Source organism: Gudongella sp. DL1XJH-153 (assembly GCF_049310905.1).
In the GTDB taxonomy this organism is placed as follows: Bacteria; Bacillota; Clostridia; order Tissierellales; family Tissierellaceae; genus Gudongella.
On the sequence record NZ_JBMEMN010000004.1, the window covers coordinates 1 to 57,671 of the forward strand.

Here is a 57,671-nt window from a genome sequence, read left to right on the forward strand (position 1 = left end):
ATATCACAAGAGCAGTAGTCCATATTTAAATTGGACATATGTTTATATTTAACCATTTGTTTGGTCCTTTTACATTCTCTTATGTGATTGTCAACATTTTGACATTGCATATTGTTTCTCTCCACGGGTATATAAAAAATAGGACAAGAAAAAGTTTTTAAGGATTGGAGGAGAACCATGAATAGAATACTAGTACCAGTTGATGGTTCACCTGCCTCCATGAAGGCTGCCCTGATGGCTATCGACATAGCCAAGACTTATGGCAGTGAAATCACATTTTTTTCAGTTGTTAGAAGACCTGAGTTGATTGGAACTGCAGTCGGAGGCGGAATTGGATATGCAGGTGATTTGAGAAAAATTGTAGAGGGACTTACGGACAAACAAGGAAAGATGCTTGATGAATTTGTAGAAGGCCTAAATTGTACTGATGTGAACTGCACCAAGGACATTTTGGTTGGAGAACCATATGAGGAGATTATTAGCCATGCAAAGTATATTGAAGCAGACTTGATAGTTATGGGACGTAGGGGCTATACAAAAGTACAGAGGTTTTTCCTGGGATCTGTTTCCCATAGGGTGGTTTCAGAAGCACCTTGTCCTGTACTTGTAGTTAATGAAGATATCGAATCCTAGTGAAAAAGGGATCTTACCGAGTTTTTACAGGTAGGTCCCTTCTCTTTTGCTCACTATTCCATGAACGAATAGATGATAGTCGAAATTAGAATTTACTTCAGGCCCATTTTAGCGTATTATAGCTTTAAACCAAATAGAATAATGGAGGGATAGTTTATGATTATCGGAGTGCCAAAGGAAATAAAAAACAATGAGAACAGGGTTTCCATGACACCTGCTGGAGCGCATACACTGGTTAAGAAGGGTCATAGAGTACTTGTGCAAAAGGATGCCGGAAAAGGCAGTGGCTTCAGTAACGAGGAATTCACTTCTGTTGGAGCAGAGATTATCGATACTCCAGGAGAAGTTTTTAAATCTTCTGATATGATAGTTAAGGTAAAAGAGCCACAACCTGACGAAGTTGAACTTCTCAAGGAAGGTCAATTGCTCTTTACCTATCTCCATCTTGCAGCAGCTCCTGAACTTACAAAGTCTCTGATGGACAAAAAGATCACATGTATCGCATACGAGACTGTCCAGCTTGAAGATGGCTCACTACCATTGTTAACCCCTATGAGTGAGGTTGCAGGGAGAATGTCTGTAATGGTTGGAGCAGAGTTCTTATCCAAGGCCAAAGGTGGCAGTGGAATACTTCTTTCAGGAGTTCCTGGAGTCAAGCCGGCCAAGGTTGTTATTCTCGGTGCTGGTACTGTTGGCATGAATGCAACTAAAATGGCTGTGGGATTGGGCGCTGATGTTATGGTTCTTAACAAGAGCCCTGGTAAACTGAAGTACCTTGAGGATATCTACGGATCCAGAATCAAAACCCTGATTCTTAACGAATTCAGTCTTGCTGAAGCTGTGAAGGAGGCTGATCTATTGATAGGTGGCATCCTTATCCCTGGAGCAGCGGCTCCAAAGATTGTAAAGGAATATATGGTCGAAAGCATGAGAGATGGTTCTGTTATAGTTGATGTTGCAATTGACCAGGGTGGCTGTGTTGAAACAGTAACCCATGCCACAACTCACGATGACCCGGTGTATGTAAAGCATGGTGTCATCCATTACAGTGTGGCCAATATGCCTGGAGCATACGCGAGGACATCGACATTTGCTCTTACGAACACTACCCTACCCTATATCATCAAGCTGGCTGGTATGGGCTTTAGAAAAGCCCTTGATTTTGACAATAGCCTTAGGAAAGGTGTCAATGTGATTGATGGAAAATGCACCTATGAAAGTCTGGCAAGATCTCTTGACCTACCATATGCACGACTTGAAATATTGATCTAAAGGCTTTGAAAATATCAGCAGCCCAATATCATATGATATCGGGCTGCCGCTTTTGTAATATAACTAAAACTTTACATTCTCTATTTCATTAATCATCTCTTTGATAATTTCTATCCCATCTGCTACAACTTTGTAATCGGCAACTTTAAAAATTGGAGCATCAACATCTGTATTAATCGCTATTATTTTCTCTGCATTTGTTATTCCTGCAAGATGCTGGATGGCTCCTGAAATGCCAATGCTTATCAGTAGTTTTGGTGAAACGTTGAATCCTGTCTGTCCAATCTGGCATGAATTGTCCTTCCACCCAATATCTACCAATGCTCTTGACACTCCAAGTTTCGCTCCTAATAATTCAGCAAGTTTCTCTGCCATTTCCAGATTTTTTTGACTGCCGATACCCCTTCCAACTGATAGGATTATTTCTGCTTCTGCTATTGTACTATTGTCTCCTTTTGCTGTTTCTTTTAATATTTTAATTGACTTGCTAATGGCACTCTCAAAGTTTATTATACTTACTTTTGTATTTATTTCTGAATTCTTAATACCCGGCTTAAATACTCCAGGTCTGACAGTTGCCATTTGAGGTCTTGTGTTTGGACATACGATTGTTGCCATAAGATTCCCGCCAAAGGCCGGCCTTGTCTGCTGCAGAATCCCACTGTCATCTACGCACAGGTGTGTACAATCTGCAGTAAGCCCTGTTTTCATTCTTGCAGCAACTCTGGGTGCAATTGACCTTCCATAGCTGGTTGCTCCGAACAGTAATATATCTGGCTTATATTCAATTATTACTTCGTTGAATATTTCAATATCTGTTTCTTCGCTTTTCTCGTAACCGGATATCTTGTATATCAGTACTTCATCTGCTCCTGAATCCTCCAATTGACTCAGATTTGTGGGTTCCTTTCCGATTATCAAAACTTTGGTTTTACATCTTTTCTCTTTTGCTAATTCTTCTGCTTTTGAAAGCAATTCAAATACAACAGGCGCAAGTTCTTCCCCTTCAATTTCCCCATATATCCATATGTCTTCAAATTGAGTCAAATCATTAACAGCCTCAATGTCCTTTGAGATTTTGATGGCCTCAACCGGACATGCGTCTACACATATTCCACATAATATACAGTTGCTATTTACGATTACCTTTCCATCTACAATTATCAAGGCCTCGCTCCCGCAACTACTGATACATTGTCCACAGCCTATACAGGTGTCTCTATCAATATGGAGCTTCCCCATCTATATTACCTCCTTTATTGTCGAGAGTATTTGTAGGGACTGAGTTTTAGTACCTCCAGAAATTGTATGCACTACTTTCTCTGATTCAGGCATAAACGTTCTGACCACCTGAGTCGGGGAACCATTCAATCCGATTTTTCTTTCGTCTGCATTCAGAGAATTAGAATCGTGCATCTCGATACTACTTTCCAAGCTCCTTAAAACTCCTGCTATGCTTGGCATTCTGGGATTGTTAATGTCCTTGTTTATGGTAAAAAGGGCAGGTAATTTAACTTCAAGTATTTTTGTACTATTCCCGTCATTCTTCTTACATAATACCATCTTTTCATCTACTTCTATAAATCCTTCGACATCTGTTACGTGGGGTACTCCTAAATGTTCTGCCAGTTCAGGACCTATTTGTGAGGTATCTCCATCTATTGCCAGTTTTCCACAAAGGATAATATCAAATTCACCGAGTTTATAAATTCCCAGAGATAATGTATATGATGTTGCCAATGTATCTGCACCGGCAAAATTTCTATCAGAAAGTAACATTCCCCTATCCACCCCCCTGGCAATGGAGTCTCTTAAAATTGATTCTGCTTCAGGAATGCCCATTGTTATGGCTACTACTTCTGCATTTGTTTTTTCCTTGATTGAAATTGCTTCCTCAACTGCAAATGAGTCATATGGATTTATAACTGAGTTCTTTCCATCTCGTATTATTGTTTTTGTCTCAGGATCCATCAATACTTCATTAGATGTTGGTACCTGTTTTATACAAACTGCAATTCTCATATCAATTCACCTTCTTCAATTGAAAACATATTGCCTCGATTTAAAATTCCTTTGTTGTCAATCTGAAGCTTTAGTTTCCTCATTTCTGATATAAATCTATCTCCATACATTATCCGGAGCATGTCAGTCTTTGTTTTTCCTACCCCATGCTCTGCAGATACTGCTCCTTCCATCTTAACTATGTTTTCTGCCCAAACTCTGTGTATCGCCTTACCTTTATCGAATTCATCCTGGTTATTTGGCAGAATATTTACATGTAGGTGATTATCTCCAATGTGACCCCAAGTTGCAGATTCCAGACCTTCTATCTTAAGCATGCGATTATATGTTTCAATGGCCTTTCCAAGATGCTTGTCGGGTACAGCCATGTCTGTTCCAAGCTTTGTTATATTCCTGTACTTTTTCCTTCGCTGATCAATAAGCATATTTACGCTTTCTGGAACAGCATGTCTGAAAAAATATAGCTTGTCTTTATCAAAATTATTTCTGGCTACCCATGTATTAGAAGAACTTTCTCCCAGTTTCTCCAACAGCATTCCGATATTTCTTAGTTTTTCTACTGCAGCAGTCTCAGTTTCTGTATGCAACTCAAGATATATTGCTCCAGTACTCCCTGCTATAATTTCTGGTAAATTTTTGAATGCTTTGTTGTTAGATTTCTGATTTCTTAATATTTCCAACGCATTTCCGTCAAAATATTCAATCGAAGCTATATTATCGTACTTTGATCTTACAGAATCAACCATTTCAACCAAACTCTCAGTATTCTTAATAAAACACATACCCCCCCAAATAATTTTGGGTAACTTTCTCAATTTGATTTCGATTTCACTAATAATTCCGAGTGTACCGTCTGATCCGATAAATAGATCTATTGCATCCATATTGTCTTTTATGTAGTAGCCTGATGTATTTTTTGTGTGAGGCATATTATACTTCGGCAACTCAATGACTATCTCTTTTCCATTGTCAGTAATCAAAGAAAGCTTTCTTCCTTTTGCAATATTTCTTCCTCTCTCAATGTTAATTGTTTCGCCATCACTAAGTGTTACTTTCAAAGCTGAAATATGATCTCTTGTAGATCCGTATAAATAGCTCCTTGCTCCTGATGCATTACAAGCAACCATACCTCCTAATGTAGCGGAGGCTTCTGTAGGATCCGGTGTAAAAAACATCTCTCTCGATGACAAAAAAGCTCTGTAAGCCTCCATTGATTTATCATCAAATTTAGAGGTATCAATCTTTTTCGTTCTGATTTTTTCCCTTAACTGAGTAAGAGTTATTCCGGGTTGAACAGTTAAATAAAAGTTGCTTTCATCATCCATCCTTATAGATAGAATATTATCCATCTTCATTAAGTTTATTATATGCCCTCCATTTGGAATGCTTCCTGCTGCAAGGCCTGTTCTGGCCCCTTGTATTGTGGTTGGTATGCCTCTATCGTAATTGTATTTAATAACCTTAAATATTTCAGCATCGCATGTCGGAAATGATATCGTATCTGCATTCCCGGTAACTCTTGACTCATCTCTTAAGTATTCTTCATATCCATCATGCACTTTTCTAAAAAGATTATCGCCCATATCAAGTCTCCTTTAGGTTGAATTCATTGAAATTATTCCTTAATACTAGTATAATTGACTATATATGCAAATTCTTTGCATATATAGGTGTTTAACTTGCATATATTGCTAACTAAAAGGGGTGTAATATGGACATTGAATTTAACATCCAACTCAACGAAGATGATAAATGGATTATGGAAAAGCATCATTATCACGATGGAATTGAGATATTATTTTGTATTTCGGATTCAGGAAAAGTTTTTTTAGAGGATAAGGTTTATCCATTGAACAAGGGTACTTTATTATCCATCAAAGATACTGCCCTGCACCGGACTATTGTACCTGTAGATACGAAATACAGAAGATATGTGCTTCATTTCCCGCTTGTCACTCTTCAAAAGATTTCTACAAAGGACAGTGACTTGGCGACAATCTTCTCTTTATCAAACTACTGTATCCGGCTGGAACAGGAGGATTATGCTTACATATTGCAGCTGCTGGATAGCCACAACACTATCTCTAAAGATGAATTTGCCTCAGATATTATATCATCCAGCATATTTATGAAGATTATTGTTCACATTGCAAGGATAATTGTAGGTACAAAGCAAGTGGAATATAAGAATTCTACTGATTTTAATAAAATCGCTCCCATTTTGGATTATATTCAAGAAAACTTAACTGAGGATTTGAGTTTGGATAGACTTTCTGATGTTTTCTTCTTCAGCAAACATCATCTTTTAAGAACGTTTAAGAATACAACGGGATTTACCATTAACGATTATATAATTCAAAGAAGAATCCTATTATCTAAAAAATTCCTGCGAGATGGTTTTTCTGTGCAAGAAGCCGGAGAAATGTCAGGATTTATGAATTATTCTCATTTTATTAGAACTTTTGGAAAACTGAATGGTATTCCACCAGGTAACTATGCTAGAAAGTATAGATCAAGATAATTCGGTAATACCAAATCAAATTGCCAATACTAAAAAAGATTGCATACTCTTTATTTCCGGAGTATACAATCTTTTCTTTCAATAGAACAACTAAGCTCTTGCGATACAGAATAATTCGTCAGCTTCAAGTAATTCAGCTGTTGTCAACTCTCCATTGGCAACATTGTTAAGAAGCTGGAATAGGTTTTTCCCTGTCTCTTCTAATGAATTTTCTCCTTTAATTATCCCACTTGCATCAAAATCAAAATTCTGGATCATCTTTTGATACATGACATCATTTCCTGTTACCTTTATTACAGGCACAAATGGAAATCCTGTGGGATTACCTCGCCCTGATGTAAACACTACTATTTGAGCACCACTACCTACCATACCTGTTACAACTTCCCCATCGTGACTTTCATAGTTCATTAAGAAAAGTCCCTTCTTGCCTTTTTCAGGGGGGATAGAATACTCAATAACATCAACAACAGGACTTGTGCCTCCCTTATAGACTCCACCTAAGGCTTTTTCGACAATATTACTTACTCCTCCGTCATAATTACCTGGTGATATAAGCTCATTTCTTCCCTCATATTGAGTGTCTATTTTTTTTCTCATTTTTTCTTCAATTCCATAAACTGCACTGTAAACCTTATCGGCGACTTCTTTATTCACTGCTCTTGATGCAAGCATATCTTCTGTCCCCAGCAACTCATTCAATTCAGAAAGTATAACGCTTCCTCCGTTTGAAACTATCAGGTCTGCCATTTCACCAACAGCCGGATTTGCAGCCAGACCACTTGTAGCATCTGTGCCTCCACATTTCACTGCAACAGTTAGTTCGGAGAAATCGCAATCTTCCGGTGTCTTAGCCAATTCTTTCTTTGCAAAGCCCAAAGCTATTTTAACTCCCTTGTCAATTGTTGAAGATGTGCCTCCTTCATCTTGTATAACAATCATTTCCACGGGCTTTCCTGATTTCTTAATTCCCTCATACAGCTCTGTAGGTTTAAACCTCTCGCATCCCAGCCCAACGACTAATACTGCAGCAACATTAGGGTGATTACCCATTGCTATAAGAGTTCTTGCTGTGAGCTCGAAATCATATCCTATCTGACCGCATCCTACTGGGTGAGTGATTGGAATAGCTCCTTTAACTTGTCTGGCAATAGATTCAACTGTTTTGTTTGCACAAAATACTGAAGGGATTATTAATATATGGTTTCTGACACCTACACTGCCATCTGGTCTTCTATATCCTTTAAACTTCATTATTATCTTCCCTCCTGACCTTTCCTCTATCACAGCCCATGTTATGGCCATGTATCCAGGATCCTTTAGGTATATCTTCTAGTGCATAGCCAATTTGAACACCGTATTTATAAACTGGGTCATTTTTTTTCAAATCAACGATAGATACTTTATGTGCAAAGCTTATTGGTTCGAGTAATTCTATGTCCGAATTTTCTAGGGTTATAGAATCACCTGTATTTCCTTCTTCCAATAATACTGCGACTGAATCTTTGGGTTTTAATATCAAAATTCTCCTAAACATTTTAGCCTCCTTTGTATAATACAGTTATAGAAATAATCAAATAACTTATACGAATATTCCCCCTAACCTTATTGTTTATTGTTAGTGGTCAAAGATGAATTCAACCACTTTTCATATGGGAATCTTTATACTATAGTTTCATTAAGAGTATATGCGTGGCCTCCTTGAATGACTCTTTGAGTTTATATTCGTAACATAGCATGCATTCTATGAGACTCGTTGATTTAGCTGGTTGGATTTCTCTTTGGTCACCAACGAGAACTATCCGTGTCAACAACAAGGTTAACTGACTCATTTGATTACTCTTATAATCTTTGAAAGGATGTGTTTTTATGTCTCAATTTTATGATTTACCTGTTATTGGCATTGATGTTGTTGCGGACTTTTCAGTCGCTACTATTCTCAATCCTAGCGGTGATATCTTTAAGAAAAACTTCCGTTTTACTCACACTCTTGATGGCTTCGAATCTTTTCTTCAATTAATCAAAAACACAGAAGAAGAGTTCAACAGCAAGCCCAAAGTATTTTGCGAATCCACGGGTATTTACCATTTAACTCTTCTTCATTTCCTTAGTGATCGCCAGATTGACATTCATGTAATCAATCCTTTGATAACTAATTCTAACAAAAATTTCAACATAAGAAAAGTTAAAAATGATAAATTAGATTCTTTTTCTATTGCTAGACTGTGTAAATTCAATGATGTCAAAACTTCCTTTTTCACTTCCAAAGACATGTTGCATCTGAAACTTTTAGTACGTGATTATTACAAAATCGTTGATTTAAGAGCCAATTCTAAGAAGGCTTTTACCAATGCTTTGTATGTTTACTATCCTGGCATGCAAAATGCTTTTACTGATATCACTGGAAAAACACCTCTTGCTTTCATCACTAAGTACCCTACACCTGATGACCTTTTAAATGCATCTTCTGATGAAGTTTTAGACTTCTTAACCTCTTCATCACGTAGAGGCTTAAAATGGGCTAATACTAAGCTACAGAAGTTGCTTGACATCGCTTCTAGTGCATCGGTACTTGGAATTAATCCGTTGACGTTTACTTCAAAAGTCCATCGTTTTGTGGATACCTATAACTTTTATGAAAAACAACGTCTTGATATTATTGATGAAATTCAAGACTTCATAAATTCTGCTTCTTTTGCAGACGAGTTTAATTACAATATTTCCTTGCTTTGTAGCTTTAAAGGTACGGGACTTATTAGTGCTATTACTCTTTTAGTAGAAATGAATGATATCAACAACTTTACTAAAGCCAGTCAACTCGTTGCATTCTTTGGTGTCGATCCAGCAGTTAACGAATCAGGTAATTTTAAAGGTGATTCTAACAAAATGTCAAAACGTGGAACAGCTGTTGGTAGGCGCGCTTTGTACGCAATTGCTCTTTCTTCGATTCGTAAAACTAAAGCTGGCATACCAATCAATCCGGTTCTATATGATGTTTATCACACCAAACTTAAAGGAAAGAAAAAGAAGGTGCGTCTTGTAGCTATTATGAACAAACTTCTTAGATATATCTTCTCGGTTCTGAAAAATCAGAAGCCTTATGAAGTACGTGATCCAAGAATTCATCAACAAATGTTTATGACTATTGATAAAAAAATTAGCAAAGTAGCTTAAAGTTTATACACTCTAATTGTGGTTTTGAGACCCTTTCTTTGCTATGCTCTTTTTTATGAACACCAAGTATTAAAAACTTACTTGACTATTTCTAGCTGGTCTACTTATTATTCTTTTTTACAGTAAACCTCTTAAGACATTGAATCGACTTAATCGGCTTACTGTAAAAAAAAGGGGGGGAAATCATCTATTAACAATAAATTTAGGGGTCTGTTCATTCATAAGTAGTTTTATTTCTTCTACTGCTGTCTGTCCCATTCTTATAAGAGCTTCTTCTGTTGCTGCTCCAATATGAGGTGTCGCTATGAAATTTGAAAGAGAAAGAAGAGGATTGTCTTTTTTTGGTGGCTCAATTTCAAATACATCAAGTGCTGCAGCTCTTATTATACCTTCCTTTAGAGCAATGTATAGGTCAGCTTCGTTAACTATTTTTCCCCTTGATGTATTTATTAATATAGCGTTTTCTTTCATTTGCTTTAGTTCATCCATAGAAATTAGATTGGTAGTATCCTTTGTCAAGGGTACCGAAATGCTTACAACATCAGCTTCTTTCAATAATTCCTTTACAGTATCCACCTTAACTATACCAAGTTCTTTGGCCTTTTCCTCTGTTAAAAATGGATCATATCCGTAGACTTTCATATTGAATCCTGCACTAAAAATCGATCCAACCTTTTGTCCGATCCTTCCAGTTCCAATTAGGCCAACATTCTTGCCGCCCAGTTCAAGCCCTGTGAGTTCTTTAGGAGCTGGCTTATCCAGTCCTTCTCTTGTAAGATCATGGCTATAGGCTATTTTTCTAGCACTTGCAAGGGTTAGTGCTACTACTAATTCTGCTACAGATTCCATGTTTGCCGTTGGTGTGTTAGTTACAATAATTCCTTTTTCCTTTGCATGTTCCAGGTCAATATTATCTGTTCCAATACCATGCTTTGCAATAATTTTTAGTTGTGGCATTCTATTGATTCTTTCCCTATCGATTATTGATGTTCTTACAATAATTGCTTCAGCTTCTGAGATATTGTCAATTTCTTCATCATCCCATTTGATGACTTCGCCAATCTGGTTTGCATCCGCCAATGGAATGCTATGTATCGGGTCCAAAATAAATATTTTCATTTGCTCACCCTCCTATAACTTAAAATTTTTCGCAGCTGTTTTATTTACTAAATTATTAAATACTATTTCTTTATCAACTAATGTTTTTTTGATTAAAGATGCTGCTTTGTGATGCTGTATCTCAAGAGATTCAACGCCATAAAAACCTGAGTGAGGTGTCATAATGATATTGTCCAATTTAAGAATTCTATCATTGCTTAATATTGGCTCCAGTTCAAATACATCTAATCCAGCGAATCCAATTTCTCCTGTCTCAAGCGCTTCCACCAATTCTTTCTGGTTTATAATACCGCCTCTGGCAATATTGATCAGGATAGACTTTTGTTTCATTTTCTTAAATGTATTCTTGTTGAATATATGCCTTGTCTCATCATTCAATGGTGCGTGTATTGAAATTATGTCAGCTGTTTCAATCAACTCTTCAAATGTTGCTTTTTTTACCTCATGTTTTTCAAATATTTCATCTTTCAAAAATGGGTCGTACGCAATCACATTGGAGCCAAAACCTTTTTTAAAAATTCTAGCCAACTCAATTGCTGAACCTCCAAAACCAAAAAGTCCAACGGTCATATTTGATAATCTCCTGGGTTTAGGTCCTTTTGCTTTTGGCCACTCTCCATCACGAATCCTATGGTCATAATAATTTATATTTCTAAGTATGTTTAATATCATAGCAGAAGAATGCATTGCCAATTCTTCTATGCAAAAGCCCGGCATGTTATAAACCAACTTGTTGAATTTTGTTGCTGCTTCTATATCTACGGAGTTTACTCCGATACCATATCTTATATAAGCAGTTGCTTTAGGCAAATTTGATATGACATTTTGTGTAATTGGAGGATTTCCACAGCACAATATCAACTCTGATGTACTTGCTGCATTAATTATTTCATCTTCTGTAGTACACCTTTCCAAAGTCAGTTCAATATCATGTTCTTTACACACTTTAATCTCTGGTGAAAAGATTTCTTTATCTCCTAAATAATTATAGTCCAAAACTATCGCTCTCATGTTATTCCCCCATTACATCAGTTTTTAATTCGCGTTTCCTTAAACCGAATCTCTTTTGAAAATATCCACTTATGCCTATTAGACAAAGTGTAGTTATTGTAATAGCGGTAATTATCCTAAAATTCATGGGTTCAGATAAAAATACCACTCCGATGATTGTAGTAATTACTATACGATTTGAAGAGATAAGTGCGCCTGTTGAAGAATCAACCATTTTGTAACCTAAAGTCATGGTAATTTGACCTAATGTTCCAAATATAGATGCTAAAAGAATCAAAGGTATAGCATCCATTGGTACTGAGGATAAATCATTGTAGACAAATGGTAAGTTAATGAAAAAGCCTATCAGCATAACATAAAAGATTACTAGGTATGTATCATCTTTTTTCCGGGCTAAAGTAAGCGCCATTACACTAAAAGACGATGCAATCGCTGAGAAAAAGGCTAAACTGTCTCCCAAATTAATTGAGTCAAATGTAGGATTAACAATTATGTAAGCAGCAAATAGCATTAATGCCATATAGATATATTTACTTCTATCAACCTTTTCTTTTAGCACCATAGGTGTCAAAAGTATTATGAAGCCTGGATATAACATGTGAAGCATATTGGCTTTGGTAATAGTAGTATATTCAAAACTTACGAAATACGATATTATCGCTAATGCTGAAAATATTCCTCTCATAAAAATTGGTTTGAAATTTTTTGCTTTAAAACTCTTTTTTGCCATAATCATAAATATCAGCATTATTATGCCTGTAAGGGAAAACCTGCCTATTGATACTATAGATCCTGCTACATCCCAATTTGAAGTTACTATTTTCCCAAATACCGCACTTAAGGAAAAAGATATTGCTGATAATATTACAAGTACAATACCCAAGCTTTCCCTCCTTTAGCTAGTATGACAATATACAGGGAGTATTACTCCCTGTATATTTTAGTTAATTACTTTTATAATCTGCTAAAACCTTATCCAATGCTGCTTTTTTCTCATCTGATAGTTCAACTAATGGTCTTCTTGGGTAACCGCCTTTATATCCTAATTGGGTAAGAGCATACTTAAGACCTGAAACCCCAAATTTTGTAGTTACATTACTATTTATCTCAATTAATTTTTGTTGAAGTTTGAATGCTTCATCCATTTTGTTTTCTTTTACAAGAGATACCAATTTGCAGCAGTCTTCTGGAAGAATATTTGCCAATGCAAGAGTTGCTCCTCTAGCTCCTACAGCCAATGCTGGCAGTAGGTATCCTGCATTACCTGCAAATACTGCAAAGTCCTCGTCTGTATCTCTTACAATTTCTGCAATTTGAACAATATTTCCTGATGTATCTTTAATACCTACAATATTTTCATGCTTGGAAAGCTTAGCTATCAAAGCTGAAGAAAGATTAATTCCTGTATTTCCAGGCATATTGTAAATCATTACAGGTGCTGGAGACTCATCTGCAACATCCGTAAAGTATTTATATAGTATTTCTTCATTCATGCCGCCCTTATAATAATGAGGAGGTAAAAGAAGTACTGCATCCGCTCCTAATGCGGCAGCTTTCTTGCTCATTTCAATAGTCTCAAGAGTTGACTCACAACTTGTTCCCATTATTACATTCTTGTCTTTTGAGAAGTTTTCAATTACAAATTTTGCTACTTCCAGCTTTTCTTCCATTGTCAAAAATACAAATTCACCATTTGATCCTAGAACCACTATTCCATCAAGATCTGATTTTGACCATATATCCAGATTAAACTTGAGAGCATCATAGTCAATTTTTTCATCAGCGGTAAATGGTGTTATTATTGGCGTGTAAATCCCTTTTAATTCCTTTTTTCCCATTTTAGCAAACCTCCTAAATCTTTTCCAAAGTGTACTCTACTCCGAGCTTTTCTCCTTCTTCTCTTAATTCCTCTAGTACTGCTCTAGTGACTGGAATACCATTTTCAAGTCTATCTTCTTTTTTCAATGCTTCAATTTCACCAGGTAGATATATTTCACTGATTCCATCTGCCTTTGGACTGCTTTTGACTTCCTGAATCAACTGATCTATATTCGACTTGAAATATTCTATAGGAACGAATTTTTCAATATTTATAACGCCGAAAACATTTCCTATGTTAGTTGGATTTTCAAAATCCGCATACATGTCGTTGATATGTTTCCCAAAACTCGATCCTGACAGAATTCCACACAAAATATCTATAAGCAATGCTATACCGTAACCTTTTGGTCCACCAAAAGGTAGTACAGTTCCATCCAGACCTTCTTGAGCATTAGTTGTAGGCTTACCATTTTTATCTATTGCCCAACCTAAAGGAATTTCTTGGTCGTTCTTAGCTGCAAGGATGATTTTACCTCTTGCCACCAAGCTTGTAGCCATATCTGCAACTATCGGTCTTTCTTTCCCTGCGGGAATTCCAACAGCAAAAGGATTTGTACCCAACAAGGCTTCTTTTCCTCCCCATGGGGCCATTCTCGCTGCTCCATTTGTGGCTGAAAATCCTATCATATCGTTTTCTATAGCAAGTCGACTGTAATACGCAGCTGTACCTATATGGTTAGATCCCTTAACAGTTACAAATGCTATACCTGTTTCTCTGGCTTTTTCAATTGCCATCTTCATTGCTCTATAACCAACTGGTGATCCAATACTTGCATTTGCATTAATTGAGGCTGTTGCAGGAAGCTCATTCTCTATGTCCAAATTACATACCGGCTTGTCTACACCTTCTCGGATTCTTTTAAGATATATTCCCATTCTACTAACTCCGTGAGAGTCTACACCATGGAGGTTGGCATCTACAAGGTTGTCTGAAGCGATCTCTGCGTCGTCTTCAGGAACACCTGCATTTATGAATAGTTTTTTACAATATAGTTTAAGTACTTGGTTATCAATTAATACTGTTTCATTACTCAACTATTTCACATCCTCTGTCATTCAAGGTTTTATCTACCCATTCTCTATCCATTGGAATTCCTTTATCTAAATTTCCAAGAATGTTCTTTTCGTTATTGTTAAAGGCTTTGACCTTTTCTATCAGCTCTGGTGCTTCTTCCGGTCTAACAAATATTAGACCATCTTCATCACCTATAACTATATCCCCTGGGAAAACTACCTGACCTCCTACAGATACTGGAACGTTAATCTCTCCTGGGCCATTTTTGTATGGACCATTAGGCTGTACTCCTCTTGCATATACAGGGAAGTCGAGTCCTCTTGTAGTGTCAACATCCCTTATCGCTCCATCAATTACAAAACCGGCAAATTTTTTCATGATTGCATAATTCATCATTATCTCACCACAAAGGGCTCTTTCAGTGTATCCAAATCCTGCAACCACAATTACATCCCCTTCTTTCGCAAGGTCTAGGGCCTTGTGAAACATTAAATTATCCCCTTGAGGTACTTTGACTGTAAATGCTGGTCCAAGCAGTTTGCTTTTGTTGTATGGCTTGATCGCTGAGTCAACAGCGGATATCCTACCCATGTTGTCATCGATATTCGCAACTGGTAGTTCTCTGAACTCGTTAACAAGTTCCTTGCTAGGTCTTTCAAAATCAGTAAAAATCCTAAATCCAAGATTTGACACTCTATCCTCTCCTTTTTGAGTTCATTTACTATAAAATCTATCAAGCTCTTTTTGCTCTTATTATAAATTATAATTTATAATATAAAAAATTATTCATCAGTATCAACTGTCATACCCTTTGATTGTAATTTTTTCATTACGATAGGTGATAGGAATGAAAGTAAAATCAATACAATTAACAATACAGACAGTGGTCTGCTAAAATAGTATCCAAACATATCTCCTCTTGACATAATCAGCGATCTTCTGAATCCTGCTTCAGCCATTGGTCCCAATATCATTCCAAGGACTACTGGAGCTGTAGCAAAACCTGTTTTTCTCATGAAGTAACCAATCAAACCAAATAGGACCATTACATAAATATCAAATGTATTGTTGTTTATTGCAAATGAACCCACAACTGATAATACTACAATTATTGGTGATAATACTCCTGAAGGTATCTTAGTTACATAGACTACATATTTTGCAGCCAATAGACCGACTATACCCATCAGTACATTGGCAATCATAAAACCAATGATTATCGAATAAGTAATTCCGGCATGTAGTGTGAATAACTCATGCCCTGGTTGCAGCCCTTGAATCAATAATCCTCCAAGAAGAACAGCAGTTGTAGCACTACCCGGTATTCCCAACGTAAGTAGAGGTATTAGCGCTCCACCTGTGACCGCGTTATTAGCTGATTCTGATGCCGCTATACCTTCAAGACTTCCTTTTCCATAATCCTGAGGATTTTTTGAAAATCTTTTAGCTTCATTATAACCAACCCAACTTGCGATGTCTCCACCTGCGCCTGGCAGAATACCAACCATTACTCCTATAATTGATGATCTAGTAATTGTAGGTATTAATTTTTTAAACTCTGCCATTGTCGGTATAACCCGACCTCTTAGATCTCCTATGACTTTATCGTCTTTATCAAACATAGATTCTACCTGAATCATTACCTGAGATAACGAAAATAATCCTATCATCGCTGGAACAAGAGAAATTCCTCCTTCAAGTGATGTAAATCCAAATGTAAACCTAGGAAATCCTGTCATTATGTCGACTCCTATAGTTCCAACCATAAGTCCGAATACACCTGCCGATAATCCCTTAACCATTGAATCAGCAGATAAACTTGCTATTATTGTTAAACCAAAGATTGCTATTAGAAAATACTCCGGTGCGTTAAACCTCAATGAAATCGTTGCCAGTGGTGGCGCCAGTATCAATAGAAACACAGCGCTTATGAAACCCCCTATCATAGAAGATACAGTTGCTACTCCTAAGGCCTTTAAACCTTTGCCTTGCAAGGTACACTGATAACCATCTATAGCTGTACATGCTGAGGCCGGTGTTCCTGGCGTATGTATAAGTATTGCTGATATTGATCCACCATACACAGCAGCTGTATATATTGCTGTAAGCATAGTTAATCCGGCTATGGGATTCATACCAAATGTCAAAGGTATAAGCAATGCAACTCCCATTGTTGCACTAAGCCCTGGAAGAGCACCTATTATCATTCCGCCAACTACTCCTGCTATCAACGCTATAATCGTCTGGGCATTAAGCAAACCCTCTGCAACTAGTCCTAATGCTTCAATCATTTAATCACCTCCTTCTGCTAAAATAGAATTCCTTTTGGAAATTGTACATTTAATTGCTTAACAAATACTAAATATACGAATATCATCATTCCAATAACAGAAACCAACATAATTGGAATTTTCTTGTATCTGTAGAAAAACATGAACGATGGTATGTATATAATTGTAGATACGAAAAATCCTAGGTATCTCAGAAGTATTGTATAAGCTGTAATTATTAACAATGCTGCAAGTGGCCATTTTAATCCACTTAGTGTTATAATGTCTTTTCTGTTCTCGCTAGTTAATATCTTAGATTTTGCAATCCCTTTGATGAGGATAAATAATGAGAAAAAGCCAAAAAGTCCGAATAAAATCTTTGGAAACAAGTCAGCACCTGTAGGCATTACTGCTGTTCTCATATAACCTAGCAAAGAAATCAACCCCATGAACAAACCAACATAAATATCATGGTGGATTTTCTTTTTCATGTTCAACCTCCTTATAGACTAGTATATGAGCAGGATTTGAAAGTCCTGCTCATACAAGTTGTTTAGTATCCTAGTAATTCACTTACTGCTTTTACATTATTTACATCTGATTCAAGGAATTCGTAATATTCGTCACCTTTCAGATGGTGAACAGCAAGTCCCATTTCGTTCATTTTTTCAATTTGCTCTGGATTATTTATAGCCTTATCAAATGCCTCTACTAGTATTTCAAGTACAGCTGGATCCATTCCATCTGGTGCAGCTAAGCCTCTAGCAGACCAAGTGTATACTCCGGGATAACCTGATTCTTCAAATGTAGGAACTTCTGGCATGAATTGGGATCTTTCTTCACTAAGAACTCCAAGCACTTTTACTTCCCCATTTTCGTTTGGAACTGCAACCTCTCCAACGTTTGCAAACCATACATCTATATGACCACCAAGCAATGCTGCTTTTCCTTCAGATGCTCCACTTGTTGCCAAGTTTACAAATTGTGTATCAAACTCCTGGTTTAGTCTAAGTTGTGCGATATGATCGTCTGAACCAGCACCAGTGCTAGCTGCTATCAGATCGTTCTCTTTTGCATATTCCATAAGATCTTCAACTGTATCAAATCTATCATCATCGATTTTAACAGCTACTGCACCATAATCTAGTACGTGATTTCCAATCAAATCAAAGCTATCAATGCTTTTATCTGTTCTATTGTACTGAGGGTCAAGATATCCTGTTATTAGGTTAGGAGTATTTATGTAACCTATTGTATATCCATCAGGATCAGCATTTGTTAAATCAGTCCAACCTACCCAGCCACCTCCACCGGGTTTGTTAACTACATTTAGTGGTACACCTAATTCTTCCTCCACATATGGAAGTAGTATTCTTGCACCTACATCTGTACCTCCACCTGCTGAATAAGATACTATTACATTAATTGGTTTATCTGGATATCCTTCAGCATTTCCTTCTGCTGGTGTTTCTTCTGGAGCTTCAGCTGGTGTCTCTTCTGGTGCTTCTGCTGGTTCCTCAGCTGGTTGGCTACATCCTACAAGTACTGTGAATGTCATCAAGGTTACTAATAGTAGTGCTAATAATTTTCTGTTCATTTTTCCCCTCCATTGTTTTTTTTTGATTCTTCCTCATCTTCCAAAATCCTATGCTTGTCTATCCACCTCCTTAAACGTAACTATTCAATCTCTTTAAAGCTTCTCTTATATTTATTTCAACTGCATTAGCAGCTCGTTCCTTATTCTTAGATTTTAAAGCATCAATAATCTCTTGATGCTGATCTATAGAAGTTGCTACGATGTATCTATAATCAGAAAATATTTCCATTTTCCGTGAATATACACTTAAGTCTTCTACATGATTTATGAAAGATATTGCTTGTTTATTCTCTGATATACTTCCGATTTGTTTATGAAAAATGCCATCATACATTCCAAATCGTCCAGGGTCATCTTTATCAACAGCTTCAATTATTTTACTAAGTATTCCTTCAAGCTCTTTTATATCAGCTTCAGTGGCGGAATCACAACATCTCCTGATTGCGTAGGTTTCCAGTATGATCCTTACGTCTACAATATCGGCGAGCTCTTCTAATGTGAATTCTTTTGCAAATACTCCTTTTCTTGGCACTTGAATTACAAATCCCTCAGCTGAAAGCTGATTTATGGCTTCCCTTACAGGTGTTCTGCTCATAGAGATTGACTCAGCCAGCAAATCTTCTCTTATTCTCTCGCCTGGCTTTATTTCACCTTTTAATAATCTATCCTTGATCAATTGATATGCTTTTGCTTTCAGACCTAAATGCTTCATTGATTTCCTCCGATATTAGTTTATAAGTCAATAGTACCATGGTAGCAAATCAATTTCAATTATAATTTATAAAGTATATATTATAATATTTTAATAATTCAAAATATTTGATATTAGACCCTATCTGTTCACTACATTAACTGGCTCACCACTCATATAAGCCTTGAAATTATCTATCGATATATTCATAAGTCTAGATCTAGATTCTTTTGGTGCCCATGATATATGAGGTGTAATAAAGGCATTACTTGCTTTAAGTAAAGGATTGTCCTCTTTTATAGGCTCTGATGATACAACATCTAATCCAGCATAATAAACTTTCCCTGAATCAAGTGCTTCCAGTAAGTCACTCTCATTAATTAATCCACCTCTTGAGTTGTTAAGTATTATGACCCCATCTTTCATTTTAGCTATACTATTTTTGTTTATCATTCCTTTGTTTGAATCAAATAAAGGACAATGCAGACTAATAACATCAGAGTTTGCATATAATTCATCTAATTCAACATATTTAAGATTCTCATTCTCAAGATCTTTTATTGGATATTTATCATTTGTAAGTACTTTCATATCAAATGCCTGAGCAATTTTTCCTACATTTTGTCCAATTCTTCCATACCCTACTATACCAATTGTCTTACCCGCTAATTCAATCAAAGGATGATTCCAAAAACACCAATCTTCATTGTTGCTCCATTCTCCTTTGAAAACCGCTTCACTGTGTTCACCAACATGGTGACAAATCTCCAACAACAAAGCAAAAGCCATTTGAGCTACAGCTGTTGTTCCATAAGTAGGTATATTGGTTACAATTATATTTTTATCATTTGCAGCCTCAATATCAACAATGTTATAACCGGTCGCAAGCACCCCAATATATTTGAGTTTTGGCATCTGATCCATCATCTCTCTACTCAGAGGAGTCTTGTTTAGAAGTATTACATCTGCATCCTTTCCCCTATCTATTATCAGTTCTTTATTATTTACGTCATAAGAAGTCCTATCATAAACGTTTACTTCACCATACTTCTCAAATTCTTTCCAAGACAAATCTCCTGGATTTAATGTATATCCATCAAGAACTACTATTTTCATCTGAAAACCCCCTAAGTTTCATTAATCTTCCTACATCTTCACCTGCGTTAATCAATAGCATCTCGGCATTGTTCATCGCTTCCGACAATGTCATAGGTTTTGTAATTATATCCTGAATAAAATCAATTCCTAGATCATAGACTTCACAAACGTCGTCTCCTCTGCTCCCGACAACGGCAACAACTGGTTTATTGAATTTTTTTGCCTTTCTAGCTACACCGACTGGTACTTTGCCATATTTGGATTGATTATCGATCTTGCCCTCTCCAGTTATTACTAAATCGGCATCCATAATATCGTTTTCAAAGTCAAGTAAATCAAGTAATACTTCTACACCCGGTTTTACGTTGGCATTACAAAATGCTATCATCCCAGCTCCAAGACCTCCTGCAGCACCTGCACCTGAAATACTATTAACATCATTTCTCAGTATTTCATTGATCTTACTAGATAAATGACTAAGCTTATCATCTAGTTCCAATACCATTTCTCTTGTTGCACCTTTTTGAGGACCATACACATAAGAAGCTCCATCTGGACCACACAGTTTATTTGTAACGTCAGAAATTACTGTTATCTCAGCACTATCAAGCAATGGATGTTTATTATGAGTATCTATGGATTGAATCTTATGCAATTCCCCACCACCAAAACCAATCTCTTTCCCATCAATATCTTTGAATGAGTAGCCCAAAGCCTGTGCCATACCTACTCCACCATCATTGGTAGCTGAACCACCCAGTCCTACATAAATCTTTTTAAAACCATTTTCTAGTGCAGCTCTAAGTATTTCTCCAGTACCATAAGTGGTTGTAATAAGTGGATTAAATTCATCTTCAGACAAAAGTGTCAAACCTGACGCAGAAGCCATTTCAATGACTGCAATTTCTTCGTATATAACTCCAAAACAAGTTTGAATCTTTCTTCCTAATGGATCTGTTGAATTGAGATAAACATACCTGCCATCAGTTGCTTCGACCAAAGTTTCTACGGTGCCTTCCCCGCCATCAGCCATAGGTATTCTGACTATTTCTGCATTCTTAAAAATCTTTTTATATCCAATTTCTATATTCTTTGAAACTTCTGAGGCACTCATACTACCTTTAAATGAATCAGCTGCAATAACAACTTTCATACAATATCACTCTTTCATTAACTTATATTTTATAAATATTCGGAATACTTTATTAATTATATTTTATAATCTTATGGATTTCTTTACTATATTATGTATAACAACTTATTCGTCTTTTTTTTGTTATGCCTAAGTTTTAACGACAATTTTTTTACAAGAAAAAACTGCCCTCTTTGTTACTTTAGACAGTTGATTTCTATATGTTATATTGCATTCTAATTCTTATTGTTGACTTGATGCAACAAAAACCCTAAGTATAGAACAAGAATACCTTCTATTTTTCTAGGATTATATCCAGTCAATTCTTTTAACTTATTGAGTCTGTATTGTAGTGTGTTTTTATGTACAAATAATTCCTCAGATGTCAATTTAATAGACCCATTGTTCTTGACATAAGTTTCCAATAACCGGTTATATTCTTCTATCTCATTTTCCTTTAAACTGCAGAAAACCTTATCAAGATATTCGCTGGCTACATTTTCGGAAATATCATTGATGATTAACCCTAAGTCCAGCTTGTTGTAATATATAATTTGCTGTTTCTTTGAAGCCATGCTTATATCCATTGCTTTTTTTGCTTCCTGATATGATCTCTTAATGCTACTTGGACTGTTACTTGTATTCCCAAAAGCAAAGTAAACTCCAACATCAAATCGCTCTTCCACATCATTGGATATATTATGAAGCACTTTTTCAAGATCTTTTTTTGGATCACTTTTCAGAATCATAATTATATTATTTCCGCTTTGTAGAATCAAGTTTTCTTCATCGTGTGATACATGTTTTCTGTAAATCCTTAATATTTTTTCGTTTACATTTGGTGACAATAATTGTTTTCTGTTTCGGTTAAATACATTTGATAATATTACTACCCGTGGAATAACTGTATTTACTCCTACTAACTCTCCTCTAGTCTTTAATATATCATCATTTGTTTTCCTCGAAAACAACAATTCTTCAAGAAATATACGAATGCTTTCCGAGTGTATGTTTTCTTGTTCTTTAATGTATGCTTCTTTGATTAGTATCTCAGTCATTCTTTGAATTATCATTCCGTATTTTTCAACTTCTGCATATTCACCAGTTATTCCAATCACTCCTACTACTTCATTCATAAAGTATACTGGAACGTTGATACCTTTTTTTGCACCCTCAAACTCATTGTCATACTTGATTAGTAAGTCAACCTTCTCAGTAAGAACTTTTCTTGCACCACCATGAAAATCTCCAATTCTATTTTTATCTGTGCTAGCAATTATAATAGAGTCTGTATTGAAAAAGTTGATGTCTTGATTAATTATAATCTTCATTTCTTCTACAATATTTTGAGCAATTTCCTTAGGCACATGCATTGGATCACCTCTGTTGGCTAGATTTTTTTCATGATCTTAGCTGAAAAATTCAAAAATTCTAATATATTTTTAAAGCCCAATTTCATCATTATATAATCTCTGGCAGATCCCCATGTTTATTGAATTCAAATTCACTCATTTCTCCAACAATCTCTAAATATGGATTAGACTTAGCTTCTTCGTATAGCGATTCAGATATATATGCATATTCCAAATCCAAAGTATTTTTAATCCTCATAAGTCTGACTTTGTTAAAATCTTCGATGTTCGATGTCTTGATTGCTCCCTGAATAGCGAGTTTATCAGTATTGAGAACCATTGGAATTTTAATTGATATCTGCACTGTCGATGTTATTGAATTCGGATAGGTTTGGTCAAATTTCATCTTGTTAAATAATCTACTAGTGGTAAAATCCGCCAAGCCGATACCATTTGCGTTTCCATGTGATTCCTCTGTGAGATCAAGCACAACTATCTTGCTTATATTTGGTCCTCCTGATGCATATGGTGTGTGGTATCTTCCAATTATATTCGTATCCATGCCTGTACCCGTAATATTCTTTCCTATTTCATCGATTACCAAAACATCCAGATTATCGAAAAATATTTTTGGAAGGTTTGACATTGCTCTCTCCAATAATGCGGGTTCTTTTGTAAATATCTCATCTTTTCTCATCGGAATTATTTCACATGTTTCATCATAAGCATTTTCTAATAATCCAACAGCTAGAACAATATTTTTCTTCTCAACTATCTTTCTTGAAATTTCTTCGATGTTTTCAGCCATCTTACCAAAGCCCATTCTATGACACATTTCAGCACCTTTTTGTTTTCCTAGTCCAATTGTTACCATCTTGGCAAGTCCGCTTTCATATTTACCTCTAAAAGCTACATGCGGTTTAATTCTATTGATAACTATTATACCGTCCGCTTCATTTGCATATTTATCTATATGTATTGGAAGATTTTTTTCTGTCCTACCAATTTCAATAACTTCCATCGAGGATCTTATTGGGGCATCTATATAATCCTCTGTAATTCCCATGGTTTCAAGGACTAGAATCTGACCTTCAGAATTTGCTCCCCCATGACTACCCATTGCTGGTATAATGAACGGCAAACCACCATGCTCTTTTACAAGAGCTACAATACTCTTTATTATCAGTGCGATGTTGGCTACACCCCTACTCCCTGCAGTTATTGCAATACTTTGTCCAGGTTTAATACTACTTAGCCCGCCATGCTCAAGAATTATTCTTCTAGCTTCATCTTCGATATTATCCATTCTTGGTCTATCAAATGTTTGTTTTACTTTATAAACTTTTGGTAATTTGACATCTCCAAGTAATTTTTCAAATATATCCATATAAGACCTCCTAAGATTTTACTTACAAACATTATATCATTAAATTAGTATTTACTGCTCCCTTTTTTGACCAAATGCATTCTATAAATAAATGTTTCGACATATATTATAAAATACACACAACTCTGTCACTCATTTTGACAGGGTTGTGTGTATTAATAAGGGTTAGGGGATACGTCCTTCTGAAGTCCCAAAATACTAAAGGAGATTAAATTATTAGCGTTAGAAAATGCAAGGGTATTCTAGCTTTACACAATTTCTTGGATACTCCAGAAGATTTTCCCTAATGTTGTTCAAACCCAATGGTCTGTAAAACTATTGTAGCTCTTTTGTAAGGGCTGCTACTCCCTTTCCTAAAACATCCACTCCCATTTTATAGAGTGTTCTTTCTATTGCTGTTATTGCTCCTGTAAGATCAAGCATATCGATATTCCCCATATGTCCGATTCTGAACATTTTTCCTGCATATGCTCCAAGTCCGCCTGCTACCTGAGCGCCTTCTTCAGCAAGTAAGGTTCTGAATTTCGCATCTTCGATGCCTTCAGGATAAAGCACACAAGAAAGTGTCACTGCTCTGTTTGCAGGATCTGCAAGGATTGAGAATCCCATTGCTTCGAGAGCTGCTCTCATCGCCTTTGCAACTTTTCTGTGTCTTTCATATCTTTCCTGAAGTCCTTCTTCCTTAATCAGTCTGATTGACTCCTGAAGAGCCCAGATCATGTTTACTGCTGGTGTTGCATAGTATTTTGAGGTGTCATTCATTATTGGAATCCACTTCTCAAAGTCTATATAGTATTCCTGGATATTTCCAAGTGATTTTCTTCTGTCAAGAGCCTTTTGGTTAGCCCAAAGAATTGCAAGTCCTGGTGCTACTCCAAATGCTTTCTGTGATCCTGTGAACAGGATGTCTATGTTCATCTTTCCAAGGGATTCTTCTTCTCCAGCTGATGCCGCAACTCCGTCAACAATATATATTGTCTCTGGGAATTTCTTCATCATTTCACCAATTTCAGCTACTGATGCAACTGCTGCTGTTGATGTATCTACATGAGTTACTGTTATTGCCTGGTAACTCTTTTCGCCAAGCTTCTTTTCTATGTCAGCTACAGGAACCGTTTTCCCCCACTCCGATGAAATTACATCTACATTAAGTCCTTTTTTCTCTGCTATCTCAATGAATCTGTCTCCGAAGTATCCGTGTGATACGATTAGAAGATTGTCTCCTCTTTTAAGTGTATTTGAAAGTGCCATTTCCATTGCCATTGTTCCTGAACCTGCCACTACAAATACTTCTCCATCCACATCCCAAAGCTCTTTAAGGTCAGTCAAAACTCCCTTGAAATCCTTTACAAAACCTGGATCTCCAAAAGCTACTGTCTCTCTTCCCATCTGATCCTGAATTGATCTTACAACAGGTGTTGGTCCCGGTATCATTACCAGTCTTCTGTTTTTCATTGATTGTTCCCTCCTAGTTTTTTTGTTATCATCTTTTTACTTATGTTAAATGTTGTTTTATATTGTTAAATCCATTATAAAACAATGAAAAATGTTTGTCAAACCATACAGATGGATTTTTAACTGACTCTTACAATATTTTTTGGAGTAACTCCTTCCAGAGCATCTAGAATATTTTCTGCAGCCAGTTTGGACATCTCCGTTCTAGCTTCAATAGTCGCATTTCCAATATGTGGTGTAAGCAAAACGTTATCCAGTAGCTCCAGTCCCTCAGTCACTTTTGGCTCAAATTCAAATACATCCAAAGCTGCTCCTGCTATCTCTTTACCAATTAAACTTTTGAGTAACGCTTTTTCATCCACCAAAGGACCTCTTGCAGCATTCACAAGATATGCTGAACTTTTCATCAGTTTAAACTCTTCTTCACCTATAAAATGCTGCAGTGACTTGTGGTAGCTTAAGTGAAGTGTTACTATATCAGATTCCTTCATCAGCTCTTCAAGGTTTCTGTATTTTGCTGAATACTCCTTTTCCTCAAACTCAGACAATCTGGTCCTGTTATTGTAGAGTATCTCCATTTGGAATCCCTTTGCTATTCTTGCAACGTTTTTTCCGATGTTACCCATTCCGATTATTCCAATTTTCTTGTCCTTAAGTTCTGTACCCAGGTGAAACATCGGTGCCCAACCTTTGAACTCGTTTGACCTCATTATTCTTTCACCTTCTGAAATTCTTCTTGTAATTCCGAGGATCAGTGCGAAAGTAAGTTCTGCTGTTGATACAGTTGAAACTAAGGGTGTATTGGTTATGATTATTCCATTCTCGCTTGCGGCAGCAAGATCAATATTGTCAAAACCTGCTCCGTAATTTGCTATTATTCTAATGCCAGGATTCGATTCAATCACTTCTCTATCTATCTTATCCGACAGGATGCAAAGAAGGGCATCTTGTCCCTTAATTCCCTCCATGATTTCTTTTTTGGAAAGTGGCTTGCCAGTTCTGTTCATCTTAACATTGTGCTTTTCTGACAGCTTCCTGAATGCAATCTCTGGAATTACTCCTGAAATAAATATATTTTTTTTCATATTATCCTTCCTTTCCAAAAATCTGTCGTTGCTTTTATCTTATGTATATAATATTATATTGATAGCCATTAGTAAAATTCATAATAATCATGATATTAATTCCATTTTGGAATAGGAGGCGTTTATGAATATAAAACAAATTGAGACATTCACAACTGTAGCAAATCATCTCTCCTTTACAAAGGCTTCTGAAGAGATGTTTATTACCCAGTCATCTGTCAGTAAGATGGTCAAGGCTCTTGAAGATGAGCTATCTGTGCAGCTTTTCTACAGGGCTCCCCAGATTCAACTTACTGATGCTGGCAAGGAGCTATACAAGTACTCAGTGGATATTCTCTCCATGCTCAATAGCATCCCTGTAGAAATCGGTAATCTTTCAGAGCTAAAGAAGGGTAAGATAAAAATCGGAATTCCACCCATAATCGGGTCTTCTTTTTTCCCAGCTGTAATAGGCAAATTCAAATCGGAATATCCTGAGATTGAAATCAAGTTAACAGAAGTGGGATCAAAGGTAATACTGGATGAACTGGATAATGGAAATCTGGATGTTGGTATTGTCTGTTCCTATCCTGCTGAAAAGGATGACTATCACATATATCCTCTTGTGAGGAGTCCACTTATGATAGGTGTTCACATTGACAATCCACTGGCTTCACAAAATAGCCTTTCATTTGCGGATCTTAAGGATGAGAGTTTTGTTCTGTTTAAAGAGGATTTTTCATTATATGATGCTATAATCGAAGGGTGCAAGCAAAATGACTTCACACCAAATGTAATCTGCAACAGTTCACAAAAGGACTTCATTCTGGAGATGGTCGCTTCAAAGATGGGTATTACCTGTCTCCCTCATATTACCTGTTCTCATGTGATGGACCAAAAACTAAAGTTCATACCACTTGTGGATCCAAAGATATTTCTTAATCTATTGATCATATGGAAAAAGAGCAGGTATATGAGCTATGCCAGCAAGGAGTGGATTCGCTTTACATCAGATGCTCTGGATATACGACTTGAAATATAGACAAGCAATAAAAAGCCCAGCCTCTCTATAAATGAGGTCGGGCTTGTGAGTATGCAATTATTCTTTTTTCTCTGGGATTATCAATACTGGGCAATGCGCACCCGAAAGCACCCTTTGTGATACTGATCCAAGGAAGAATCTTGTGATCTTGGAAAATCCTCGGCGACCCATTACTATAAGGTCATAATTCTCTTTTTCAGACATCTCAATAATCTCTTCGTAGGGTTCACCAACCAGTACCCTAATGTCATACTCCAATCCTTCAAGGTTCATCTCCTCAAGGAAATCTTTCATCGTTTCTTCTTGCTCTTCCTTCAACTCATTGCTGTATTCCTCTGATCCGAAAACTGTGCCTGCGCTACTATTACCCCTACCGAAAACATCTGGCTTCTTAGTTACAATAAGAAATGTAAGTTTGCTATTGTACTTTTTGGCAACTTCAATTGCCTTCTCAGCTGCATGTTCAGATGTAGGCGAACCATCAACCGGAACTAAAATCTTATCCATGAATTAACCTCCAATCCATATTACCATTTAATCACTTATTATTTATATACCCTTCGTTATCTCTGCTAAAAGTATTAACCGGATTTAGTGAACAGGAGGAGCACTATATTCTCTGGATATAAGATTTGAAACATAGACAATCAATAAAATGCCCAGCCTCTCTATAAATGAGGTCGGGCTTGTGATTATGCAAATGATTATGCTTTTTTCTCCGGAATTACGAGCACCGGACAATGTGCACCGGAAAGTACCCTTTGAGACACTGATCCAAGGAAGAATCTTGTAATCTTGGAAAATCCTCTTCGACCAATCACAATAAGGTCGAATTTTTCTTTTTCTGACATCTCAATAATCTCTTCGTAGGGCTCTCCAAGAAGAATCTTCGTGCCATACTCTATTCCTTCCAGGTTCAACTTTCCAATAAAGTTATCCATAGTCTTTTCCTGTTCTTCCTTCAACTCGTTGATATATTCCTTGGAGCCGAAGATTGTACCCGTGCCTCCGCTACCTGTACCGATTACTTCAGGCTTCTTTGCTACCAACAGAAATGTGATTCTGCTGTTGTACTTCTTGGCAACATCAATTGCCTTCTCAGCTGCATGCTCAGATGTAGGTGAGCCATCAACTGGAACTAAAATCTTATCCATAACGCTACCTCCAATCCAAATTACCCTCTTTCTTCTTATTAGTTATATACCCTTTGCAATATTTGTTAAAAGTATGGCAGGATATTTTTGCGAAAAAACAGCCTGTGCAAATACACAGGCTTTAGATTATAGTTTTTCCAATAGTTTTTCAGTTGCTATTATTGAGTGTGGTATTTCTGACCTTATGGTTTTTCTTGGGTCAACCACCTGGGAAATCTTCATATGGACTGCAATGCTTGCCAGTAGATATGCTTCTTCAAATTCCATATCCAAGACCTTTGATAGAATCTTAACGGCTTCATCAGTTGCATTGTAGATCGCATTGTCAACATCATAACCTGATGCAACCACCATCGTCGAATCTTCTGTTTGGATCAATGGCCAAGTCACATTCTTGTCCTTTATAACACTAACCCTAAGTTTTACACTTGCCGGTACCTCAAGTCCAGTAAAGCATATTTCCCCATCTCCCATAATTGCATGGCAATCTCCAAGTGCAAGCAGCGCTCCTTTTTGTCTGACCGGAAAGTATACTGTGTTCCCCTGGGCAATATCTGTTGTATCCATATTTCCACCATGTTTCCAAGGAGTTTCCGTTGGACATTCTCCGTCTTCATCCCCTGGAGCTACACCAATTACACCAATCATCGGTTTGATGGGAATCTTTAGTCCCTTGTAATGTGCGTATCCATCTTTAATCGGAATTATCCTGATTATGGGTTTCTTGGCCTTATCTCCAAGGATTCCTTCTCCTGGTACAACTCCTGCCACTCCCTTGTCTGCAACATTTATTTCCAGAATCTCCACCTTCAAAAGATCACCTGGTGCTGCTTCTTCAACATAGATTGGTCCTGTAGCTGGATTGATGTGGTCAAAATCAATCTCCATCAACACCTGTTCTTCATTCTCAATCTGTTGGTAAAAGCAGTCATTGGTTTCAACCAAGACCTCTTCTCCCGACTTCATTGTAAGTACAGACTTCATCTCCGTCTCAAAGGTATAGATAACCTTGTCTCCCTCTAGTTTGTGCATTTTACCCCTCCTTAGGATTATAGCCTTTTCAAATTGTATACCCAAACAATTATAGACTCACCACTTCATGTTTCTATAAATCGGTATCATAATTTGCCTTACCACTTCTTTTCACCTCATACAAGGATTTGTCGGCTTTAGCCATCAATTCTATGACCTCTTCTCCATCCTTGGGATAGAATGAAACCCCTATGCTACTTCTTATATAAATGGTCTTGCTTCTTTCGCCTAAATCATCATCTAATCTATATTTTCCAGTGATCTTATTGAAAATTCTATCCATCGATTTTAGAGCATCCTTAGGTTCCCTAATGTCATGAAGATAGATCAGAAATTCATCTCCCCCGGTCCTAATAATCAAATCCTTTTCTCTAAGCTCTTTTTTTATTCTTGATGCGATGTATTTAAGAACCTTGTCACCGGCTCTGTGCCCATGCTCATCATTGATTTCCTTAAAGTCATCCACATCCAGCACTGCCAGACAGCTGCTAAGCTTATTGTCCCTGGCATCTTCCAGTCGGTCAGATAGTATTGTATCAATAGCACGTCGGTTGTATGCTTTTGTCAATGGGTCTCGTTCAACCTTATCTTTTAATTCTTCTTCTACTTCTTTCCTTTCTGTAATATCATCTACAATGATATTGGCGCCGATTACCCTTCCATTTTCTTTGTTTGGGGTTAAATAAACTTTGACCCAGATATGTCTTCCCCAAGTGCTTTCATACGACATTTCAAAAATAATCTCTCTGTCATTATCAATGCACTCCTTAAGCTTTTCAGAGAAACCGCTTTTAATGAGTTTGGGGAATTCCAGAAGATTAATCTTTGCTGTCTTTTCATATGATGGTGAATCAATAATTTCTAGAAGCCTCTTGTTGGCGTATGTTATTTCTCCATTTGTGTTAGATGAGACAAATCCAACCGGAGCATATTCGGCAAGTGAGTAAAACCTTTTTTGACTTTCCTTTAAGGATTGTAAAATCCTTGTTTTTTCTATAAATAATCCCAGTTGTGACAGGTATAGCTTTAATAGACCCTGATTCTCCAATCTTTCATCCTTTGTGAATAGAAGAGTAAAATCACCAAGTACCTTTCCATCTTTCTCGATTTTTGCCACTACAACCTCTCCCAGTTGAAATGCTGTTATAAGTTGTTTCACAACTTCCTTTGAAATAGTACGACCTGTCAATTTATCCAAGGACTCAAAATGTGTTATTGCCCGACCTGCTGTTAATGCTTCTCTTGCAGGATCATAGGCCCATTTTCTTCCAACTATCTTTTGATTCATAAGTCTGAGTCCATTTTCAATCACTTTTGACTCTGCAAATACAGATACTGTAGTAAAATTCTTGCCATCATCATCGAATAGATTGAAAGCCGAAACTTCAGCTCCTGTAATTTCATGGGCTAGCTGGACGATTTTTTTGTAGTCCACGTCCTCACCCATGTTTTCCGAAAAGTATTTTGCTATTTCCTGTATTTTTTTTTCAAATGTCTTGTCTGTAAAAAGAGTTATAAAGCAATTTTCTTCTGAATAGTATGCTTTTATTTTAAAGTGTTTATTATACTCTTTTGAATAATCTTCAAACTCAATCATTTTCTTATCAATAATTACCTTCTCGTATATATCCACCCAAGCTCTTGCGTATTCTTCGTTTAATGCAATATCCCTGACAAACCGTTTATTGATTATATTTTCCTTCTTCAGACCGGTCTCCTTTTCAAAGGATTTGTTTACATCAAGAAAAATATAGTCAATCATTTTATTGTTATCATCAAAAACTGCTTTGTGATATGCAAATGCACAATCACTATTCTCTATGGCTTCAATATAGATGTTTTTATTCATGTCTCAAGTCCTTTCAAAATCTATTGGTATTGATGTATATAAGAGATTTCGCTCCACTATTGGTTTTTACCCTAAAAAATATTATCCCAAAATCCTCTTCTGTTCATTCTAGCTTTCTCCTGTGCTTCCATAAGGATATCCTCATACATCACATTTGGTGGATAGGTTGAAACAGCTGCCATTCCTTCTTCAAGTAGCATCCTGTTAAATAGTTTGCCTTCAAACCACACGTAAGCAAGAAGCCTTCCATATTGATCTCTCTCCTGAATATCAAGCTGGATTCCTACGTACGCTCCATCCAATAATTTTCTGGTAAAGCCAGCTGCTACTTCCCCACTTTCAGTATTTCTTTCTTGATCAGGGTGTACACTTTCTGGAGTATCTATCCCTATTAGCCTTACGGTTTCCTCGTCTCCTTTATAATGGACTACTATTGTATCCCCGTCAACCACCTTTTTGACCTTATACTCTCCATGATAATTTATTCTATCAGAATCTATATGGACAATCTGATTATCTCCATCCCAGCTTACCTGGGCATCCAGACTCTCTGCAATAAATCTTATGGGCATGTAGCTTTTATTTTCAATTATTCTGGGCGCCACCTCCATAATATGGTTCTGCCCATTTACGACGGCTGTAGGATTATCTATCGTTAGTTTAATAATACATTCAGGAAACTCACAAGTAATGCTTCTTGTTTCAGAATCCCAAGAAATAACTGCACCAAGGGTTGTCAGGACTCGTCTTACTGGCACTAGGGTCCTTCCATCCTCTATTACCGGCTTATGGTCCAATGACAGATGATGTCCGTTGACATACAGCTTTATCCCTTCCTCTGTATAGGAAGGAATTCCAGGTATCATATATGAAAGTAATATTCCAAGAATTATTATAAGTATAATTTTTTTCATGTGTCGCCCTCCACATTGATTATACTAGAAAAAAAGGCATAAAAAAAGGGAGGATTTCTCCCCCTTAAGAACTACTCTTAATCGTCATCTCTTTCATCATCATCGTCATCATCGTCGTCTTCATCTTCGTCGTCATCATCTTCATCATCGTCGTCTTCATCTTCGTCGTCATCATCTTCATCATCATCGTAATCTTCATACTCTACTTCAAAGTCGATAATATATCCTGTGTATGCATCGATCTCGATTTCATATTCTTTTCCATCGTATTTGATTTCGATTTCAAATTCGTAATCGTCTGATTCAAACTCTGTAATGATTCCGCCACCAACTCTTTCAAGGGCTATTGCTTTAGCCTCTTCTATTGATATCCTGTTTGCTGGCTCTTTCGATTCTTCTTTGTAATCATCATAATAGTCATCATCATCGACTTCAAGCTTTATAATATCACCAGACATTGCATTGATTTCCATTTCATACTCTTTTCCATCATATCTGATTTCAATCTCATACTTGTGGTCGTCTATCTCTAATTCTGTTATTGTTCCGCCGCCAACTTCTTCAAGTGCTATTTCTCTAGCCTCTTCTATAGATATCCAATTAGCTGACTCATTTGGTTCATCCTTGTATTCATCGTCATAATAGTCATCGTCATAATAGTCATCGTCATCTTCGACTTCAAACTTCATAATTTCACCACTTATTGCATGGATTTCTAGCTCATATTCTTTTCCATCGTACTTTATTTTCACTTCATACTCATCATCGTCTGATTCAAATTCCATGATGGATCCGCCGCCAACTCTAGTAAGAGCTATTTCCTTCGCCCTATCCATTGATATCAAATCAGCCGGCTCATTTGATTCATCCTTGTAGTCATCGTCATAATAGTTATCGTCATCATCATCTTCGACTTCGAATTTCATAATTTTACCAGTTATTGCATGGATTTCCAACTCATACTCTTTTCCATCATATTTGATTTTTACTTCGTACTTATTATCATCCAGCTCAATCTTTACAATTTCGCCGTCGGCTCTATCAAGTGCAATTTTTTCTGCTTCTTCACTTGAAATCATAACTCTGCCTTCGGTTGTAACTTCAGTTTTTCCCGAAGCAACTCTGAATAGACTCTCTATTGGAATATTATGGTCCTTGCTGTAATGAATAAGTTCTCTAACTGTCATCTCACCGATTTCATCTGCAGTAAGGTCGTCATCTATTTCATTGAGTCTGTGAGCTGCAAGTGCAACTCCAGTAAGTTTTTCTGCTTTTTCACTCTTTGAAATCGCCTGATTCAATACGGTTGCTTCAATTTTCTTGTTTTCAAGCATTGCTGCAATTGCAGAGTTAACTCTTTCAACAAGCTTACTGTCCATTGAATCGTCATCAACAGTAATCATGACAAAATTATCTTCTCCACCTTTTATGTGTCCGGTAAGAATCATAAGATCCACCAGGTCATTAACAGTTCTTTCAAGATTCTTATCCTTTGGATCAAAGTCTTTTAAAAGTTCTTCTGCGTCATCATTGAGTGGGTTGATTTCAACCACTCTGTCCAGTCTGTTTGTTACAATCTCGATACTTGGATTTACATCCATTGTAAGTGAATTTGATGGTTGAACTGCTACAAATCCCACCATTACTATTGCCAGTATAAAAATTGGAAGTGCGTAATAAATCTTTTTAAGTTTCATTTCTAGTTCCTCCTTTTTCTTTCTATACTTGGTTAACTCTTAAGGTCTTAATTTTATTGCACAATTTTTCAATTTTTATTATTTATTCGTCATCATCATCGTCTTCATCATCATCATCTTCGTCGTCTTCATCATCATCGTCTTCATCATCGTCGTCATCATAGTCATCGTCATCGTCATCATCATCATCGTCGTCATCATCGTCATCATCTTCATCGTCATGATCGTCATCGTCATGATCGTCATCGTCGTCGTCATCGTCATCATCATCATCATCGTCGTCATCATCATCGTCGTCGTCATCATCGTCGTCGTCATCATCATCACCATCGTCATCGTCGTCATCATCATCCAATGATTGTTCAGGTCGCGACGGTTCTTCTTGTGGCGTCTGTATTCTTTCAAAATCAGTAGAATCAATTATCTTATCCAAATCCAAGTTCATACCCTGGCTTAATCTTACAAGCTCTTCTATGCTTAAGTCCACCAGGTCCTCGATTTGAAATTCAGGGTTAAGGATAATAAGATTCCTAATAAATGTCATCTTGCTTGTAGATATGTTAAACTCATTTGCGTAGTTCTCAATTGTTGAAGTATTATCCAGCTTCTGTGAAAGAACTATCGGTTGAAGCTCCCTTTGCTGAAGGTATTCATGGATTCTTTTATCCAGATCTAACTTCTGCCTTTCAGCCTTGTCCTGATCATTATTGTAGACCGAGAGTAGCAGGAATTCATGGTCCTTATCAAGGTACCTTTCATTCATCATTCTATCAAGTATCTCATCTGTTAACTGGTATATTGTCATCCCCTTGTAATCAAGATTTTCTGCTAGTCTTTTTCCATCCTCGTTTTCAGCAATTATATCTATTACCTTGTCCTGTCTGTTTGTAACAAATTGAATGCTAGGGTTTACATCAATGTAAATTCGACTATCTGGCATCCTTGTCTGGTATTGCCAGCCAAAGAATACAAGCAGGAATGCTGCTACAACGGAAGCGTAGGGCAGGAACCTTTTAACAAGATGCACCCCGGAATCCTGCTTTGTTATTTCATCATGTCTTAGCATCTTTGTTCTAGGTTCTTCCTTTATTCTGTCCAGTATATCTATTGGCGCCTGATCTGCTGATCTTTTCAGACTATCCAGTATTTGATTATCTTTCATGCCCTCGCCTCCTTTCCTTCAAGGTAATCCCTGAGCTTCCTAAGTGCCCTGTGGTATTTTGAAAGGGTTGTGGATAAGTTAAGTCCAAGACCCTCAGCTATTTCCTTGTGTTTCATTCCCGATATTGCGTGGAGCATCACTATCTCCCTTTCCTCTTCAGTCAACCTTGAAAGGACTCCCTCCAAGACAATTCTATCGTCCATATCGGTTATGTATGAAAACCTCGTATCATCCGCAACCTCTTCAGGTTCCATGGAGATACTTCGCTTTTCCTTTCTTGTATTTGAATAGTGAAGATTTTTTGCTATGGTAAACATCCAGGCAAGGGGTTTGCCCATTGGCTTGTAAAGATGTGCTGCAGAAAGAATCTTAACATATGTATCCTGCATAAGGTCAAGAGCAACATCGTGATCCCTGGTCAAAGACACTGTATATGCATACATTGTCTTTTCTGTGATGGAGTAAAGCTCATCAAGAGCAGTCATATCATCCTTGGCAAGTCTTTTGAAAAGATTTTCGTCTATTTCTATTTTATTGTTTCGATTATTTCCTGAGTTGTCATCATAGACAAATGTAAATAGCAGCATCTCAATAGCTCCTTTGATAGTATAACCGTTGAATGGTCGATTTTATTGCATCACTACAGTTATTATTTTCCGTATCCGTAATTATATACCCAAAATAATCAATGCAAAGGTTCCGCTTCCTTTAGCGTCAAAAAACAAGGCCCGTCAAATTGACGGGACCTTGCTTTATTTTGGGTGTGGGGTGGCACACCTTTTGGGTTTTATCGATAATTAGTTGTTTGTATGGTTTAGTTTCTTCCAGGAGCTGAGCCTGAATTTCCTGGGCTTTCTGGTCTTCTAGATTCGTCAGTGTCGTCTTCATTTTCATCTTCAAAATCATTGTCGTCGTCAGAATCTACTTCTCTTGACTCTCTTAAAGATGTTCCTTCCTCCAATTTGTTTTCTAGTCCAGGAGGAGTATCTTTCTCTTTCTTTTCCTTATCGTCTTTATCTACCTGTCCCGGTGCATTTACACTAGGATTGTTTTTCTCGCCATTTCTAGCTGAAAATTCTTCCATGATTTTTTGAGACAACTTCTCTCCATCCTCTAAATTATCTTCTAGCTTATTCAAGTAGTTTTCTACGTATTGATCATCTTCTTCTTTATCTTCTATATACATAAGATTCTTGACGATATTTAATTTTCCAGGTGTTATGTCATAGTCATTTAATATAACTAGGTCTTCCTTACTAAGTCCATGAACTCTAGGAGTCTTATTCACTTCGTTTACTTCTTCTTTACCTTCCTCTAGCTCTGACCAGTATTCCTTTATTCTTTCCTGTAGTTTTTCTGCTGTTTGTTCTGATTCTTCCTTGTTGTCCGCATTTGCGGTGATTAAAATTTCTTCAAAATCATCGTAAACAAACTTCTCATCCTCAAGAATAAGAACTATTGCTTCTTCAATATTTCTGCCTTTATAAATTTCTGGATCGATGGCTTCAAAATAATCATTTTCATCATATTTTACTTTTATTACATTGCCCATTCTATTAACTTCAAAAAGATATTCTTGTTTCTCACCATCCATCACGCTAATCTCATATGCTGGTGTTGCATAAGCCCACGTGCCTGTTCCCACCATTGCAAATATCAACAGCGCAGCAACAATCGGTGCCCATCTTTTATGTGAAAAAATACCTTCCTTCATGTAAATCTCATCTCCTATCGAATAGTTCTTATTACGGACTCGTCTAACGGTACCGTCTTCCTTCATAACAACTGCTCTTTCTTTTATTATTTCAAGTATTACTGCCTTCATAGTTATTCCTCCTTGACATACCGCAGGTACTCTGAAAGATAGGGGTAATCCCCTGCCAGTATTTCCATTGCAGCTATTATATATTTACGATGCCTTTCGATTGTTTTTCGGGGTAGGGTGAGATTTTCTTCAATATTTTTTATTGGCAGTGTTCCTGTTCGTCTTATTTCAATGATCAAATCCTGGTACTTGATAAGGTACAAAAGTATTTCCTTGCATGCTTTTTTTGTCTTTTCAGCCTTAGGCGAGTTCTTGGCAATGTCTGAGAAGCTTAGCCCATATTCCCTTAGGGCTTCTCCAAGGGCGTGGATTTCCAGCCTCAAGTCGTCATTGTATCCTGTATCCTCAACATCATTGTACATGTCTTCAGTATGTGCATCTGCTGATTGTCTTCCGTTTATTCTGAACCAGTCAATCAGTCTGCTTCTAATTATCATTCCCGCAAAGGTCAGGAAGCTTCCCTTGATTGGGTCATATTTTTCTATTGCCTCTGAAAATGCAGTTAGAGCAACAGACCATTCGTCGTCACTCTTTGAGACAAAGTGTCTTGATGCCCTGGATGCAGATTTTAAAATAAAGGCTTCGTGAAGCTTAATGAAATCCTCCAGATCCCTTTTATTCTCTCTGATTTCTGAAATCTTTTTTTCCCTATCAAGCATTCCTATCCCTTCCTTATCTACCTTCTGCTATATTGTTACCACTGATTTTGAAATCTAATATTATTTTTAGATTACATCTCTACATAGTTGAGAGCATAGAACAACCCAATTGTAACAGATATAAATATTCTGCGCAATTGGGTTTTGCTTTTATCTATTTGAATCCTCCAGATACTCGATGTTTCCTTCCACTTTTTGCTCCGGTTCCTTTGGAGCAGGTGATGCAAATGATGCCAGCGCCCCTAGCACTGGAAATGCCATCATAATCAATAGTATTTCAGTGTATCCTCCGAAAGTATCGTATGCCATACCAAAGGGCAAGGGTCCCAGTGCTGAGCCCACTACCATCGAAGTCATCGTGATGCTACGTATGCTCCCAAGATTGACACTTCCAAAATAGTTCGGCCATATCACTCCTGTACTCACTGAGTCAAATGCCATGAATACTCCATGCAGCACTGCGTAGATTACAAGTAACGATGGACTGTTTCCCAGGAGTAATGCTGCTACAACTACCAAGTAGAGTATGTAGTTAAAACCCTTAACATAATGGACTTTTACATTGTCGACCACAAAGCCAGCTACAAATGTCATAGGAAACTGGCTAAGTGCCATAATACTTAGAATTGTTGCTGCAAAGGCAGATGAAAAGCCCTTTTCTCCAATAATTGATACTATGTGAAATGTTATCCCTGTATTGATCATCGATGGAATTGCCATGGTAAGGAGCAAGAACCAAAATGCTCTGGTCTTCATTGCTTCATCCAGTCTCCAGGGGTAACTGCTTACTTCGATTTTCTTTGCCGGTCTAAATCTGTTTTGCTCAATATCCTCATCTGTATCCCCATCTGGCTGAAGCCCTTTTTCTTCAGGGCGATTTCTAACAAGAGTCCATCCAACTGGTATCATTACCAAAAGCAGAAGTGCCGTCCAGGTTCTCCAGGCTATTGCAGCTCCAAAGTTTACCAGCATAAAGTTGTTCAACGGTGGGATTGCAGCTGATCCAATCACTCCTCCCAGAGCCATCAAACTCAGTGCCTTTCCTCTGTTTCTTAGAAACCAAGCAGGCACCAAGGTGTTTGGCAACAGTGTCATTGATCCCTGCCCTAGGAGTCTAATCATAAAGAAACCGATGATTAGCATCAAAGGAGTTCTTACAAAACTCATCCAGAGAGCGGCCATTCCAAGTGCAAATGCTATAATAGCCACCATTTTTCTCTGGCCATTTTTATCTATTGCTCTTCCGATTAAGGGAAGAGTAAATCCCGCAAAAAGGGTTGCCATGGAATAGTAGCTGGAAACTTCAGTTCTTCCCCAGCCAAAGGTCTCAACGTAATAATCTATAAATATGGATACGGAAAATGTCTGTCCTGGCCCTGAAAAAAACAGTGTCAGGGCTGCCACTGCCACAATAATCCATCCGTAATAGGGCTTTTTGTTCTTGTTTGATTTTATATTTTCTCTATCCATGGTCTGCCTCACTTTTAGTGGTTTTATACACCCAATGTTACAAAGTTATAGTATATCAGATATGGACTGTATTTGCACATAAAAGTGGCTCCCTTTTTAAGGGAGCCAAATCATTAAGCTGTAAACCAGCCTCTTGTATTGTTTGCTATCTTTACCAATAAGAGCATTACTGGAACCTCGACCAAGACTCCTACAACCGTTGCTACGGCTGCTCCTGAAGTTATTCCGAAAACTGAAATTGCTACGGCTACCGCAAGCTCAAAGAAGTTTGATGCTCCAATCATTCCAGCCGGTGCTGCTACATTGTGTGGCAGCTTCCATGCCTTTGCCCACATATATGCGATAAAGAAGATCAGGAATGTCTGAATTATCAAAGGTATTGCTATAAGAAGAATGTTCAGTGGATTATCAATTATTATCTGTCCCTGGAATGAGAAAATGATAATAAGGGTAAGAAGCAATCCTCCGATTGTTACATTATTGAATTTTGGGATATATACCTTTTCAAAGTATTCAAGTCCTCTGTTCTTTGTTATTACAGATCTTGAAACAACTCCTGCAACTAGTGGTATTACAACAAACAGCACTACTGAAAGAAAGAGGGTATTCCAAGGTACAAAAATATCGCTTACTCCAAGTAAAAGTGCCACTATTGGAACAAATGCAACCAGGATAATCAGGTCGTTTGTAGCCACCTGTACAAGGGTGTATGCCGGATTTCCTTTTGTAAGGTGACTCCAAACAAATACCATTGCCGTACAGGGTGCCGCTCCAAGAAGCACAGCTCCTGCAAGGTATTGCTTTGCTATCTCCGCATCGATTAGATTACTGTAGAATACATTGAAGAAAAGATAGGCTATTCCAAACATTGTAAATGGTTTTATCAGCCAGTTTGTCACCCATGTTACTATTAGACCTTTAGGATTCTCCCCAACCTGCTTGACGCTTTTAAAGTCAACCTTAAGCATCATTGGATAGATCATAAGCCAAATAAGTATTGCAACTGGTATTGATACACTATAATATTCAAATCGACTTAAAAATTTCGGGATTCCTGGAAGGTATACGCCTATTGCAACTCCGATAGCCATGCACAGTGCCACCCAGACTGTAAGGTACTTCTCAAAAAAACTTATTCCTGCTAGATTCTCTTTTGACATTTTATCGCCTCCATAAGAGTATTAATTATAAATTATTAAACAAAGATAGGACAAGCTCCTTTTCGTTGTTTATGGTCTGACATGTGTATGGGCTTTCAACATACGCCCTGCACTTTTCAAGGTCAGCTGTAAATATTTCCTCGGAGCTAAATTTATTGATAAGATATTCCATCAGCATCTTGTTTTCTCCCTTGAACTCGTTGCTTATTCTGTAGTGAATCCACTGTGCATCCTTATATCCTGTTATAATATTATTAGACTTAAGCTTCCCAAGATGTCTCGACACATTTGATTGTGTAAGATCAAGAATTACTTCGAACTCACAAACACAAAGCTCGTAATGAAATAGCAGATTAAGGATTCTAAGCCTGTTTTCATCTGCCAAAGCCTTAAATAGATTATCCAAATTTTTCACCTCTTATATGAGTATATTTGATTTCACTCATATACTAACAGCAAAATATGACGCTGTCAACATATAATATGCATATGCCAGGTGATTTTCTCACCTGGCCATTATACCTTACAGCATCTTCTTTATTTCCTCTACAGTTGGAACCTTTCCTTTGACCTTGACCTGTTCGTCAACAACCAATGCAGGAGTTGCCATGACGCCATATGACATGATTCCCTGTACGTCTTCAACCTTTTCAATTGTTGCATCGATTCCAAGCTCCTTTATAGCAGCTCTGGCATTCTCCTCGGTCTTCTGGCATTTCTTGCAACCTGTTCCCAAAACTTTAACTATCATCCAATCTTCCTCCTTTTAATTGTATACCTATATTCCTGTATTCCTGCTCAAGCAATTATCTTTTCGCAGGAACCAATAGCACTGAAACCGGTGACCTGCGAACCAGGTCATGACTTACACTTCCGATGAAAATTTCCTGTAGAAAGCCTCTTCCCTGGGATCCCATTACAACAAGTGTAGCATCTGATTCCTCGGTGTAGCCAATGATTTCATCAGATGGTTCACCATGTAGTATTTTCACTTCAACCTTTTCTGCTCCCGACTTGATAAGCTCCATTTCAAATCCCTGAAGCTTCTCCATAATCTCTCTTTTTGACTCATCTGCAATGTTCCTTTCAGCTACGTGTACAAGGCTGACCTTTTTCACTCCTGATTTTACCATTTCCAGGATCAGTCTAAAAGCCTCCTTTGAGTTGTTTGAGAAGTCTGTAGGGAATAAAACATGGTCAGCTATCTGGCATCTTTCGGTCAGCAGCTCATCTTCATAGGCTTTAGATATCCTGACAACAAGAACTGGAATCCTGGAATGATGTATGATTTTATACTCCATTCCTCCAAGGAATTTCTCCCTTATTATTGACTGGATTGTCCCACCTACTACGACCAAAGAGTAATCATAATCTCTGGCAAGCATATTTACCTCATCGTCGGCCTCTCCAAAATCAACGCTCTTCTCAACCTCATATCCCTGGCTTTCCAATATGACCTTTTGTTTTTCCGCGTAACTTTCCAAAGTCTTTTGATAAAACGATGATATCTTTGCCCCTCCTTCACTTGGATCCAGGCAGTACAATAGCAGACATTTTTCTGTTCCCAGCTTTTTCAACCCCTTCAAGCACTCTGTAATGTCATGCTCTTCAGAAGATGGTTCTGAGGATATTATTATTTTTTCAAACATCTTAATCCCTCCCTACTAAAGGATGTTCTACAGCAGTATCTAAATAGTTCACAATTTAATATTGTTTCACTAAATTTATACCCTGTTCAGAAAGACTTCCTGATTAAATAAACTGTATTCCAAATTTTTCTTTTTATATGAAAAAATGTCCAAATGAATTGAATGTATAACCAATTATTAGGATTCCTGCAGTCACAATTCCAGTAAATATGACAAGCAGCTTTGTCTTTACAACCTTCTTAAGCATAATAAGTGAAGGCAGGGAAAGCGCAGTCACTGCCATCATAAACGAGAGGGCTGTTCCGATTCCAACTCCCTTTGCTACAAGAGCTTCGGCAATTGGCAAGGTTCCGAATATATCAGCATACATGGGGATTCCCACCAATGTGGCCAACAGCACTGAGTACCATTTGTCCTGTCCGAGTATCGCCGATATGACACTTTCAGGAATCCAGTTGTGAATAAGTGCTCCGATTCCTACACCAATCAGTATATATAACCAAACCTTGTTTATGATGTCCATTACCTGATCTTTTGCAAATATTATCCTGTCATGCCTGGTCAGTTCTTCCTGTTCTGTATCCATCATATTGTTGTTGAATACAAATGGTTCAACATATTTCTCCAGTTTTGCCTTGCTTATGATAGAACCTCCGATTACAGCCAGGATCAATCCGACTATCACATATGCTATCGCTATCCTCCAGTTAAATATACTTGCAAGGAGTAATACTGATGCAAGATCCACAAGTGGAGATGATATGAGGAATGAGAATGTTACTCCAATTGGAAGCCCGGCACTTGTAAATCCTATAAACAAGGGAATTGAAGAGCAGGAACAAAATGGTGTTACTGTACCGAGGAGAGCTCCCAGGATATTTGCTGATATGCCTTTGTATTTTCCAAGTATTTTTCTTGTTCTTTCAGGGGGAAAGAAGCTTTGGATATACGAGATGGTAAAAATAAGAAATGATAGCAATATGAATATCTTCACAACATCATATATAAAGAAGTGAACACTTCCACCAATTCTTTCATTTATATCAAGTCCAAATACGTTTTCTACAAGCAGCTCCACAAGTTCGTATAGCCACTCCATTTTTAACAACTGGCTGTTAAGCCAACTAAAAATTGCCACGTTATCACTCCTAGTCTATTAAAGTATTGACAAAGGGTTACACTTGTTAAGGTATTTCTCCTTTTCACCAAGTCTGTCGATATCTTCCTGAATCTGGGGATACTCCTCCAGATTTTCAAGAATTCCCTGTATTATTCGATTAAGTATTTGATTGTCCTTTTTAAGTGTGTAAAAGACGAACTTTTCCTTCCGCTCATCCTCAACAAGATTGAGATCCCTTAATTTTGAAAGGCTTTTGGATATCTTTGGCTGTGACAACTCCAATACCCCTTCAAGCTCACATACACACAATTCTTCCTTATAAAGCAATACTACAGCTCTTAGTCTTGTCTGATCAGATAAAACTTTAAAAATATTTGTAAGTTGATCCATATTTATCTCCTCTCAAAATGTTTTTAAGACATGTTCATATGCACTTATGTGTATATGTATATATTACTCCCTTGTCAATTGCTTGTCAATCCTTTTTGGAAAAGTTTTTCAAAGAAAAAACGTCAATTATTTTTAAATTGACGTTAATCTTAGCTTCTAATATTTGGATTCAATTTCCTTTATTCTATCGTAAATGTCCTGGTTTATTGGAGTGGGTACACCGTGCTTTTTACCATACTTCAATACTGTACCCGCAAAAATCTCAACTTCTGACTTTATTTTATGAATACCATCATATCTCATTGATGGCATGCCTTCTGGATTTAGAGAATCAATCAGTGAAACGTAGTAGTCTATGTCAGCCTCTGTTATTTTGATATTTTCCTTTTCGGCCAGAGTAATTACTTCCTTCATTGCATCAATCATAAGGTCTCTTGCAGGACCCGGCTTTTGGATTGTGTCGTAGTTTCCTTCATAGATCATAAGCACTTGATTTACTCCTACATTGAGCATAAATTTGCTCCACAGTCTCCGCATTACATCCTCTTCCAGCTTATATGGAAAACCTGTTCTGTCGAACATCTCAAGGACTGTTTCCAGCCTTTCCTTTTTTTCTTCTATTTCCTTGTCTATTCCTATCCGTACTTGACCCATTTTCGTGTAATCCAGGTTGTGTCCTGTTCTTATTGGGTCCATTCCTTCGGCAATGGTATAGATCACTTTCTCTTTTCCCAATGCTTCTCCTATTATCTCTTCACTGGTTATTCCATTTAGCAGCGATATGATTATTGTATCATCCGAAACCTTGTTCCTAACAATTTCAACAGCATCCTCCAAACCCGTTGATTTGACTGCAAATATTATAAGGTCTGCCGGACTGTCTTTCTCATTTTCTGATACAAGCTTAAAATCATATTTCTTCCCGTTAATATGTCTTTCCACACCGGAATACCTCTTTAATCTTTTTTCATCCATTACAAATTCGACATTCTCCCTGCCCAGCTTATCCATCAGAAAACTGCCAAATATAAGACCTAGTGACCCCATTCCTACTATTGATACCTTTTCTATAGTCAAATTCCCACACTCCTTTCGAGTATCTCCATAAATATTAAATATGATTATACCACTTTATTGGCTAATGTAGTAATGGTTGTTTTTATTTTTGCTTAAATATAATACGCCAACCATAATTTATGGCTGGCGTATTAAAGTTAAATGGCAAGGGGGTTTTAAGTTTTTATTACTGTCATTGGAATGATCTTGGGCTTCTACCCTTCATAAGCTCCTCAAAGATTATTCCATGACCCATTGTTGTTGGATGCGGGTCGATCAATACTGGTGGGTAACCATCTGTCCAAGTAAGCTTAAAGGCAACTGCATCAGGTTCCTTGGCGAATGACTTTTCAACTTTTGCTACCATTGCCCTGTTTTGTGTTTTCATTATTGCCTTATTCATTGGTCTGACAAGCTCCTCATATCGATGATACAAATCTAGATTATCCTCTTCTTCGATTGGGTTGTAAAGGGTCATGGCTATTATATGGGCATCTGGATTGAGTTCTTCGATTTCATCAAGTATTGCTGGCCAGTCTGACAGGAATTGTTCTGTCCTGGCTTCAAGCGCATATCCCAAGGTGCCAGGGTCAGAGCTTAAGGCCGATGCTGTAAATGCTGCCAGCCTCATGTTCCATGCCATCTCCCCTTCAGCCCCTATTTCCCCCAAAAGAGCCTGAATAAAGGCCCCTGATGATGGATATGATGAAGGGTCTACTTCGTACAGCTCAGCAACTGCACCAATTACAGGTGTCAGCAGGTTGTTTCCTCCTATGCTTATGGTTATAACATCGGCTTGCATTACAAGACCTTTAAGTTGAGTATTTTCTTGTAATGCCTCCAGCAGCTCCATACTATCCAGACCTTCAACACCTGCATTAACTGCACCGCCAGCTTCTGGATATGGCCAGTTCTCATCCAGTCCATAGTTGTCCTCAAGATATTTGGCATAACGTTCAAAATAGCTCAATCCAGGTGCTGCACTGAGACCATATGCTATTGAATCTCCAATGTTTAGATATCTAAGTTGCATGTCTACTTCTGGCATTTTTGCAAATGCCTGTACTGGTATCGCAATAAGTAATACTAAAATCATTATGATAGGTAGTAGTTTTTTCTTCATAAATTCATCGCCTCCACGATACTAAAAAGCAAAAAACCGACCTAAAATGGTCGGTTACGCCTCGGTTCACTTAAGAGTATGGGCGTCCAGCTTGCCCTTAAGTTCATTACCCCCTTGTTTCACTTAACTATGTATTTTCGTTAATCATATACCCAGTTAGTTGATTCTACAAACCATAGGCAAGGAACAGATAAAACATCTGTCCCCTGCATTGGTCCATTACCATTTCTTCGATCTACCTCTTCCAATCCACGCTGACTGGTTTCTGCAGCCTTTCACTGGTCTTGGGTGCTTTGCTTTCATTGTAGTAGACATATTGTGTCTCAGGGTCCAGGTAGAAAATACCATCCGCCTCTAGGTAGAGCTCCTCAGCCGTTGGGAAGATACCCCTTGCGTTGAAGTAGGTGAGCTTCTTATTGCCATTATTGAAGTACATATTTTCAAAATCAACATTTGATACTCCTTCAGCACCAGGATATCTGGTGAATCTACCATCCTTGAATGGCTCAAGGTAAACTATCATGGTTGTTGAGTCTCCTTTTCTTAGGCTTGGAACCTTTACTTCCTTCATTGGAATGAATACATCATAAACTGCCTTATAGCCCTGGGAGTAGTTAACTGTGTATCCATTCAATCCTTTTTCAAAGTGATTCACATAAGTTGTCCTATTTTGCCAAGCTGCATCTGAACTATATGCATAATGTGAAGGAAACTCCAGGTATAGTCCGGAAGCTGGATTGACTATATCATAGTAACCAAACTCAAAGGTAACACCCAACTCGATCATTCCAGGAACTGTAGGTTTGTCTGTTGGATTATTTATCTCAAGTTCCACATAGGCCGGTTTGTACATAAAGTCCGGGTCCAGTTTTAGGAAGGGTGCATCTATTGGATTCTTGTCCGCATAATTGGCTGCTTCATCAAGCTGCCTGCCCATCTCAATTGTAATGTCCTCAACCAGAGTCTCTGTCCATTCACTCTGAGGAATTCCTGTTTCAGTGAGAACAACCTGAACGTAATAATCCATGCTCATTTCGGCAAGCTGGTCGAAGTTTGGAAGTGTGGGTGGAATTCCAAGCCACATCAATCCGTAATTGGCCCAGGCCTCCAGAGTCGCCTTGAAGTATCCCTTAAGGGCATCAATTGGACAGAGGTCAACAACAAACATAATCAGCTTATCCTTCAGTCTTGCGTAGGCGTCACTTACCTGGTTTACAATTGTCTTTACAACATTTCCAAGGTCCTTGAAGAAGTTTACAACACCTGCAAAGAGCTGCTGATACCATGTTTCGTCATCATCATCAGGCTTTGGAATATGAACCTTGGTATATTTTGCAAGTACCCTTGGAATCATTTCCTTTTCGTATTCATCTGGAGTATCTATCCCCTTGTCCTTGTAGTATGCTATGTGGGTCATATATGGATAGAGGATTTCGCCCGTCTCAGTATTCTTGAACTTTGACTGGATTTCATTCCACTTTGGAGCCCTGTAAACATAATAATGCTCCAGGTAATTCTTATCCGGCCATCTTGGCTTTACATACTTCTTGATGTTTATATCGGGTAATGAGTAGGGAAGCTTGTTAACATACTTGTATGGGTTGTCGCTGTAGTAGTTTACAGGTGTTCCAAACTCATATTCCATGGTAAGAGGGGATGAGTAGCTCACCTGGTACTCCCCGGGAGTTACTGAGGGCTTAAGTGCTAGGCCTCTTACATAGTACTTGATGGCGTCCCCTTCCTTCATCTCATTTAAAGGTTTTGCAAATTTTGCTATATCTACCATCACCGTATTGGGATAGTTTGTATGCACAAATGGAACTGGCAAATCATACTCAACCTCATGGATGATGTTTGGAGTATTTGGCCATGCTCCCCAGCTTGCTGGAAACTTTTCAGTTGAGAACTGGAGAATGATCCTTTCAGTTGACGGATCGATGCCGTTGAAGTGGAATAGTCTATTGTTCTCAAGCCTTGGCTCCACCCTGAAAACAGTTCTGTATTCAGGATAGTTGGGATGTTCTCCTCCTCCAATTCCACCAGATTCCCATGGAACCCAAAGCTGAAAATCAGAATTGATTTTCCCGTCGTAATTGACCTCTGGTATTTTCTCACCATAGATTACAGCCATTCCCATTCCAGGGTCTCCAATTGGTTTGCCAAGGCTGTCAATCGGGATAGCCCTTACGTAGTAGACACTTCTGCTTGAGGTGATGGGATTGTATCCAGTCTTTAGCTTCAGGTCATCTATATTTATGGTATTTGTCTTAATCAAATCAGTGTTGATTGTATCTGTCTTTATTGTTTCAAGGTTTATTAGGTTGGTGTTGATCAGGCTGGTGTTTAGGGCAACCTTTATGATGTCATCCCCAGACGCAATATCAATTTTTGAGAAATCAATCTGGAACTCATTTGTCCCAGCTCCCACCTCTCCAGATGCAAGAAGTCCAAGAGGATTTCTCCAGTTGCTTTCAAAGCCATTGAACTGGACCTGGGAAACCTGCCAAACCACCTTGGAGGCACCCGCTGCATTCTTGAGGTTGAAGTAGAACCATCTTCTGGTCTCACCCTCCCTGTCCACAAATGAAGACATGGTGGAATCGGTGTAGATGTTCTTCTGCTGCTCTGTAGACAATAGATTAAGGTTTATGGGCTGCAGAACCATTGATCCGGTGCTGGGCTTACCAAGGGGCTTTGCTTCACCTGTAGCCACGTAAAGGTCAATCCTATCATCATATTTTGGGAAGAATAGGTTCCCTTCAGCCATGGCTCTGAAATTATCCAGAGGATTGGTCAGATTCAGCACATTCTTGTAGGTTGAAATGGTCCCTGAGTTATCCTCAGGCAATAGTGTTCCAGGATCCGGCTCTATAGGCTCCTGGGGCTCTCCGTCCTTAAAGCTTACATAGGTTCTTTTCATAAGTACGATTGCCTGTTCCCTGGTTGTATTCTGAAGAGGTCCTATTAGATTATTCCCTATCCCCTTCATAATATCGTTTCCATAAGCAAATCTTACGGAATCAATTGCCCAGGTGGCTATGCTGTTTTGGTCTGAAAATGGGAACTCACCTGAGTAGCCTTCCTCAATTCCAGTTAGGGCGACCTTAAGGGTCCTGTGTATCATTACACATATTTCCTGTCTTGTTATATCCTTGTAGGGTGCAAACTCTGTTGCGCTGATTCCCTTGACAATACCCAGATGATAGGCCTTTACAATGTCCTCGTTAGTTGTGTCCTGGAAGGGATTGACTCCTCCCATGGCCTGGTTGCCTGACAGGGCTTCATAGAGCCTGACGGCAAGGATGCAGAATTCCTCTCTTGTGATGTTCTTCCTGTAGCTATTCATTACTCCAGGATATGTCAGGTCCAGGTTGTAGGCTTCAATAAGCTCCTCCTCAGCCCAGCTGCTCTGGGTCCCATCAAATATGGATGGTTGTGTTTCCGCCATGAGGCTTGAAGAGCTTCCAAAGAGAATGGCAAAAACCAGCAGGAAGCTTAGGGCTTTTTTATTCTTACAATCATTGCACTCAATCCTTTCTTTGTTTGCTAGCAATGGCTTCTCAATGGATTTATACCCACAATTGTTTACCGCACTAAAGTTTTGAAGTTGTTTTTCACGCTTTTACACAAAAAAACTGCAGACCAATTTATGATTGCCTGCAGTCCTTGTAATATTCTATAGATTTGGTATGACCTTGGTGATAAAGATTTCCACCAGATCCTCGTCAAACTGGGCTCCAGCATTTTCCCTAAGCTCCCTTATGGCATCCTGGGCTTTCATGGCCTTTTTGTATGGTCTATGTGAGGTCATGGACTGGTAGGCATCCGCTATTGAGATAATCCTGGCTTCAAGAGGTATCTCCTCTCCCATAAGACCCTCAGGGTAGCCTTTTCCATCATACCTCTCGTGGTGAAAGCGAATGGCTTTGGCATACCTCTCATGGTGTCCCAGAATTCTGAGTATTTCATAGCCTGCCTGGGAGTGCCGCCTGATGATTGTCTTCTCTTCATTTGTCAACGCTTCCTCTTTATTGAGTATTTCCTCGGAGACTATTATCTTGCCAATATCATGGAGCTCAACAGCCTTTTTAAACTCCTCAACCTCTACCTGGGACTTGCCAAGCTCCCTGTAAAGAGCTGCTGCCATTAGGCTGGTCTCTTCGTTATGCTGCCTTTCATCCTGGAATTTTTTTCTGTTCTCCTCAAGGAAATCCAGGATAATCTCCCTTTTCACATCCTGGTTGTTCCTGTGCTTGTTTTCGTACATATTGGAGTCCGCATACCTTAGGTTGTCATCGATTGATTCATCCTCAGCGGTCTTGGTGGAGAATCCAACCGCAAGTGAAAGCCTAAGGGATTCAACCCTGTGATAATGTCCATTTCTTTGGATTCTTTCCTTGATTTCTCCGGCCTCCTTTGCTGATGTCTTCGGAAGCAGTATCAGGAATTCATCCCCACCGGTCCTTGCTATTATATCATCGGCTCTGAGGGTTTCATTTAGCAGCTTGGCAGCTTCCCTTATAATGCGGTCTCCCATTTCATGTCCAAAGATATCATTGGTCAGCTTCAGGTTGTTCATGTCAACTATCATGACAGTAAAGGGAATATTCCTTGAGGTATCCAGCCGCTTAATGGCATCCTCGATATATCTTCTGTTGTAAAGGCCGGTGAGCTCGTCATGGAAGCTCAGGTATTCAATCTTCTCCTGCTTTCTGACAGACTCGGTGATATCCCTGAATACTATGACATGCCCCATGACCTGGCCGTTTTGTAGTCTAACTGTTGCGATGCTGTTGTTAAGGATCACTTCCTTTCCAGAGCCTGTGACCATGAGTGCCCTTCTGTGGTTACCGTTTCCGGTTTGTCTTGTCACTGCCAGGATATCCTCAGGATCTCCGCTTTCTGGATTGCGCAGGTCAAATACATCCTTCAGAGGCTTTCCCTGAGCTTCCTTAAATGTCCATCCGGTCATTTCCTCAGCTACTGGGTTTAGAACAGTAATCCTACCCTCCACATCAGTTGATATGATCCCATCCTCTACGGACAGCAGAGTTGACTGGAAGATCTCCTTTTCAAGGAAAAGCTCCTGTTCAGCATTTTTCTGGGCTGTGATATCCGCCATGCTACCAATCATCCTCACGGGCTTTCCCTTCTCATCAGTCAGAAGGGTTCCCCTATCCCGAATCCAGATGGTTCTGCCATCCTGCAATAGCATTCGGTGTTCACTGTAGAGATTTTCCTGTCCGTTCATTGCCCTGGCAATATTGTCCCTTAGCTTGTCTTCATCCTCTGGATGTGCCTGGGCAACAAACTGGTCTATCCTATGGAAGTCAGAGTCATGGGGGACCCCCATGATCTCACACCACTTCTTGTTGTGCCTTACAACTCCCTCTTCAAAGTGCCAGTCCCATAGACCTTCACCTGCAACATCAAGTGTTATTCTCATTGTCTCTTCCCGGTCCCTAAGCTTCAACTGGATGTTTTTCTTGTCAGTTATGTCATCAAGAACTATGGCCAGATATGACAATCTTGGTCTGTATACAGACAGGTTCCACCATCTGCCCATTTCCTTAACATGGTATTCAAACTGCTTGGATTCTCCACTTTCCAAGACTTCATCTATTTCTTTCGTGTCAAGCTTATTACTTATGGACACAAGCTGATACAATGATTTCCCAATTATCTCATCCCTTGGCATGGATGACATGCTCTCAAAGGTATTGTTTACATCGATTATTTCATAATCCTTGAAATCCTCATAGTCCCTATTGGCTGCCCTCACCAGAATGAAGCCCTGGTTCATTTCATCTATCAGGGTTTTCTTTTCCTTTTCATTTTCCTCGGCGATGCTTCTTAGTCCTTGTTGTTCCCTGATGAATTTCTGGATAAACCTGACACCAAGAAATTGGATTATAAGGAATACAACTGCAAGAACAAGAAAATACCTTAGGTACAGGCTTCTCCTGAACTGCATCAAGGGTCCCAGAACATCCCCTTCATCCATGCTGATTGCAATGGTCCTTCCGATAAAATCACTGTGAATATATGAAGTAACCCTTCCATTTTCCCTGATGATGGAATCACCCTGGTTGCCTGGAAGAAAGTCGATGTCATAGCCTCCCGCTTCCATCTGCCTGATAATGGGACTGATGTCTGTAAGCACCACATCAAATCCGAGGATATCCTCCCCATCCATTATTGGAGACTGAACCACCACAACCCCCTGGGAGTAATGATTCATCATTACTTCTGTCACGTCCCAATCGATGTAATTCTTTATGTTCCTGTCAGGGCCAACGACATGGATGATCTGTCCGTTCGCAAGAACCCTTCCGGCGGTTCTTGACCTGTCAAATACTGCAACTCCCTCTTCATATCTGGGTATCACATAGTCCCTAAGCTCCTCAAAGGTGGTCTCTCCGTCCAGATAATCTCTCATGTAATTTTTTATGCTTGTCCTGCTTGATAGGGACCTTGCATTGTTGCTTATATTTATCAGGGCTTCATTGAGTACCTGGTACTTGTTGTGGGCAGTCAGCTGAAAATCGCTGAGAACCCCCTCCTCAAGGCTTGATGATATTGGTTCCTTTATTCCAATGTATATGGAAAGGAAAACAACAGCTACAACTATCAGGACTATCATCCTTATTCTCTTATGAATCTGCTTCAAGTCTTCCCCTCCCTTTTTCTAAATGATAATATGATAATTTCAAATTGAATATAATTGTCTGAATTTCAGTAAAAATACAAATTCCCATACCTTATTATTCTAGCATATAATTATCAATTGGTCATTATGAATGATATTTGTCAAATCTTTCGGATACTTATGTAACAGAAATACTGGGAACGATTCTTTTATTTTTAACTCTTTTCCCTCCCTGTCTTTCTTGTATTAATGTATTGAATTTATGTTCACAATCTGATACTATTAAGGTGTAAATAGAACATATACTCCGATTCTGTCTTTCCCACATCATGGTTGGCACAAATCGGAAGCTCAGAACACTGGGCCAGAAAAGAGATTTTCTGACCTGCCATGCTAGCAAAGGGGTTATTCACTGAAGGTGGATAATCCCTTGTTGTTTTTTTGAATGGAAGCATTGATGGCGGACGTTTTTTATCTTTTGAGAATTAGAAGGAGGGGTTTCAATGAGTACGGTAATTGGTAGTATGCTAAAGATCAACCTAAGTGACAGAAGCTCAGAGGTGCTTGAGATTGACAAGGATTGGAAGGATCTCTATGTAGGTGGCGAGGGCTATGCAGCAAAGATACTTTACGACCACCTTGAAGCAGGAATGGATCCCATGGATGAAAAAAATATGCTTGTGTTCACAACCGGACCATTGACCGGCACCAGAGCTCCCTCATCAGGCAGGCTTGTGATAGGCTACAAGTCGCCCCTTACAGGGACCATAGGCATGACAAATGTTGGTGGCCACCTTGCCCCCATGCTCAAGCGTGCAGGATATGATGTTATCATCATAACCGGCAAAAGTGATACTCCTGTCTACCTTTACATCAATGACCAAGGAGTGGAATTTAAGGATGCTGCCGCTCTTTGGGGCAAGAACACCGAGGAGACCGAGGATGCAATACGCCAGGAGCTTGGAGAATCCAAGGTGAGAATCGCTGAAATCGGTCCTGCCGGAGAGAAGCTGTCCCTTATGTCATCAATAATGATTGACAAGCACAGGGCGGCTGGCCGGGGAGGCCCTGGGGCAATTATGGGAGGAAAGAACCTGAAGGCTGTAGCGGTTTATGGTACAGGCAAGCTGGATGTTGAAAATCCTGACATGATGGACCAGTTCTCCAAAAGGGCACGTGAGGAGCTGGATGCTGAAGCCTTTGTAAGGGAGGAGCTGAAGCCATTTGGAACCCCATCATTTACAGACTCAATCAATGCTCTTGGTCTACTGCCCACCAGGAACTGGCAGCTGACCACCTTTGATTCCGCCATGGACAAGATTGGTCACAAGGCCTACCATGATAATTTGAAGGTGAAGGCTTGGGCTTGCTTTGGCTGTCCAATCGCCTGCGGAAGGCACACAGAGATAATCGACGGGGAGTATGCGGGTGAATCCGGCGGAGGTCCGGAATATGAAACCCTTGGTGCATTTGGTTCCAAGTGCTTTGTGGATGACCTTAACGCCATAGTGAAGGCTGGATATATATGTAATCGCATGGGTCTTGATACCATATCAACGGGGCAGACAATAGCATCTGCCATGGAATGGTTTGAAAAGGGGCTCATCGACAAGGAAACAACCGGCGGCATCGACCTATCCTTTGGAAATGCAGAGGCAATGGTCAAGATGACAGAAATGATCGCAAACAGGGAAGGTTATGGAGATGTACTTGCCGAGGGATCACTGAGGGCTGCGAGAAAAATCGGTCCGGAGGCTGAGAAGTATGTTTTCCAGGTCAAGGGTATGGAGCTTGCATCCTGCGGCGTAAGGGCCAGCAAGGGAGAATCCCTTTCACACCTTATCTCACCTAGGGGTGCCGACCACCTTAGACCCTATGCTTCAGTCATAGACTCCTTTGGATACCTTGAGCCCGAGCTTGGAATCAATGAGAAGGTATCGCCCTTTGAGGATGAGAACAAGTGGTGGGTCAAGCCCTTTATGGAGCTTTCAATGATGACCAATCTCCTTGGGGTATGCCTGTTTGCAAGCATCACCCTTGCAGTGAAGGGAAGCACCTGGACTGGACTTTACAATGCCGCCACTGGTGATGACAAAACAATGGATCAGATGATGGAGGCAGCTGAAAGGGTCATTAACCTTGAAAGATTGTTCAACGCCAGGGAGGGCTTTGGAAGAAAGGATGAGAAGCTTCCAGCTAGACTTACCCAGGAACCCGCACCTGACGGCCTAGGCAAGGGCCAGGTTGCAGATGCCGAGATCATGCTTGATGAGTTCTATGAAAGCATGGGCTGGGACAAGGAGACCGGACAGCCAACTGATGAGACATTGGTTAGGCTGAAGCTTAAGTAAAGAGATAAGAAGGGACGGTTATTTTGTATTAAAGCCATAGTTTGGCTTGAAAAATGACCGTCCATTTATTTTTTGCCAGGTTAAGCTATGTTCAGGTATAAATAATATCATTGACAGGTAAAGCATTAAACTGTATCATCAAATTATGGATTAGTTGTCATAATTCCAGCTAATATTTGGAGAATACAATGATTCCACCAACAAATTGAAAAGGCAAACTCTGCTAAAGCAGGGGACGCAAAGCCACGGGCCTAAGGGAAACTATGGTAGCCGGGTTGCCACAAAGACATGCTATGCACTTTCATGGCTCTGAATGGTAACCCATCCAGAGCATTTTTATTTGCCTGGATTGGAAACAAGATAGGAGAAAGGAGATTTTTATGAAACGTTTGTTTAGCTTTTTATCACTTTTGATTGCATTGTCTATGGTTATGGCATTGCCGATGGTGGCCATGGCTGATGAAGAGGAAATTGAAATCGAGGAAGAGTTTGAAGATGTTGAAACAGAGGAAGAGGAAGAAGCGGACGACGAAGATGGAGAAAGCAGGGGCCGTGGCAAGGGAATAGGCAAATCCAAAATTCAAAACAAGGAATGGAAGGGCATCAAGGATGTGCTTGAGGCAGATAAGGATGAGCTAGAGGTCCTGAAGGATGAGCTTGAGCTTGAAATTGAGGAGCTTGAGACCCTTTTGGAGGCTGCTGAGGAAGCTGAGGACTCAGAGGCTATGGCTTTACTTCAAGCCGAGATTGAAGGGCTTAAGGGAGAGTTCGAAGGCTACAAGACTCTTATGAAGCAGAAAATCAGGGAGATGCAGCAGGTCATGAGGGAAAAGTACACCCAGGAGGAGTGGGATATCCTAATGGAGAATGCAGAATCTCTTGAGGGCATTGAAGGCATCAAGATGCTACCTGCAGAAAATATCCTTATGCCGGGAAAAAACCTTAAATTCGATGTTCCACCTGTGCTCAAGGAAGGAAGAGTCCTGGTACCAATAAGATCAATATCTACCGCATTGGGTGCTGAGGTTGACTGGAATGTTGAGTCCAAGACTGCTACCATAGCCTATTTGGAGTCAGAGATTGTTTTTAATGTTGAAGAAATGACAGTAACTGTAGACGGCGAAGCAGTGGAACTGGATGTACCAGCAGAAGTAATGGAAGGCAGAATAGTGGTTCCATTGCGTTTTATTGTTGAAAACATGGGCCTTGATGTTGAATGGGAGCCTGAGACTGAGACAGTGGAGATTGCTGAGTAGATCTGTTACTAATAACGAGCATACATGCAGGATAAACTTATAAACAATTAGAAAAAGGCACTTCAACTCTTTTACATGAGATTTGAAGTGCCTTTATAAGCTTTTAAGTTAGGGATTCCTTGTTTCTAACTGGCCTTGTTATTGAAAGTATAACAAGTCCTGCAAATACCAGACCCATTCCAAAACCGGAAATCATTGACAGTTGTTCTTTCAGTAGAAATACCCCAAGAATCGCTGCAGTTACAGGTTCAGCCAGAGTCAATGTTACAGCTTTATGAAGTTTGATCCCAGATAATCCATATGAGAACAATACATATGCAAATGCTGTGGTAACCAATCCAAGGTGAAGTGCTACACCCAGCCCTTGGGCTGTTTTAAGCCAATCCAGGCTATAGATCAAAAGAAATGGTGATAGTATTATTGCACCCATTGTAAAAACAACTCCAGTAACCATCTCTGGCGAATAGATATCCAGCAGATTTTTCGTTGATGCAGTGTATACAGCATATGAGGCTCCCGCTCCAAGTGCAATAAGTATTCCATTCATATTCACTGATAGGTCTCCTCCGCCTGTTACAAGCAAAATGCACCCCAATACTGAAACCAGTGTTGAAACAAGCCATTTGATACCTGGACTTTCCTTGTTTACGATTAATGAAATCAGACCTGCGAAAATAGGTGCACTTCCTATTGCCACGACAGTTCCCATGGCTACCCCTGTCATTAAGACTGCTGCAAAGAAGGTTAGTTGGAAGGATGCCATGCTGGCTGCCCCTATGTATGTACTCCTTTTAAACAATATTTCCTTGCCATTGAGCTTGCCTTTGAGGAATGCATAGAGCATAATGGCTCCACCTCCTATTGCAAGCCTAACTGCGCCAATTGATATGGGTGTGGCTCCTTCCGGTGCAAAATGCTGTGCAGTTCCAATTGTTCCCCATAAAATTGCACCTAGTAATACCATCAAGCTGTACCTGAACTCTTTATGATTCAATTGTCATCCACCCCTTTTAAGAGAAGAGACGAATCTCTTTGTATGCAAACAAAAAGAACCGTCCCTGGTGTTTTTTGTGTTCTCTTTAATATCCTAATTAAAGCATAATATAAATTGTCTGTCAATTAGATGAGATAAACACTTTAATATTTGAAACATAAATAGATTCCTCATAATTTTCCTACAAAGAAGATATCTTCAGATTAATTTGCTTTATCTCAATCCTTCATAGGTTTTGTATCAATGCGTTAGGGTAAACTAATAAAAAGTAGGAAAATAAAATTGTGAGGAGTTAATTATGGATGACAAGTATTTGGATTTTAATGAAAAACGAATGCATATTTTTAATGAGCTGGTAAAAAGGTATTGGAAAGGAGATCTAAAGAGCGTAGATGACCTAAATGACCTTGCTGAGTACATAAAAA

51 protein-coding genes and 2 riboswitches (1 of these 53 running past the window's edge) are annotated in these 57,671 nt (G+C 38.6%); of the genes, 8 read left to right on the forward strand and 43 right to left on the reverse strand.

The window, feature by feature from the left end; all coding sequences use genetic code 11:
* Window positions 1–177: 177 nt before the first annotated feature.
* Together ACOEN1_RS03060 and ald are read left to right on the forward strand one after the other, a co-directional pair.
* Window positions 178–633 carry a universal stress protein gene (locus ACOEN1_RS03060; protein WP_422484949.1) on the forward strand — a complete coding sequence of 152 codons (456 nt, stop codon included), beginning with the start codon at window positions 178–180 and terminating at the stop codon, window positions 631–633.
* A 156-nt stretch (window positions 634–789) separates the two neighbouring features.
* Window positions 790–1,905, forward strand: coding sequence for an alanine dehydrogenase (gene ald, locus ACOEN1_RS03065; protein ID WP_422484950.1), 1,116 nt, complete (start codon window positions 790–792; stop codon window positions 1,903–1,905).
* Window positions 1,906–1,968: 63 nt separating this feature from the next.
* Here the strand turns inward: ald and ACOEN1_RS03070 are convergent, their stop codons facing one another.
* The 3 genes from ACOEN1_RS03070 to ACOEN1_RS03080 are packed head-to-tail and all read right to left on the reverse strand — an operon-like array spanning window position 1,969 to window position 5,510.
* Window positions 1,969–3,147, reverse strand: a complete 1,179-nt coding sequence (locus ACOEN1_RS03070) for an FAD-binding protein (protein WP_422484951.1) — start codon at window positions 3,145–3,147, stop codon at window positions 1,969–1,971.
* Window positions 3,148–3,927, reverse strand: coding sequence for an electron transfer flavoprotein subunit beta/FixA family protein (locus ACOEN1_RS03075; RefSeq protein WP_422484952.1), 780 nt, complete (start codon window positions 3,925–3,927; stop codon window positions 3,148–3,150). It abuts the gene before it with no gap.
* Window positions 3,924–5,510, reverse strand: a complete 1,587-nt coding sequence (locus ACOEN1_RS03080) for an FAD-binding oxidoreductase (protein WP_422484953.1) — start codon at window positions 5,508–5,510, stop codon at window positions 3,924–3,926. The genes ACOEN1_RS03075 and ACOEN1_RS03080 overlap by 4 nt, the downstream gene beginning before the upstream one ends.
* Window positions 5,511–5,638: 128 nt before the next feature.
* On the opposite strand from ACOEN1_RS03080, the gene ACOEN1_RS03085 reads away from it, so the two are divergent.
* Complete coding sequence (locus ACOEN1_RS03085; protein WP_422484954.1) at window positions 5,639–6,448, forward strand: helix-turn-helix domain-containing protein; 810 nt, start codon at window positions 5,639–5,641, stop codon at window positions 6,446–6,448.
* Between the two features lie 90 nt (window positions 6,449–6,538).
* On the opposite strand, the gene ACOEN1_RS03090 is transcribed toward ACOEN1_RS03085, so the two are convergent.
* A complete protein-coding gene (locus ACOEN1_RS03090) occupies window positions 6,539–7,702 on the reverse strand; it encodes a UxaA family hydrolase (protein ID WP_422484955.1) in 1,164 nt (387 codons plus the stop codon).
* Complete coding sequence (locus ACOEN1_RS03095) at window positions 7,692–7,985, reverse strand: UxaA family hydrolase (RefSeq protein WP_422484956.1); 294 nt, start codon at window positions 7,983–7,985, stop codon at window positions 7,692–7,694. The genes ACOEN1_RS03090 and ACOEN1_RS03095 overlap by 11 nt, the downstream gene beginning before the upstream one ends.
* A gap of 332 nt (window positions 7,986–8,317) precedes the next feature.
* Between ACOEN1_RS03095 and ACOEN1_RS03100 the strand changes: the two genes are divergently transcribed.
* Entirely contained in the window at window positions 8,318–9,622 is a 1,305-nt protein-coding gene (locus ACOEN1_RS03100) for an IS110 family transposase (RefSeq protein ID WP_422484957.1), read from the forward strand.
* Between the two features lie 183 nt (window positions 9,623–9,805).
* On the opposite strand, the gene ACOEN1_RS03105 is transcribed toward ACOEN1_RS03100, so the two are convergent.
* The 16 genes from ACOEN1_RS03105 to ACOEN1_RS03180 all read right to left on the reverse strand — a co-directional run bounded on the left by ACOEN1_RS03105 (window position 9,806) and on the right by ACOEN1_RS03180 (window position 26,715).
* The gene (locus ACOEN1_RS03105; protein WP_422484958.1) at window positions 9,806–10,741 is read right to left on the reverse strand and encodes a hydroxyacid dehydrogenase; all 936 of its coding nucleotides are present in this window, start codon (window positions 10,739–10,741) and stop codon (window positions 9,806–9,808) included.
* Between the two features lie 12 nt (window positions 10,742–10,753).
* Window positions 10,754–11,752 (reverse strand): C-terminal binding protein, encoded by a 999-nt coding sequence (locus ACOEN1_RS03110; protein WP_422484959.1) that lies wholly within the window; start codon window positions 11,750–11,752, stop codon window positions 10,754–10,756.
* Window position 11,753: 1 nt separating this feature from the next.
* On the reverse strand, window positions 11,754–12,635 hold the full coding sequence (locus tag ACOEN1_RS03115) for a DMT family transporter (RefSeq protein WP_422484960.1): 882 nt from the start codon (window positions 12,633–12,635) through the stop codon (window positions 11,754–11,756).
* A gap of 61 nt (window positions 12,636–12,696) precedes the next feature.
* Window positions 12,697–13,590, reverse strand: a complete 894-nt coding sequence (gene dapA / locus ACOEN1_RS03120) for a 4-hydroxy-tetrahydrodipicolinate synthase (protein WP_422484961.1) — start codon at window positions 13,588–13,590, stop codon at window positions 12,697–12,699.
* Between the two features lie 13 nt (window positions 13,591–13,603).
* Window positions 13,604–14,668, reverse strand: coding sequence for an Ldh family oxidoreductase (locus tag ACOEN1_RS03125; RefSeq protein WP_422484962.1), 1,065 nt, complete (start codon window positions 14,666–14,668; stop codon window positions 13,604–13,606).
* Window positions 14,661–15,341 carry an RraA family protein gene (locus tag ACOEN1_RS03130; protein WP_422484963.1) on the reverse strand — a complete coding sequence of 227 codons (681 nt, stop codon included), beginning with the start codon at window positions 15,339–15,341 and terminating at the stop codon, window positions 14,661–14,663. The genes ACOEN1_RS03125 and ACOEN1_RS03130 overlap by 8 nt, the downstream gene beginning before the upstream one ends.
* Before the next feature lie 89 nt (window positions 15,342–15,430).
* On the reverse strand, window positions 15,431–16,939 hold the full coding sequence (locus ACOEN1_RS03135) for a tripartite tricarboxylate transporter permease (RefSeq protein WP_422484964.1): 1,509 nt from the start codon (window positions 16,937–16,939) through the stop codon (window positions 15,431–15,433).
* A 17-nt stretch (window positions 16,940–16,956) separates the two neighbouring features.
* Window positions 16,957–17,409, reverse strand: a complete 453-nt coding sequence (locus ACOEN1_RS03140) for a tripartite tricarboxylate transporter TctB family protein (RefSeq protein WP_422484965.1) — start codon at window positions 17,407–17,409, stop codon at window positions 16,957–16,959.
* A 62-nt stretch (window positions 17,410–17,471) separates the two neighbouring features.
* Window positions 17,472–18,515 carry a tripartite tricarboxylate transporter substrate binding protein gene (locus tag ACOEN1_RS03145; protein ID WP_422484966.1) on the reverse strand — a complete coding sequence of 348 codons (1,044 nt, stop codon included), beginning with the start codon at window positions 18,513–18,515 and terminating at the stop codon, window positions 17,472–17,474.
* A 70-nt stretch (window positions 18,516–18,585) separates the two neighbouring features.
* Window positions 18,586–19,227, reverse strand: a complete 642-nt coding sequence (locus tag ACOEN1_RS03150) for a GntR family transcriptional regulator (RefSeq protein ID WP_422484967.1) — start codon at window positions 19,225–19,227, stop codon at window positions 18,586–18,588.
* Between the two features lie 120 nt (window positions 19,228–19,347).
* The gene (locus tag ACOEN1_RS03155) at window positions 19,348–20,322 is read right to left on the reverse strand and encodes a D-2-hydroxyacid dehydrogenase (RefSeq protein WP_422484968.1); all 975 of its coding nucleotides are present in this window, start codon (window positions 20,320–20,322) and stop codon (window positions 19,348–19,350) included.
* Window positions 20,303–21,457 carry a glycerate kinase gene (locus ACOEN1_RS03160; protein WP_422484970.1) on the reverse strand — a complete coding sequence of 385 codons (1,155 nt, stop codon included), beginning with the start codon at window positions 21,455–21,457 and terminating at the stop codon, window positions 20,303–20,305. Before ACOEN1_RS03160 ends, ACOEN1_RS03155 begins: the two co-directional genes overlap by 20 nt.
* Before the next feature lie 215 nt (window positions 21,458–21,672).
* Window positions 21,673–22,809: a CdaR family transcriptional regulator gene (locus tag ACOEN1_RS03165; RefSeq protein ID WP_422484971.1), complete on the reverse strand. Its 1,137-nt coding sequence runs from the start codon at window positions 22,807–22,809 to the stop codon at window positions 21,673–21,675.
* Window positions 22,810–22,897: 88 nt separating this feature from the next.
* Window positions 22,898–24,175 carry a lactate racemase domain-containing protein gene (locus ACOEN1_RS03170; protein ID WP_422484972.1) on the reverse strand — a complete coding sequence of 426 codons (1,278 nt, stop codon included), beginning with the start codon at window positions 24,173–24,175 and terminating at the stop codon, window positions 22,898–22,900.
* A 315-nt stretch (window positions 24,176–24,490) separates the two neighbouring features.
* Complete coding sequence (locus tag ACOEN1_RS03175; protein ID WP_422484973.1) at window positions 24,491–25,630, reverse strand: pyridoxal-phosphate-dependent aminotransferase family protein; 1,140 nt, start codon at window positions 25,628–25,630, stop codon at window positions 24,491–24,493.
* 119 nt (window positions 25,631–25,749) lie between these two features.
* Complete coding sequence (locus tag ACOEN1_RS03180; protein WP_422484974.1) at window positions 25,750–26,715, reverse strand: NAD(P)-dependent oxidoreductase; 966 nt, start codon at window positions 26,713–26,715, stop codon at window positions 25,750–25,752.
* Window positions 26,716–26,839: 124 nt separating this feature from the next.
* Here ACOEN1_RS03180 and ACOEN1_RS03185 point away from each other — a divergent pair, with 124 nt between their 5' ends.
* Window positions 26,840–27,736 (forward strand): LysR family transcriptional regulator, encoded by an 897-nt coding sequence (locus ACOEN1_RS03185; RefSeq protein WP_422484975.1) that lies wholly within the window; start codon window positions 26,840–26,842, stop codon window positions 27,734–27,736.
* Window positions 27,737–27,793: 57 nt separating this feature from the next.
* Here the strand turns inward: ACOEN1_RS03185 and ACOEN1_RS03190 are convergent, their stop codons facing one another.
* The 21 genes from ACOEN1_RS03190 to ACOEN1_RS03290 all read right to left on the reverse strand — a co-directional run bounded on the left by ACOEN1_RS03190 (window position 27,794) and on the right by ACOEN1_RS03290 (window position 52,666).
* A complete protein-coding gene (locus ACOEN1_RS03190; RefSeq protein WP_422484976.1) occupies window positions 27,794–28,243 on the reverse strand; it encodes a universal stress protein in 450 nt (149 codons plus the stop codon).
* Between the two features lie 197 nt (window positions 28,244–28,440).
* Window positions 28,441–28,890: a universal stress protein gene (locus ACOEN1_RS03195; protein WP_422484977.1), complete on the reverse strand. Its 450-nt coding sequence runs from the start codon at window positions 28,888–28,890 to the stop codon at window positions 28,441–28,443.
* A 126-nt stretch (window positions 28,891–29,016) separates the two neighbouring features.
* A complete protein-coding gene (locus tag ACOEN1_RS03200; protein WP_422484978.1) occupies window positions 29,017–29,922 on the reverse strand; it encodes an acetamidase/formamidase family protein in 906 nt (301 codons plus the stop codon).
* Window positions 29,923–29,995: 73 nt separating this feature from the next.
* Window positions 29,996–31,771, reverse strand: a complete 1,776-nt coding sequence (locus ACOEN1_RS03205; protein WP_422484979.1) for a diguanylate cyclase — start codon at window positions 31,769–31,771, stop codon at window positions 29,996–29,998.
* Window positions 31,772–31,842: 71 nt separating this feature from the next.
* Entirely contained in the window at window positions 31,843–32,685 is an 843-nt protein-coding gene (locus ACOEN1_RS03210; RefSeq protein WP_422484980.1) for a stalk domain-containing protein, read from the reverse strand.
* A 77-nt stretch (window positions 32,686–32,762) separates the two neighbouring features.
* Window positions 32,763–34,382 carry a PepSY domain-containing protein gene (locus tag ACOEN1_RS03215; protein WP_422484981.1) on the reverse strand — a complete coding sequence of 540 codons (1,620 nt, stop codon included), beginning with the start codon at window positions 34,380–34,382 and terminating at the stop codon, window positions 32,763–32,765.
* A gap of 82 nt (window positions 34,383–34,464) precedes the next feature.
* A complete protein-coding gene (locus ACOEN1_RS03220) occupies window positions 34,465–35,544 on the reverse strand; it encodes an anti-sigma-I factor RsgI family protein (RefSeq protein ID WP_422484982.1) in 1,080 nt (359 codons plus the stop codon).
* Entirely contained in the window at window positions 35,541–36,131 is a 591-nt protein-coding gene (locus ACOEN1_RS03225) for an RNA polymerase sigma factor (RefSeq protein WP_422484983.1), read from the reverse strand. The genes ACOEN1_RS03220 and ACOEN1_RS03225 overlap by 4 nt, the downstream gene beginning before the upstream one ends.
* A 227-nt stretch (window positions 36,132–36,358) precedes the next feature.
* Window positions 36,359–37,369, reverse strand: coding sequence for an anti-sigma factor domain-containing protein (locus ACOEN1_RS03230; protein ID WP_422484984.1), 1,011 nt, complete (start codon window positions 37,367–37,369; stop codon window positions 36,359–36,361).
* 2 nt (window positions 37,370–37,371) lie between these two features.
* The gene (locus ACOEN1_RS03235) at window positions 37,372–38,028 is read right to left on the reverse strand and encodes a sigma factor (protein ID WP_422484985.1); all 657 of its coding nucleotides are present in this window, start codon (window positions 38,026–38,028) and stop codon (window positions 37,372–37,374) included.
* 150 nt (window positions 38,029–38,178) lie between these two features.
* The gene (locus ACOEN1_RS03240) at window positions 38,179–39,498 is read right to left on the reverse strand and encodes an MFS transporter (RefSeq protein WP_422484987.1); all 1,320 of its coding nucleotides are present in this window, start codon (window positions 39,496–39,498) and stop codon (window positions 38,179–38,181) included.
* A 113-nt stretch (window positions 39,499–39,611) separates the two neighbouring features.
* Window positions 39,612–40,658, reverse strand: coding sequence for an ACR3 family arsenite efflux transporter (gene arsB, locus ACOEN1_RS03245; protein ID WP_422484988.1), 1,047 nt, complete (start codon window positions 40,656–40,658; stop codon window positions 39,612–39,614).
* A 25-nt stretch (window positions 40,659–40,683) separates the two neighbouring features.
* Window positions 40,684–41,064: an ArsR/SmtB family transcription factor gene (locus tag ACOEN1_RS03250; protein ID WP_422484990.1), complete on the reverse strand. Its 381-nt coding sequence runs from the start codon at window positions 41,062–41,064 to the stop codon at window positions 40,684–40,686.
* A gap of 117 nt (window positions 41,065–41,181) precedes the next feature.
* Window positions 41,182–41,409 (reverse strand): thioredoxin family protein, encoded by a 228-nt coding sequence (locus ACOEN1_RS03255; RefSeq protein ID WP_422484992.1) that lies wholly within the window; start codon window positions 41,407–41,409, stop codon window positions 41,182–41,184.
* Between the two features lie 55 nt (window positions 41,410–41,464).
* On the reverse strand, window positions 41,465–42,307 hold the full coding sequence (locus ACOEN1_RS03260) for a universal stress protein (protein WP_422484993.1): 843 nt from the start codon (window positions 42,305–42,307) through the stop codon (window positions 41,465–41,467).
* Window positions 42,308–42,440: 133 nt separating this feature from the next.
* Window positions 42,441–43,406 (reverse strand): permease, encoded by a 966-nt coding sequence (locus tag ACOEN1_RS03265; RefSeq protein ID WP_422485064.1) that lies wholly within the window; start codon window positions 43,404–43,406, stop codon window positions 42,441–42,443.
* A gap of 57 nt (window positions 43,407–43,463) precedes the next feature.
* Window positions 43,464–43,817 carry an ArsR/SmtB family transcription factor gene (locus ACOEN1_RS03270; RefSeq protein ID WP_422484994.1) on the reverse strand — a complete coding sequence of 118 codons (354 nt, stop codon included), beginning with the start codon at window positions 43,815–43,817 and terminating at the stop codon, window positions 43,464–43,466.
* 156 nt (window positions 43,818–43,973) lie between these two features.
* Window positions 43,974–44,894, reverse strand: coding sequence for a ketopantoate reductase family protein (locus ACOEN1_RS03275; protein ID WP_422484995.1), 921 nt, complete (start codon window positions 44,892–44,894; stop codon window positions 43,974–43,976).
* 172 nt (window positions 44,895–45,066) lie between these two features.
* Window positions 45,067–45,996, reverse strand: a complete 930-nt coding sequence (locus ACOEN1_RS03280) for a GDSL-type esterase/lipase family protein (RefSeq protein WP_422484996.1) — start codon at window positions 45,994–45,996, stop codon at window positions 45,067–45,069.
* 235 nt (window positions 45,997–46,231) lie between these two features.
* On the reverse strand, window positions 46,232–49,444 hold the full coding sequence (locus ACOEN1_RS03285) for an S-layer homology domain-containing protein (protein WP_422484997.1): 3,213 nt from the start codon (window positions 49,442–49,444) through the stop codon (window positions 46,232–46,234).
* Window positions 49,445–49,672: 228 nt separating this feature from the next.
* Window positions 49,673–52,666 (reverse strand): diguanylate cyclase, encoded by a 2,994-nt coding sequence (locus ACOEN1_RS03290; protein WP_422484998.1) that lies wholly within the window; start codon window positions 52,664–52,666, stop codon window positions 49,673–49,675.
* Window positions 52,667–52,938: 272 nt separating this feature from the next.
* Window positions 52,939–53,066, forward strand: a riboswitch (molybdenum cofactor riboswitch).
* An 82-nt stretch (window positions 53,067–53,148) separates the two neighbouring features.
* On the opposite strand from ACOEN1_RS03290, the gene ACOEN1_RS03295 reads away from it, so the two are divergent.
* Together ACOEN1_RS03295 and ACOEN1_RS03300 are read left to right on the forward strand one after the other, a co-directional pair.
* Window positions 53,149–54,996: an aldehyde ferredoxin oxidoreductase family protein gene (locus ACOEN1_RS03295; protein WP_422484999.1), complete on the forward strand. Its 1,848-nt coding sequence runs from the start codon at window positions 53,149–53,151 to the stop codon at window positions 54,994–54,996.
* A gap of 202 nt (window positions 54,997–55,198) precedes the next feature.
* Window positions 55,199–55,279: riboswitch (cyclic di-GMP riboswitch) on the forward strand.
* Window positions 55,280–55,376: 97 nt separating this feature from the next.
* Window positions 55,377–56,252 carry a copper amine oxidase N-terminal domain-containing protein gene (locus ACOEN1_RS03300; RefSeq protein WP_422485000.1) on the forward strand — a complete coding sequence of 292 codons (876 nt, stop codon included), beginning with the start codon at window positions 55,377–55,379 and terminating at the stop codon, window positions 56,250–56,252.
* Window positions 56,253–56,355: 103 nt separating this feature from the next.
* On the opposite strand, the gene ACOEN1_RS03305 is transcribed toward ACOEN1_RS03300, so the two are convergent.
* On the reverse strand, window positions 56,356–57,246 hold the full coding sequence (locus ACOEN1_RS03305; protein WP_422485001.1) for an EamA family transporter: 891 nt from the start codon (window positions 57,244–57,246) through the stop codon (window positions 56,356–56,358).
* A 298-nt stretch (window positions 57,247–57,544) separates the two neighbouring features.
* On the opposite strand from ACOEN1_RS03305, the gene ACOEN1_RS03310 reads away from it, so the two are divergent.
* On the forward strand, window positions 57,545–57,671 hold the 5' portion of the coding sequence (locus ACOEN1_RS03310) for a [Fe-Fe] hydrogenase large subunit C-terminal domain-containing protein (protein WP_422485002.1). It continues 1,241 nt past the right edge of the window; the window shows 127 of its 1,368 coding nt (coding positions 1–127); the start codon lies at window positions 57,545–57,547; the stop codon falls past the right edge of the window.

Coding starts and splice junctions, on each gene's coding strand:
- ACOEN1_RS03085 (WP_422484954.1), top strand. CDS start 5,639: ATGGACATTGAATTTAACATCCAACTCAACGAAGATGATAAATGGATT.
- ACOEN1_RS03285 (WP_422484997.1), bottom strand. CDS start 49,444: ATGGCGGAAACACAACCATCCATATTTGATGGGACCCAGAGCAGCTGG.
- ACOEN1_RS03070 (WP_422484951.1), bottom strand. CDS start 3,147: ATGGGGAAGCTCCATATTGATAGAGACACCTGTATAGGCTGTGGACAA.
- ACOEN1_RS03180 (WP_422484974.1), bottom strand. CDS start 26,715: ATGAAAAAAAATATATTTATTTCAGGAGTAATTCCAGAGATTGCATTC.
- ACOEN1_RS03260 (WP_422484993.1), bottom strand. CDS start 42,307: ATGTTTGAAAAAATAATAATATCCTCAGAACCATCTTCTGAAGAGCAT.
- ACOEN1_RS03295 (WP_422484999.1), top strand. CDS start 53,149: ATGAGTACGGTAATTGGTAGTATGCTAAAGATCAACCTAAGTGACAGA.
- ACOEN1_RS03140 (WP_422484965.1), bottom strand. CDS start 17,409: ATGAAAAAGAAAATCCACCATGATATTTATGTTGGTTTGTTCATGGGG.
- ACOEN1_RS03205 (WP_422484979.1), bottom strand. CDS start 31,771: ATGAATAAAAACATCTATATTGAAGCCATAGAGAATAGTGATTGTGCA.
- ACOEN1_RS03190 (WP_422484976.1), bottom strand. CDS start 28,243: ATGGATAAGATTTTAGTTCCGGTTGATGGTTCGCCTACATCTGAACAT.
- ACOEN1_RS03200 (WP_422484978.1), bottom strand. CDS start 29,922: ATGCACAAACTAGAGGGAGACAAGGTTATCTATACCTTTGAGACGGAG.
- ACOEN1_RS03195 (WP_422484977.1), bottom strand. CDS start 28,890: ATGGATAAGATTTTAGTTCCAGTTGATGGCTCACCTACATCTGAGCAT.
- ACOEN1_RS03240 (WP_422484987.1), bottom strand. CDS start 39,498: ATGGATAGAGAAAATATAAAATCAAACAAGAACAAAAAGCCCTATTAC.
- ACOEN1_RS03110 (WP_422484959.1), bottom strand. CDS start 11,752: ATGAGAGCGATAGTTTTGGACTATAATTATTTAGGAGATAAAGAAATC.
- ACOEN1_RS03175 (WP_422484973.1), bottom strand. CDS start 25,630: ATGAAAAACAGAAGACTGGTAATGATACCGGGACCAACACCTGTTGTA.
- ACOEN1_RS03265 (WP_422485064.1), bottom strand. CDS start 43,406: ATGGAGTGGCTATACGAACTTGTGGAGCTGCTTGTAGAAAACGTATTT.
- ACOEN1_RS03255 (WP_422484992.1), bottom strand. CDS start 41,409: ATGATAGTTAAAGTTTTGGGAACAGGTTGCAAGAAATGCCAGAAGACC.
- ACOEN1_RS03090 (WP_422484955.1), bottom strand. CDS start 7,702: ATGAAGTTTAAAGGATATAGAAGACCAGATGGCAGTGTAGGTGTCAGA.
- ACOEN1_RS03300 (WP_422485000.1), top strand. CDS start 55,377: ATGAAACGTTTGTTTAGCTTTTTATCACTTTTGATTGCATTGTCTATG.
- ald (WP_422484950.1), top strand. CDS start 790: ATGATTATCGGAGTGCCAAAGGAAATAAAAAACAATGAGAACAGGGTT.
- ACOEN1_RS03095 (WP_422484956.1), bottom strand. CDS start 7,985: ATGTTTAGGAGAATTTTGATATTAAAACCCAAAGATTCAGTCGCAGTA.
- ACOEN1_RS03230 (WP_422484984.1), bottom strand. CDS start 37,369: ATGAAGGCAGTAATACTTGAAATAATAAAAGAAAGAGCAGTTGTTATG.
- ACOEN1_RS03225 (WP_422484983.1), bottom strand. CDS start 36,131: ATGCTGCTATTTACATTTGTCTATGATGACAACTCAGGAAATAATCGA.
- ACOEN1_RS03170 (WP_422484972.1), bottom strand. CDS start 24,175: ATGGATATATTTGAAAAATTACTTGGAGATGTCAAATTACCAAAAGTT.
- ACOEN1_RS03060 (WP_422484949.1), top strand. CDS start 178: ATGAATAGAATACTAGTACCAGTTGATGGTTCACCTGCCTCCATGAAG.
- ACOEN1_RS03150 (WP_422484967.1), bottom strand. CDS start 19,227: ATGAAGCATTTAGGTCTGAAAGCAAAAGCATATCAATTGATCAAGGAT.
- ACOEN1_RS03155 (WP_422484968.1), bottom strand. CDS start 20,322: ATGAAAATAGTAGTTCTTGATGGATATACATTAAATCCAGGAGATTTG.
- ACOEN1_RS03075 (WP_422484952.1), bottom strand. CDS start 3,927: ATGAGAATTGCAGTTTGTATAAAACAGGTACCAACATCTAATGAAGTA.
- ACOEN1_RS03215 (WP_422484981.1), bottom strand. CDS start 34,382: ATGAAACTTAAAAAGATTTATTACGCACTTCCAATTTTTATACTGGCA.
- ACOEN1_RS03270 (WP_422484994.1), bottom strand. CDS start 43,817: ATGGATCAACTTACAAATATTTTTAAAGTTTTATCTGATCAGACAAGA.
- dapA (WP_422484961.1), bottom strand. CDS start 13,590: ATGGGAAAAAAGGAATTAAAAGGGATTTACACGCCAATAATAACACCA.
- ACOEN1_RS03210 (WP_422484980.1), bottom strand. CDS start 32,685: ATGAAAAAAATTATACTTATAATAATTCTTGGAATATTACTTTCATAT.
- ACOEN1_RS03160 (WP_422484970.1), bottom strand. CDS start 21,457: ATGAAAGTTGTTATTGCAGCTGATTCATTTAAAGGTAGTATGAGTGCC.
- arsB (WP_422484988.1), bottom strand. CDS start 40,658: ATGTCAAAAGAGAATCTAGCAGGAATAAGTTTTTTTGAGAAGTACCTT.
- ACOEN1_RS03280 (WP_422484996.1), bottom strand. CDS start 45,996: ATGAAGAAAAAACTACTACCTATCATAATGATTTTAGTATTACTTATT.
- ACOEN1_RS03135 (WP_422484964.1), bottom strand. CDS start 16,939: ATGATTGAAGCATTAGGACTAGTTGCAGAGGGTTTGCTTAATGCCCAG.
- ACOEN1_RS03185 (WP_422484975.1), top strand. CDS start 26,840: ATGAATATAAAACAAATTGAGACATTCACAACTGTAGCAAATCATCTC.
- ACOEN1_RS03235 (WP_422484985.1), bottom strand. CDS start 38,028: ATGCTTGATAGGGAAAAAAAGATTTCAGAAATCAGAGAGAATAAAAGG.
- ACOEN1_RS03105 (WP_422484958.1), bottom strand. CDS start 10,741: ATGAAAATATTTATTTTGGACCCGATACATAGCATTCCATTGGCGGAT.
- ACOEN1_RS03165 (WP_422484971.1), bottom strand. CDS start 22,809: ATGCATGTGCCTAAGGAAATTGCTCAAAATATTGTAGAAGAAATGAAG.
- ACOEN1_RS03080 (WP_422484953.1), bottom strand. CDS start 5,510: ATGGGCGATAATCTTTTTAGAAAAGTGCATGATGGATATGAAGAATAC.
- ACOEN1_RS03220 (WP_422484982.1), bottom strand. CDS start 35,544: ATGAAAGATAATCAAATACTGGATAGTCTGAAAAGATCAGCAGATCAG.
- ACOEN1_RS03100 (WP_422484957.1), top strand. CDS start 8,318: ATGTCTCAATTTTATGATTTACCTGTTATTGGCATTGATGTTGTTGCG.
- ACOEN1_RS03145 (WP_422484966.1), bottom strand. CDS start 18,515: ATGAACAGAAAATTATTAGCACTACTATTAGTAACCTTGATGACATTC.